Origin of the sequence: Streptomyces sp. NPDC088762 (assembly GCF_044750905.1) — a bacterium.
GTDB lineage: Bacteria > Actinomycetota > Actinomycetes > Streptomycetales > Streptomycetaceae > Streptomyces.
Map to the genome: position 1 here is coordinate 324,714 of NZ_JBIVKT010000003.1, position 55,310 is coordinate 380,023.

General features: G+C 72.7%; 56 protein-coding genes (2 of these 56 cut by a window edge). 27 read left to right on the forward strand and 29 right to left on the reverse strand.

Annotation, left to right across the window (positions count from 1 at the left end; all coding sequences use genetic code 11):
* Both ACIP5M_RS09900 and ACIP5M_RS09905 read left to right on the forward strand, forming a co-directional pair.
* Positions 1-102, forward strand: the 3' end of a protein-coding gene (locus tag ACIP5M_RS09900; protein ID WP_401194287.1) for an EF-hand domain-containing protein. The gene continues 396 nt to the left of window position 1, outside the view; only the last 102 of its 498 coding nucleotides appear in the window; its start codon lies beyond the left edge, outside the window; the stop codon is at positions 100-102.
* A 254-nt stretch (positions 103-356) separates the two neighbouring features.
* A complete protein-coding gene (locus tag ACIP5M_RS09905; protein ID WP_401194290.1) occupies positions 357-1,157 on the forward strand; it encodes a restriction endonuclease in 801 nt (266 codons plus the stop codon).
* A gap of 63 nt (positions 1,158-1,220) precedes the next feature.
* Here the strand turns inward: ACIP5M_RS09905 and ACIP5M_RS09910 are convergent, their stop codons facing one another.
* Complete coding sequence (locus ACIP5M_RS09910) at positions 1,221-2,879, reverse strand: amidohydrolase (protein WP_401194292.1); 1,659 nt, start codon at positions 2,877-2,879, stop codon at positions 1,221-1,223.
* Positions 2,880-2,995: 116 nt separating this feature from the next.
* A complete protein-coding gene (locus ACIP5M_RS09915; protein WP_401194294.1) occupies positions 2,996-4,480 on the reverse strand; it encodes an APC family permease in 1,485 nt (494 codons plus the stop codon).
* Between the two features lie 134 nt (positions 4,481-4,614).
* On the opposite strand from ACIP5M_RS09915, the gene ACIP5M_RS09920 reads away from it, so the two are divergent.
* A complete protein-coding gene (locus tag ACIP5M_RS09920; RefSeq protein WP_401194296.1) occupies positions 4,615-5,328 on the forward strand; it encodes a TetR/AcrR family transcriptional regulator in 714 nt (237 codons plus the stop codon).
* Positions 5,329-5,344: 16 nt separating this feature from the next.
* On the opposite strand, the gene ACIP5M_RS09925 is transcribed toward ACIP5M_RS09920, so the two are convergent.
* Positions 5,345-5,644, reverse strand: coding sequence for a hypothetical protein (locus ACIP5M_RS09925; protein WP_401194299.1), 300 nt, complete (start codon positions 5,642-5,644; stop codon positions 5,345-5,347).
* Positions 5,645-5,925: 281 nt separating this feature from the next.
* On the opposite strand from ACIP5M_RS09925, the gene ACIP5M_RS09930 reads away from it, so the two are divergent.
* Positions 5,926-6,168, forward strand: coding sequence for a protealysin inhibitor emfourin (locus ACIP5M_RS09930; protein ID WP_401194302.1), 243 nt, complete (start codon positions 5,926-5,928; stop codon positions 6,166-6,168).
* 32 nt (positions 6,169-6,200) lie between these two features.
* Here ACIP5M_RS09930 and ACIP5M_RS09935 read toward each other — a convergent pair whose 3' ends face one another.
* Genes ACIP5M_RS09935 through ACIP5M_RS09950 form a run of 4 tightly spaced genes read right to left on the reverse strand, consistent with a single transcriptional unit; the run spans position 6,201 to position 8,804 of the window.
* A complete protein-coding gene (locus ACIP5M_RS09935; RefSeq protein ID WP_401194304.1) occupies positions 6,201-6,641 on the reverse strand; it encodes a response regulator transcription factor in 441 nt (146 codons plus the stop codon).
* Entirely contained in the window at positions 6,638-7,780 is a 1,143-nt protein-coding gene (locus tag ACIP5M_RS09940; RefSeq protein WP_401194307.1) for a PAS domain S-box protein, read from the reverse strand. The genes ACIP5M_RS09935 and ACIP5M_RS09940 overlap by 4 nt, the downstream gene beginning before the upstream one ends.
* Positions 7,777-8,460: a response regulator gene (locus ACIP5M_RS09945; protein ID WP_401194310.1), complete on the reverse strand. Its 684-nt coding sequence runs from the start codon at positions 8,458-8,460 to the stop codon at positions 7,777-7,779. The genes ACIP5M_RS09940 and ACIP5M_RS09945 overlap by 4 nt, the downstream gene beginning before the upstream one ends.
* Entirely contained in the window at positions 8,460-8,804 is a 345-nt protein-coding gene (locus ACIP5M_RS09950; RefSeq protein ID WP_401194312.1) for an STAS domain-containing protein, read from the reverse strand. Before ACIP5M_RS09950 ends, ACIP5M_RS09945 begins: the two co-directional genes overlap by 1 nt.
* Positions 8,805-9,139: 335 nt before the next feature.
* On the opposite strand from ACIP5M_RS09950, the gene ACIP5M_RS09955 reads away from it, so the two are divergent.
* The 6 genes from ACIP5M_RS09955 to ACIP5M_RS09980 all read left to right on the forward strand — a co-directional run bounded on the left by ACIP5M_RS09955 (position 9,140) and on the right by ACIP5M_RS09980 (position 16,972).
* Entirely contained in the window at positions 9,140-9,511 is a 372-nt protein-coding gene (locus ACIP5M_RS09955; RefSeq protein WP_401194314.1) for an ATP-binding protein, read from the forward strand.
* An 87-nt stretch (positions 9,512-9,598) separates the two neighbouring features.
* Positions 9,599-10,276, forward strand: a complete 678-nt coding sequence (locus tag ACIP5M_RS09960; RefSeq protein ID WP_401194316.1) for a DUF4360 domain-containing protein — start codon at positions 9,599-9,601, stop codon at positions 10,274-10,276.
* 135 nt (positions 10,277-10,411) lie between these two features.
* A complete protein-coding gene (gene lanKC / locus ACIP5M_RS09965) occupies positions 10,412-13,054 on the forward strand; it encodes a class III lanthionine synthetase LanKC (protein WP_401194318.1) in 2,643 nt (880 codons plus the stop codon).
* 16 nt (positions 13,055-13,070) lie between these two features.
* Entirely contained in the window at positions 13,071-13,208 is a 138-nt protein-coding gene (locus tag ACIP5M_RS09970) for a SapB/AmfS family lanthipeptide (RefSeq protein WP_215019680.1), read from the forward strand.
* Positions 13,209-13,274: 66 nt separating this feature from the next.
* Positions 13,275-15,197, forward strand: coding sequence for an ABC transporter ATP-binding protein (locus tag ACIP5M_RS09975; protein WP_401194322.1), 1,923 nt, complete (start codon positions 13,275-13,277; stop codon positions 15,195-15,197).
* Positions 15,194-16,972 carry an ATP-binding cassette domain-containing protein gene (locus ACIP5M_RS09980; RefSeq protein WP_401194324.1) on the forward strand — a complete coding sequence of 593 codons (1,779 nt, stop codon included), beginning with the start codon at positions 15,194-15,196 and terminating at the stop codon, positions 16,970-16,972. The genes ACIP5M_RS09975 and ACIP5M_RS09980 overlap by 4 nt, the downstream gene beginning before the upstream one ends.
* Positions 16,973-16,991: 19 nt before the next feature.
* On the opposite strand, the gene ACIP5M_RS09985 is transcribed toward ACIP5M_RS09980, so the two are convergent.
* Together ACIP5M_RS09985 and ACIP5M_RS09990 are read right to left on the reverse strand one after the other, a co-directional pair.
* Entirely contained in the window at positions 16,992-17,597 is a 606-nt protein-coding gene (locus tag ACIP5M_RS09985; protein ID WP_401194327.1) for a DNA-binding response regulator, read from the reverse strand.
* A 356-nt stretch (positions 17,598-17,953) separates the two neighbouring features.
* Positions 17,954-18,130: a hypothetical protein gene (locus ACIP5M_RS09990; RefSeq protein ID WP_401194330.1), complete on the reverse strand. Its 177-nt coding sequence runs from the start codon at positions 18,128-18,130 to the stop codon at positions 17,954-17,956.
* Between the two features lie 152 nt (positions 18,131-18,282).
* On the opposite strand from ACIP5M_RS09990, the gene ACIP5M_RS09995 reads away from it, so the two are divergent.
* The 5 genes from ACIP5M_RS09995 to ACIP5M_RS10015 all read left to right on the forward strand — a co-directional run bounded on the left by ACIP5M_RS09995 (position 18,283) and on the right by ACIP5M_RS10015 (position 22,877).
* Positions 18,283-18,456, forward strand: coding sequence for a CsbD family protein (locus tag ACIP5M_RS09995; RefSeq protein WP_401194332.1), 174 nt, complete (start codon positions 18,283-18,285; stop codon positions 18,454-18,456).
* Between the two features lie 224 nt (positions 18,457-18,680).
* The gene (locus tag ACIP5M_RS10000) at positions 18,681-19,019 is read left to right on the forward strand and encodes an STAS domain-containing protein (protein WP_401194334.1); all 339 of its coding nucleotides are present in this window, start codon (positions 18,681-18,683) and stop codon (positions 19,017-19,019) included.
* Positions 19,020-19,138: 119 nt separating this feature from the next.
* A complete protein-coding gene (locus ACIP5M_RS10005) occupies positions 19,139-19,534 on the forward strand; it encodes a hypothetical protein (RefSeq protein ID WP_401194337.1) in 396 nt (131 codons plus the stop codon).
* A gap of 476 nt (positions 19,535-20,010) precedes the next feature.
* Positions 20,011-21,315 (forward strand): PHB depolymerase family esterase, encoded by a 1,305-nt coding sequence (locus tag ACIP5M_RS10010; protein ID WP_401195070.1) that lies wholly within the window; start codon positions 20,011-20,013, stop codon positions 21,313-21,315.
* Positions 21,316-21,455: 140 nt separating this feature from the next.
* Positions 21,456-22,877 (forward strand): tannase/feruloyl esterase family alpha/beta hydrolase, encoded by a 1,422-nt coding sequence (locus tag ACIP5M_RS10015; RefSeq protein ID WP_401194340.1) that lies wholly within the window; start codon positions 21,456-21,458, stop codon positions 22,875-22,877.
* A gap of 54 nt (positions 22,878-22,931) precedes the next feature.
* On the opposite strand, the gene bla is transcribed toward ACIP5M_RS10015, so the two are convergent.
* Entirely contained in the window at positions 22,932-23,840 is a 909-nt protein-coding gene (gene bla, locus ACIP5M_RS10020) for a class A beta-lactamase (RefSeq protein ID WP_401194343.1), read from the reverse strand.
* Between the two features lie 246 nt (positions 23,841-24,086).
* Between bla and ACIP5M_RS10025 the strand changes: the two genes are divergently transcribed.
* Together ACIP5M_RS10025 and ACIP5M_RS10030 are read left to right on the forward strand one after the other, a co-directional pair.
* On the forward strand, positions 24,087-24,815 hold the full coding sequence (locus ACIP5M_RS10025; RefSeq protein WP_401194346.1) for an esterase/lipase family protein: 729 nt from the start codon (positions 24,087-24,089) through the stop codon (positions 24,813-24,815).
* A gap of 60 nt (positions 24,816-24,875) precedes the next feature.
* Positions 24,876-25,793: an NAD-dependent protein deacetylase gene (locus ACIP5M_RS10030; RefSeq protein ID WP_401194349.1), complete on the forward strand. Its 918-nt coding sequence runs from the start codon at positions 24,876-24,878 to the stop codon at positions 25,791-25,793.
* Here ACIP5M_RS10030 and ACIP5M_RS10035 read toward each other — a convergent pair.
* From ACIP5M_RS10035 to ACIP5M_RS10045, 3 genes are all read right to left on the reverse strand, one after another.
* The gene (locus tag ACIP5M_RS10035; protein ID WP_401194352.1) at positions 25,765-26,145 is read right to left on the reverse strand and encodes a hypothetical protein; all 381 of its coding nucleotides are present in this window, start codon (positions 26,143-26,145) and stop codon (positions 25,765-25,767) included. The two genes, ACIP5M_RS10030 and ACIP5M_RS10035, sit on opposite strands and share 29 nt — an antisense overlap.
* Positions 26,146-26,253: 108 nt before the next feature.
* Positions 26,254-26,637 (reverse strand): hypothetical protein, encoded by a 384-nt coding sequence (locus tag ACIP5M_RS10040; RefSeq protein WP_401194355.1) that lies wholly within the window; start codon positions 26,635-26,637, stop codon positions 26,254-26,256.
* A 43-nt stretch (positions 26,638-26,680) separates the two neighbouring features.
* The gene (locus tag ACIP5M_RS10045; protein ID WP_401194358.1) at positions 26,681-27,283 is read right to left on the reverse strand and encodes a hypothetical protein; all 603 of its coding nucleotides are present in this window, start codon (positions 27,281-27,283) and stop codon (positions 26,681-26,683) included.
* A gap of 261 nt (positions 27,284-27,544) precedes the next feature.
* Here ACIP5M_RS10045 and ACIP5M_RS10050 point away from each other — a divergent pair, with 261 nt between their 5' ends.
* Positions 27,545-28,726, forward strand: a complete 1,182-nt coding sequence (locus tag ACIP5M_RS10050) for a sensor histidine kinase (protein WP_401194361.1) — start codon at positions 27,545-27,547, stop codon at positions 28,724-28,726.
* Positions 28,727-28,782: 56 nt separating this feature from the next.
* Here ACIP5M_RS10050 and ACIP5M_RS10055 read toward each other — a convergent pair whose 3' ends face one another.
* The 5 genes from ACIP5M_RS10055 to ACIP5M_RS10075 form a co-directional block, all read right to left on the reverse strand.
* Entirely contained in the window at positions 28,783-29,463 is a 681-nt protein-coding gene (locus tag ACIP5M_RS10055) for a response regulator (RefSeq protein WP_401194364.1), read from the reverse strand.
* A 266-nt stretch (positions 29,464-29,729) separates the two neighbouring features.
* A complete protein-coding gene (locus tag ACIP5M_RS10060) occupies positions 29,730-31,997 on the reverse strand; it encodes a catalase (protein ID WP_401194367.1) in 2,268 nt (755 codons plus the stop codon).
* A gap of 229 nt (positions 31,998-32,226) precedes the next feature.
* Positions 32,227-34,638: a SpoIIE family protein phosphatase gene (locus ACIP5M_RS10065; RefSeq protein WP_401194369.1), complete on the reverse strand. Its 2,412-nt coding sequence runs from the start codon at positions 34,636-34,638 to the stop codon at positions 32,227-32,229.
* A complete protein-coding gene (locus tag ACIP5M_RS10070) occupies positions 34,635-38,435 on the reverse strand; it encodes a HAMP domain-containing protein (RefSeq protein WP_401194372.1) in 3,801 nt (1,266 codons plus the stop codon). The genes ACIP5M_RS10065 and ACIP5M_RS10070 overlap by 4 nt, the downstream gene beginning before the upstream one ends.
* Positions 38,436-38,501: 66 nt before the next feature.
* Positions 38,502-38,846, reverse strand: a complete 345-nt coding sequence (locus ACIP5M_RS10075) for an STAS domain-containing protein (protein WP_401194375.1) — start codon at positions 38,844-38,846, stop codon at positions 38,502-38,504.
* Positions 38,847-39,036: 190 nt separating this feature from the next.
* Between ACIP5M_RS10075 and ACIP5M_RS10080 the strand changes: the two genes are divergently transcribed.
* The 4 genes from ACIP5M_RS10080 (at position 39,037) to ACIP5M_RS10095 (ending at position 41,875) form a co-directional block, all read left to right on the forward strand.
* Positions 39,037-39,963 carry a SigB/SigF/SigG family RNA polymerase sigma factor gene (locus tag ACIP5M_RS10080; protein WP_401194378.1) on the forward strand — a complete coding sequence of 309 codons (927 nt, stop codon included), beginning with the start codon at positions 39,037-39,039 and terminating at the stop codon, positions 39,961-39,963.
* Positions 39,964-39,971: 8 nt separating this feature from the next.
* Positions 39,972-40,280, forward strand: a complete 309-nt coding sequence (locus ACIP5M_RS10085) for an STAS domain-containing protein (protein WP_401194380.1) — start codon at positions 39,972-39,974, stop codon at positions 40,278-40,280.
* On the forward strand, positions 40,277-41,227 hold the full coding sequence (locus ACIP5M_RS10090; RefSeq protein WP_401194383.1) for an anti-sigma factor RsbA family regulatory protein: 951 nt from the start codon (positions 40,277-40,279) through the stop codon (positions 41,225-41,227). Before ACIP5M_RS10085 ends, ACIP5M_RS10090 begins: the two co-directional genes overlap by 4 nt.
* Before the next feature lie 282 nt (positions 41,228-41,509).
* Entirely contained in the window at positions 41,510-41,875 is a 366-nt protein-coding gene (locus ACIP5M_RS10095) for an ATP-binding protein (RefSeq protein WP_401194385.1), read from the forward strand.
* Positions 41,876-41,889: 14 nt separating this feature from the next.
* Here the strand turns inward: ACIP5M_RS10095 and ACIP5M_RS10100 are convergent, their stop codons facing one another.
* Together ACIP5M_RS10100 and ACIP5M_RS10105 are read right to left on the reverse strand one after the other, a co-directional pair.
* Complete coding sequence (locus tag ACIP5M_RS10100) at positions 41,890-42,690, reverse strand: alpha/beta fold hydrolase (RefSeq protein ID WP_401194388.1); 801 nt, start codon at positions 42,688-42,690, stop codon at positions 41,890-41,892.
* Between the two features lie 13 nt (positions 42,691-42,703).
* The gene (locus ACIP5M_RS10105) at positions 42,704-43,324 is read right to left on the reverse strand and encodes a hypothetical protein (RefSeq protein ID WP_401194391.1); all 621 of its coding nucleotides are present in this window, start codon (positions 43,322-43,324) and stop codon (positions 42,704-42,706) included.
* Positions 43,325-43,455: 131 nt separating this feature from the next.
* Here ACIP5M_RS10105 and ACIP5M_RS10110 point away from each other — a divergent pair, with 131 nt between their 5' ends.
* Entirely contained in the window at positions 43,456-43,779 is a 324-nt protein-coding gene (locus ACIP5M_RS10110) for a putative quinol monooxygenase (RefSeq protein WP_401194394.1), read from the forward strand.
* 16 nt (positions 43,780-43,795) lie between these two features.
* On the opposite strand, the gene ACIP5M_RS10115 is transcribed toward ACIP5M_RS10110, so the two are convergent.
* Positions 43,796-44,305: a hypothetical protein gene (locus tag ACIP5M_RS10115; protein ID WP_401194396.1), complete on the reverse strand. Its 510-nt coding sequence runs from the start codon at positions 44,303-44,305 to the stop codon at positions 43,796-43,798.
* 105 nt (positions 44,306-44,410) lie between these two features.
* Complete coding sequence (locus ACIP5M_RS10120; protein ID WP_401194399.1) at positions 44,411-45,100, reverse strand: DUF6882 domain-containing protein; 690 nt, start codon at positions 45,098-45,100, stop codon at positions 44,411-44,413.
* 112 nt (positions 45,101-45,212) lie between these two features.
* On the opposite strand from ACIP5M_RS10120, the gene ACIP5M_RS10125 reads away from it, so the two are divergent.
* On the forward strand, positions 45,213-45,875 hold the full coding sequence (locus ACIP5M_RS10125) for a class I SAM-dependent methyltransferase (RefSeq protein ID WP_401194402.1): 663 nt from the start codon (positions 45,213-45,215) through the stop codon (positions 45,873-45,875).
* A gap of 25 nt (positions 45,876-45,900) precedes the next feature.
* On the opposite strand, the gene ACIP5M_RS10130 is transcribed toward ACIP5M_RS10125, so the two are convergent.
* Positions 45,901-46,809, reverse strand: a complete 909-nt coding sequence (locus tag ACIP5M_RS10130) for a YihY/virulence factor BrkB family protein (protein WP_401194404.1) — start codon at positions 46,807-46,809, stop codon at positions 45,901-45,903.
* A gap of 63 nt (positions 46,810-46,872) precedes the next feature.
* The gene (locus ACIP5M_RS10135; protein WP_401194407.1) at positions 46,873-48,237 is read right to left on the reverse strand and encodes an NAD(P)/FAD-dependent oxidoreductase; all 1,365 of its coding nucleotides are present in this window, start codon (positions 48,235-48,237) and stop codon (positions 46,873-46,875) included.
* 355 nt (positions 48,238-48,592) lie between these two features.
* Here ACIP5M_RS10135 and ACIP5M_RS10140 point away from each other — a divergent pair, with 355 nt between their 5' ends.
* Complete coding sequence (locus ACIP5M_RS10140) at positions 48,593-49,042, forward strand: ATP-binding protein (protein ID WP_401194409.1); 450 nt, start codon at positions 48,593-48,595, stop codon at positions 49,040-49,042.
* Positions 49,043-49,075: 33 nt separating this feature from the next.
* Here the strand turns inward: ACIP5M_RS10140 and ACIP5M_RS10145 are convergent, their stop codons facing one another.
* Positions 49,076-49,525: a PRC-barrel domain-containing protein gene (locus ACIP5M_RS10145; protein WP_401194412.1), complete on the reverse strand. Its 450-nt coding sequence runs from the start codon at positions 49,523-49,525 to the stop codon at positions 49,076-49,078.
* A 182-nt stretch (positions 49,526-49,707) separates the two neighbouring features.
* Here ACIP5M_RS10145 and ACIP5M_RS10150 point away from each other — a divergent pair, with 182 nt between their 5' ends.
* Both ACIP5M_RS10150 and ACIP5M_RS10155 read left to right on the forward strand, forming a co-directional pair.
* Positions 49,708-50,049, forward strand: coding sequence for a PRC-barrel domain-containing protein (locus ACIP5M_RS10150; RefSeq protein WP_401194414.1), 342 nt, complete (start codon positions 49,708-49,710; stop codon positions 50,047-50,049).
* 318 nt (positions 50,050-50,367) lie between these two features.
* Positions 50,368-51,387 (forward strand): glycoside hydrolase family 26 protein, encoded by a 1,020-nt coding sequence (locus tag ACIP5M_RS10155; RefSeq protein ID WP_401194416.1) that lies wholly within the window; start codon positions 50,368-50,370, stop codon positions 51,385-51,387.
* A gap of 22 nt (positions 51,388-51,409) precedes the next feature.
* Here the strand turns inward: ACIP5M_RS10155 and ACIP5M_RS10160 are convergent, their stop codons facing one another.
* The 4 genes from ACIP5M_RS10160 to ACIP5M_RS10175 form a co-directional block, all read right to left on the reverse strand.
* On the reverse strand, positions 51,410-51,856 hold the full coding sequence (locus ACIP5M_RS10160) for a hypothetical protein (protein WP_401194418.1): 447 nt from the start codon (positions 51,854-51,856) through the stop codon (positions 51,410-51,412).
* Positions 51,857-51,945: 89 nt separating this feature from the next.
* A complete protein-coding gene (locus tag ACIP5M_RS10165; protein ID WP_401194421.1) occupies positions 51,946-52,767 on the reverse strand; it encodes a phosphatase PAP2 family protein in 822 nt (273 codons plus the stop codon).
* An 80-nt stretch (positions 52,768-52,847) separates the two neighbouring features.
* Entirely contained in the window at positions 52,848-53,828 is a 981-nt protein-coding gene (locus tag ACIP5M_RS10170) for a YihY/virulence factor BrkB family protein (protein ID WP_401194423.1), read from the reverse strand.
* A 4-nt stretch (positions 53,829-53,832) separates the two neighbouring features.
* Positions 53,833-55,310: the 3' portion of a diacylglycerol kinase family protein gene (locus tag ACIP5M_RS10175; protein WP_401194425.1), read on the reverse strand. It continues 358 nt past the right edge of the window; only the last 1,478 of its 1,836 coding nucleotides appear in the window; its start codon lies off the right edge, out of view; the stop codon is at positions 53,833-53,835.

The window sequence follows — 55,310 nt, forward strand, 5'->3', positions numbered from 1 at the left end:
GGCGACGGGCGCGTCGACCGTGACGAGTACCTCACCGCGATCCGCGCCTACGTCAGCGACGGCACGTCCCCGATGTACGACGCGCTGGTCTCCGTCCGCTGACCTCCGGCGACGGAGCACGGAACGGTGAAGGCCCCGGGCTGCGGCTCGGGGCCTTTGTGCCGGTCACACGACGCGTGCTCCACCGCCTCCACCGGACGGGGCGCGTCACCGACCCCGTTTGGACGCGGCGATCCGGACCAGACGAGGAGAGACGTTCCGGGTCCGCCACCGCCCGGGCGGTGTCCGATCGTGTCGGGTGGCGGGGCGCCGCGCCGAGGAGGCGAGGCGCGTGAGTGGGGAGGAGGGGGGCCTGCATGGCGGTGCCGCGAGGGCGACGGCGCGACGGAGGTGACGGCCCGGCGTCAGTAGGGCGTGACCTCGTACTGGCGGTGGGGTTGGTCGGGATCTGCCTGGGCGGGTCGGCCGTGTTCGTCAGGACGGCCGCGGTCGCGGGCGGGGGCATACCGGTGATGCCGATCGTCACGACGGTGGTCCTCGCCGCCGGGGTGGCGCTGGCGAGGTGGAGCGTCGCTCCGGGGCCACGCCGCTCCCCCGCCCGTGCACCGGGCCCTCGAGGACCGGTGGGGTGGGGCGCGCCGTCCGGCTGCTCCGGGCCGGCGGCCGCGGCGCAGACCGTGCCGGAGGTGGCCGTCCTGCCCGAGGTGAGTTCCGACGCCCTGGACCACACGGGGGTGGACGCCGACGGCTTCGAGCACACGGTCGCCGCGTTGTGCGCCCGCGACGGCTGCCCCCAGGTGGAAGTGGTGGGCGGAGCGGGAGATTTGGGGGCCGACGTGATCGCCACGACGGCGGAGGGCCTGCGCGTGGTCATCCAGTGCAAGCACTACGGCGAGGGCAACCGGGTCGGTTCGCAGGACCTCCAGCGCTTCGGCGGCACTTGTTTCGCCGTCCACGAGGCCGATGTGGCGGTCGTCGTGACCACCAGCGCCTTCACCGCTCCGGCCGTGGAGTACGCCGCCGCCTGCGGCATCACCTGCATCGACGGCGACGCCCTGGAGGCGTGGACGGAATCGCGGACGCCGCCTCCGTGGGAGGCCGCCGCAGCGGCCCGCACGGAGGCGGGGGCGGAAGGGGTGGCGGGCGCCGGCGCGTAGAAGCACCCCCAGGCGGTGTCTTACGGATCAGGCCGAGCCCGGCCTGATCCGTAAGACACCCCCCTAGCCGGCGCTGTAGACCCGTTGACCGCCCACGTACGTCTCCGTGGTGCGAAGGGAGTGCAGGTCGGCGGCGGCCACGGCGAAGGGGTCACGGTCCAGGACCGCGAGGTCGGCGAGCCGGCCGGTGGCGATCACGCCGGCGTCGTCCTGGTGGTTCACCCACGCCGAGCCGGCCGTGTACGCGGCGAGGGCGTCGGTGAGGGCGAGCCGCTGCTCGGGCAGGAACGGGGGGCGCAGATCCGGTTCGCCCAGTTCCTCGGCCCACACCTGGCGGTTGACGGCGACGTGGATGCCGTGCCAGGGGTCCGGGCTCGAAACGAACCAGTCGCTGCCCGCCGCCAGCACCGCGCCGGCCGCGTGCAGGGCGCCGAACGGGTACTGGCGCCGCCCGCGTTCTTCGCCGAGGAAGGGCAACGTCAGTTCGTCCATGGCGGGTTCGTGCGCGGCCCACAGCGGCTGCATGTTCGCGGCGGCACGCAGGGTGCGGAAGCGCGGGATGTCCTCGGGGTGCACCACCTGGAGGTGGGCCAGGTGGTGCCGCAGCCCGGTGTGGCCGTGGACGGCCACGGCAGCCTCGAGCGAGTTCAGTGCCTCGCGGACCGCCCGGTCGCCCAGAGCGTGGAAGTGGATCTGGAAGCCGTGCCCGTCGAGGGCGATCACGGCCTCGCGGAGCAGGGCCGGGTCGACCATGGAGATTCCGGCGTTGTCGCCCGGGCAACCGCACGAATCCAGGTAGGGCTCGAGCATGGCGGCGGAGAAGTTCTCCACCACGCCGTCCTGCATGATCTTGACGCTGCCGGCGGTGAAGCGGCGGCCCCGGGCGGCCTTCTCGCGGCGGGCGAGCAGGGAGTCGAGCTGGCCGAGGTCCTGGTCCCGTTCCCACCAGAGCGCTCCGCGCACGCGGGCGGTCAGTGAGCCGTCGGCGTCGCAGGCGAGGTAGGTGTCGAGGGGGTCGGGGAAACCGGCGTAGGCGCCGACGAGCGCGTCCTGCCAGCCGGTGATCCCGAGCGAGTGCAGCAGTTCCTGGGCGGCGAGGAGTCCGGCGCGGGCCTCGGCCGCCGAGGGAGCGGGCGCGAGCGACCCGACCAGCGTCATGGCGCCCTCGTGCAGTACGCCGGTGGGTTCGCCCTCGGCGTCGCGTTCGATGCGGCCGTCCGCGGGATCGGGGGTGTGCCGGTCGAGCCCGGCCAGGGCGAGGGCGCGCGAGTTCACCCACGCCGAATGCCCGTCGCGGACCGGGAAGTAGGCGGGCCGGTCGGGAAGGATGTCGTCGAGCTGGTCCCGGTGCGGCAGACCGCCGGGGAAGGCGTCGAAGGACCAGCCGCTGCCCTGGATCCAGGGGGCCCCGGGATGGGCGGTGGCGTAGGCGGCGATCGTGTCGCGGTACTGGCGGGCCGTACGACCCGGGCTCAGGTCGCAGCCGAGCATTCCGATCCCGGCGATCACCGGATGGACGTGGGCGTCGGTGAAACCGGGCTGTACGAAGCGGCCGCCGAGGTCGGTCACCTCGGTCCGCGGACCGATGAGCTCGCGCATCTCCCGGTCGGTGCCGAGGGCGGTGATCCGCCCGCCGGTGACGGCCAGCGCCGAGATCCGGTGGCGTACCGGGGAGGCGGTCCAGATGGTGCCGTTGAGGAGGACGAGGTCTGCGTGGCGCATGTGCGGGCTCCGGTGGGTGGCGGTTCGGTGAGGGAGGGTGACGGCCGGCAGGGGGCGACGCGTCGAGGGGAGGCGTGGGGGCGGGCGTCAGCGCGTCCGCCCCCGGGGCGAGGCGGTCAGCGGGCGGCCACCGGTGCCGAGGCGGGCGCGAGTGGTGCCGGTGGCTGTGTGAAGTAGGCGGCCCTGCGCCGGTAGCGGGTCCACAGGGCGGCGGGAACGCCGAGGGCGATGACGCTCAGGGGCAGGACGGTGAGGAAGCGCCCGTTCTCGGCGTCGAAGGCCAAGTGGTCCACGGAGGTCCACTGTTGGTGGGCGACCAGACCGCCGAGCAGCAGCAGGGCGACGCCGCCCAGCAGCGGCAGCAGGCCCACCACGAGCGCGTCGCGGATCCGGCCGCGCAGTTCGTGGCGGAAGGTGACGACGCAGGCTATGCCGCCGACCCCGTACATCAGCGACACCAGGATGCCGACCGAGTTGACCACGGCGACGACCACTTCGGACAGCGAGCCGACCGCGAGCCCGGCGAGCGTGATGCCGACGGCGAGCGCCGCGATCCGTACGGTGGAGGTGACGGGCGTGCCCCATGCGGGGTGCAGCCGGGTCCAGCTGGTGCCCAGGACCCCGTCGCGGCCCATGGCGAGTGTGAGGCGGGCGCCGGCGATGACGCTCGACTGCATGCAGGCCACGGTGGCGAAGAGCATCGCGGCGAGGGCGGCGGCCGCGCCGGCGGTCCCGTAGAAGGTGCGGGCCAGTTCGGTGACACCGGACAGCGGATCCGCGAGCTGCTCGGGCTTCAGCGCGTGCAGGAAGCCGGTGGCCGAGAAGAGGAAGAACCCGGTGGTGACCAGGATCGCGATGATTCCGGCACGGCCCGAGGAGCGGGCGGAGGTCGACTCCTCGACCACGGAGAAGGCGCTCTCCCAGCCCCAGAACATGTACGCCGCCATCACGGTCGCCCCGAGCAGCGTGAGGGTGTCGGGGAAGGCGAACGGCGAGAACCACGAGGCGGAGACGGGGGCAGCGTCGCCCCGCGCGAAGGCGGTGATCACGATGGCGGTGACCACGACAGCGGAGACGCCGAGCAGCAGGCTCTGGACGGCGGTGGCTCCCTTCACCCCCCGCAGCGCGCTCAGCACGATCAGGCCGCTCCACACCACACCGGTGAGGGTGACCGCGAGGGGGTCGTCCGGGGAGACGGCCCCGACGCCCGCCTCGGCGAGCAGGCCGAGGGTGAACTGCCCGGTGAGCTGGCCCGCGTACGACAGGAACAGGATGTTGGTGGCGACCGCCGTCCACCCGGTGAGGTAGCCGGTCCAGGGACCGAGCGCCCGGCGTACCCAGACGTACGCCGTACCGCAGTTGGGGTCGCGGGCGGCGAGCCGGGCGTAGCCCCCGGAAACGGCCAGGATCGGCAGGGCCGCGAGCAGGAAGGCGGCGGGCATGGCGGTGCCGGCGAGGGCGGCGAGGAAGGCGAGGCCGATGCCGACGCTCACGGTGGGGCTGATGTTGGCCAGCGCGATGATCACGCCGTGCCGGGTGCTGAGGGTCTTGCGGAACGCGGCGGCGGGCGCCTCGCCGGTGGCGGGTCTTCCCTGGTCCATGAGCAGCACTCCTCGGTTCGGGGTGCCCCGCAGACAACCGTTCGCCGCACTATTTTGTCAACAGTGTGGGTAAAAGATTTCCCGCCGTTCGACAGGGCTTGCGCAAGCGCTGTCCGGCCTGGTCTGATCGCCCCATGGCAGCACGAGGCAGGGGCCGTCCCCCCAAGGTGGAACTGGACCTGCGGATCATCGTGGAGGCCGCGCTCGCGCTCGCCGACGAGGAGGGCGCGGCAGCGCTCAGCGTGCGGCGGCTCGCTGCCCGGCTGGGGGTCGACCCCTCGGCCCTGTACCGGTACGTCAGGGACAAGGACGAGCTCCACCTGGCCTTGGCCGACCGCCTCTTCGAGGAGACCCTGACGGGGTTCGAACCGTCGGAGGGCTGGCGCGAGACGCTGCGCGACCTTGCGGTGCGCACGCGGGAGACCGCCCTTCGCCATCCCGGCGCGGCGGTCCTGGCCACCTACCGCACGACCCGGCGCCCCGGCGAGATGCGGATCGTCGAGCACATCCTGGCGGCTTTCGGCCGGGCCGGGTGCTCCCCCGCGCTGGCTGCCGTCCTGCACCGGGTCTACGGAGACTTCACCCTGGCCTGGGCCGGCATGGACGCGGCGTTCGAGACCCTGGACGGCGCCGCCCGGACGGGAGACGAGCAGGCCTGGACCCGCGAGTACCCCGCGGCGGACCCGGCCGCCTTCCCGGCCATCGCACGCAGTGTGGCCCACATGGCGCGGCTGGACGGGACGACCGTGTTCCTGGCCGCGCTGGAGACCTTGCTGGACGGACTCTCGGCGCGGATCGCGGCGGAGGCCACGGGCGGGCACCTCGACTCGCCGCAGCCGCCGCGGTGACCGGGGATACCGGGCGTCAACGCACCTGGATGCCCGCGCCGTAGGGTTTCCCGCCGCTGTGGCAGATGGCGGTGCTGGTGGTACCGACCCGGCGCCACGTGGGGTCGTAGACGGTGTAGTCCTGCGCCAGGAACCTGTCACACCTGGTGTAGACGCGGAACTCACCGGTGCCGTTGGTGCACGTACCGGCCGCGGTGGTACTGGACTGGTACCACGTACGGCAGTCGTACGGGTCCGCGGCCGCAGGGCCCGCCCCGGCCATCGCCAGGCCGGCGCCCAGAGCCAGAGAGGTCATCAGGTATCCGACGCGCTTCATACACGGCCCCCGGTCGAGAGGTTCGTCTGGGGCGTCGCGTGCTGCCACGTCGAAGACCCCCGAACGGTTCCACTATCCGCGCGCAGGCCCCCCACCACAACCCCGCCTGGGGGCGTTGCAGTCGCGCCCGGTGACGACCGGTCAGCCACTCGGCGACGCTTTCCGGACGTTCGTACCACAGGGGCCTCGCGCCGTGATAACAGGCCGGTGTTCAGGGAACGCGCGGCAGTGGCCGCCACGTTCGGAACGTGCGACCCCACCAGGAACCGGGAGGAACAGCCATGCTGATCACGATCACCCGCTCCGGAGGCTTCGCCGGCCTCGAGAAGACCCGCGCACTCGACACCTCGGACCGCGCGGACGCGGCGGAGCTGGAGGAACTCGCACAACGGGCCGTCGCCCCGGTGGCCGACGGCTATCACTACCGGATCACCGTCGACGACGAGGTACTCGACCTTCAGGACCCGTGCCTCACCGACGACCAGCGGACACTGATCCGTACCGTCCTCGACGAAGGCGCCTGACGTACGGTCAGAAACGCGCCCGCGCACCTCCGTCAGCGCCCGGGGCGGGCTCCGCCATCGGCGGTGAAGGGCATGGCCGTGCGGGCTTCGGCTCCCAGGGCGCGGATCTCGGCCAGCAGCCGGGCGTTGGTGATGCCCTTGACGAGGTATCCCGCGACGCCGACCGCGGCCATCTCGGTGCGCGGGCCCTGGTCGCCGTAGGCGGAGAACGCGAGGACCCGGACCCCGGGGACGGCGCGGATGATCTGCTGGGCCGTGTACGGGCCGCCGCCTGGGAAGCGCACGTCGAGCACCACGACGTGCGGCCGTCGGAGGGTGGCGAGCCGGATCGCCTCGTCGGCGTCGGCGGCGCTGCCGGCCAGGGTGAGGTCGGGCTGGGCCCCGACCACCTCCTCCAGCGCCGCGCGCAGCATGGTGTTGTCGTCGCAGACCAGCACGCGCAGGGGACCACCGGGCGTGGGGAGCGAGGTCACAACGGCTCCTCGAGGACGGTGCGGGAGTCGAAGCTCCTGACGGGCGGCCCGGGCAGCGGTTCGTCCAGTACTCCGGTCGGCAGGTCGGGCACCCAGAACTCCACGGTGGTGCCGGTCCCGGGCTCGCTGCGCAGGGTCCACCAGCCGCCGGCCGTCTCGGCCCGCTCCCGCATCTCCATCAGTCCGAAGTGCTCGTGCAGGCCGCGTGCGACCGCCGGGTTCCCGGTGCCGTCGTCGGCCACTTGGACCAGCAGACCCCCGTTGTCGTTGTGGACGCTGACCCGGACCTTCTGCGCCCGGGCGTGCTTGCGTACGTTCAGCAGCGCCTCTTGCACGATGCGGAAGATGGTGACCGCGGTCTCGGGGGCCGGTTCCCTGGCCAGCTCGTGTTCCAGGGACGGCTCGAGGCCCCAGCTTGCGGCCACCACGTCGTTCAGGTGCTGGGACAGCGACTCGATCAGCCCGTGCCGGTCGATGCCGGGCGGCTGGAGGCGGAACGTGAGGTTGCGCAGGCGACCCACCGCCTCGCGCACCGACTCGTCGAGCCGGGAGAGTTCGCGGGCGTACGGCTCGCCGACCCGGTCGGCGAGGAGCTGGAGCCGCATGCCGACGGCGACCATGGCCTGAATGGAGTCGTCGTGCACGTCCCAGGCGATGCGGCGGCGTTCCAACTCCTGGGCCTGCACGAGATGGGTGAACAGGCGGCGGCGTTGGGTGAGCGCCTGCTCGGCGGCGCGGCGCTCGGTCATGTCCCGGGTGACCTTGCCGAAGCCGCGCAGTTCACCGTTCTCGCCGAAGAGGGGGGTGATCACCACGTTGGCCCAGAAGCGGGAGCCGTCCTTGCGGATGCGCCAGCCCTCGTCCTCCAGCCGGCCGTCGGCGATGGCCGCTTCGAGCTCCAGGTGGGGTTTGCGGGCGGCGATGTCCTCGGGCGGGTAGAAGACCGAGAAGTGTTTGCCGATGATGTCCGTGGCACTGTAGCCCTTGATCCGCTCGGCGCCGGCGTTCCAGCTGGACACGTGGCCCCGGGGGTCGAGCATGAAGATGCCGTAGTCGACGACGCTCGTGACCAGCAAGGTGAACGCCGTCTCGGTCGGAGCGAGGACGCCGCTTTGTTCGGCGGGGCTGTTCCCGGTCATCGCAGCAGACCCTCCCGGCGGGCCACGGCGACCGCCTCGAGCTGGGAGCGGGCGCCGAGCTTCTCCAGGACCCGCTGGACGTGGTTCCTGGCGGTGTTGAGGGCGACGCCGAGCCGCACGCTGATCTCGGCGGCGCCCAGGCCGTCGCCGAGCAGGCCGAGGGTCTCGCGCTCGCGCGGGGTCAGGGTGGTGCCCAGGCTCGTGGTGCGTCCGGTCAGCCGGTCCACCGCTCCGCTGAGCAGCCCCTTGCTGAAGGCCATTTCACCCGCCGCCACCAGGCGTACGCCGTCCTGGAGTTCGCCGAGGTTGCCGACCTTGAGGATGAGTCCGGACCCACCGGCCTCGGCGACGTGGGCGGCCACCGCCGGTGTCCCCTCGCCGGTCAGCACCAGGACGCGGGTGCCCGGGGCGGCGGCCTTGAGCGCGGTGATGGCGGCGATGCCGTCACCGTCGGGCAGTCGCCGGTCCAGTACGACCACGGCGGGGCGCAGCCGGGCGGCGTCGGCCAAGGCCTCCTTCACGGACAGGCTGCGGCCGACCACCTCCAGGTCGTCGGTGCGGTCCAGGGCGAGCCGGATGGCCTCGGCCACCATGTCGTGGTCCTCGACGAGCAGAATGGTGATGCGGCCACCGGCGGTGCGCGGCACGGTATCCGGTGTGGTCTGCGGTGTCGAAGGCATCAGACGGTCCTCGGTGGTAGACGCGGCACGCCGTCGGAGAACAGTTCGTCGACGCCCGTGAGGGCGAACAGTCGGGCCACCTGGCCGCAGGCGCCCTCCATGCGCACCTCGGTGCCGATCCTATCCGCTACGGATCTGGCCTCCAGCAGCACGTTCAGTCCACCGCAGTCACAGAAGCGCAGGTCCCACAGGTCGAGCAGGACACGGGGGGGTCGGCGCGCGAAGCACTCGGCGATGGCGGCACGCAACCGCACGGCGGTGTCCAGGTCCAGCTCGCCGGCGAGCCGGAGAGCGGCCACGTCGGCGTCGAGCGCGGTGGTGACCTGGAACAGCGGGCCGGTCACGTCACGTCTTCTCTCATGCGGCAACTCCCATCCTGGGTAATGGGCACCAGCCCAGAGTAGTGAATCTGCACTAGAAGTGAACCTGTTCTCCCGAGGGATCACTCCCGCACGTGCGGATCGGCGCAAAAGCACAGGAGGGCGGGGGACATGAACAGGGGCATGAACCGATGGACGTTTCGAACGGGCTGGGTACCCTGCTGTGGGTAAAGCCGAAGGGCAGGGCCCCGGCGGGGCTACCGGATCACGGGCAGCGGTGGGGCACCCGAGGGGTGAGGCACTGAGTGGAAAGGGAGTGGGGGATGGAGCTCCCGTCGGCCATTCCGCACGACGCGCCCATGGCAGAGTTGCGCGTGGACTTCGACGGCGGGCCCGGCTGCATCGCCGAAGCGCGGAAAGCCGCCGTCGCGTTCCTGCGCCACCACGCCCTGCCCGCCCGCCACACCTTTCACGACGACGTCCTGCTGGTCGTCTCCGAACTGGTGACCAATGCCGTCCGCCACGCCCCCGGGCCCCTCGTCCTGGGGCTCGGTCTGGTCCCCGACGGCATCGGGATCACCGTACGGGACACCAACTCCAGCCCCCCACGCGCGCGGACTCCCGACCAGACCGGCGGCCGCGGCTGGCCCATCGTCCAGAGCCTCGCACGGCGGGTGCGCGTGGTCCCCCACAGCGACGGCAAGACCGTCCACGCGGAGCTGGCCCGGTAGTCCCGCCCCACAGCCCCCGCCCGTGCGGGCGCAGCGGTGCCACCGGCCCAGCGTTGCCGCACGCCGGCACGGGTCGTTGGTCCGGGCATGATCCGTACCCCGCGCACTCTCCCCGTGCTCACGGCCGCCGTCGGTGTCGCGGCCGCGGCGCTCGCCACCACCGCTTTCACCTCGTCCGCCGGCGCCGCCGCGCCCCGGCCGCCCAAGCCGGCCGACAGGGTCACCATCGGCGTGGCCACGGTCAACGGCTCGGGGTGCCGGCCCGGAAGCGCGTCGGTCGCCGTCGCCCCGGACAACAGCGCCTTCACCGTGACCTACAGCGAGTACCTCGCGCAGACCGGTGGCGCCGCCCGCCCGACGGACACCCGGAAGGACTGCCGGCTCAGCCTGCACATGAACATCCCCAAGGGCTACACCTACGCCGTCGGCCAGGCCGACTACCGCGGCTACGCGCACCTGGCGCAGGGAGCAACGGCCGTCCAGAAGGCCGGCTATTCCTTCCAGGGCATGTCCGGGGCCTCGAGCAGGAGCCACGCTTTCCGCGGAAGTCTCGACGACAACTGGCAGGTGACCGACAGCACGGATGCCACCGCCGTCATGTGGGCCCCCTGCGGCCAGAAGCGGAACTTCACCATCGACACCGAGCTGAGCGTGGACCCCGGAACGTCCGACCCGGCGACCACCAGTTACATCGCCATGGACGCGACCGACGGCAGCGTCAACACCCTGTACCACCTCTCCTGGAAGGAGTGCCCGACCCCCTGAGACCGGTCCGGCCGGCGGCGGTGCGCCGCGCAGGTGACTCGTGCGTTCTGCACGCCCCACTGGTGACAGGCGTGACTGTCGCGGCCCACGCCCCCCGTGACACCGTCGTTCCCGTCACCGACCGAGGGAGCAGAAGTGAACAAGGGGTACGCCGCGTTCTGCGACGCGGACCGCTGGTTCTACGAGGCGCCGTACCGGCGGACCGAGGAGAGCTACCGGGCAGCCCTCGCCCCCGTCCCCGGGGGCTGGCAGTCGCACCGCAGCGGGGACTGGCTCGCACTGCGCCCCCTGGACGCCGAACTCCCCTCGCAGGGCTGGAAGATCCACGTCTCGGCCGGCCTCGACAACGCCGAATCGGTCCTCGACCGGGTCCACGCCTACTGCACCGAGCGGCGGATCGCCTTCAAGTTCGTGCCGGGCCGCCACCTGCTGCACCTGCGCAACGCGAAGTACGCCGACCGGGCGGCCAGCGGGAAGTTCATCACCGTCTACCCCGCCGGCGAAGAGCAGTGCCGGCGCACGGCCGAGGACCTGGACCGGCTGCTGGCGGGCGAGCCCGGCCCCTCGATCCTCAGCGACCTCCGCTGGAACGACGGTCCCGTCCACCTGCGGTACGGCAGCTTCACCCTGCGGCACTGCTACGACGAGCACGGCGATCTGGTCCCGGCCCTGGAGGCACCCGACGGCACCCTGGTGCCGGACGTGCGCGCGCCGGTCTTCCGGCCGCCGGCCTGGCTGGACCTGCCGGACTTCCTCCGCCCCCATCTGGAACGGCGTGCCGCGCTCACCCTCGACGGGATGCCCTGCACGGTGGAGCGGGCCCTGCACTTCTCCAACGGGGGCGGCGTGTACGCCGGACGCGACAACCGCACCGGCGAGCCGGTGGTGCTCAAGGAAGCGCGGCCCTTCGCCGGGCTCGCCGCCGACGGGGCGGACGCGGTGACCCGGCTGCGGCGCGAGCGCAGAGCCCTCGACGCACTGGCCGGCCTGGACTGCGTACCGTCCGTCCACGGCACCTTCACCGTCGGGGACCACCACTTCCTGGTCCTGGAGTACCTGCGCGGCCGCCCCCTCAACAGCTTCTTCGCCCGCCGCCATCCGCTGATCGAGGCCGATCCCGATCCCGCCGAGCTCGTCGCGTACACCGCGTGGGCGATGAAGGTCCACGGGCGCGTGACGCAAGCCGTCGAGGCGGTGCACGCCCGGGGCATCGTCTTCAACGACCTGCACCTGTTCAACATCATGGTCGACGAGGATCCCGACACGGGCGAGCCGACCGTGGCGCTGCTGGACTTCGAGGCCGCCGCGCACGTGGAGGAGGGTCTGCGGCAGACGGTCGCCAACCCGATGTTCGTGGCCCCGCCCGACCGGCGCGGCTTCGCCGTGGACCGGTACGCGCTGGCCTGCCTGCGGCTCGCGCTGTTCCTGCCGCTGACGAGCCTGTTCGCCCTGGACCGCGGTAAGGCCGCACACCTCGCCGACATCGCCGCCGCGCAGTTCCCGGTCCCGCGCGCCTTCCTCGACGAGGCGGTCGCGGAGATAGTCGCCGGGCCGGGGGAGCACGTCCCCCGGCCGCGGCGGACGCCGGCCCCGGCAGCCCGGCCCTACCTGCCGGTGGAACCCGGCGACTGGCCGGCCGCCCGCGCCTCCATGACCGCGGCCCTGCGCGCCAGCGCCGACTTCGGGCGCACGGACCGGCTCTTCCCCGGCGACATCACTCAGTTCACCACCGCAGGCGGCGGGAGCACCTTCGCCGCCGGGGCGGCCGGCGTGCTGTACGCGCTCTCCGAGACGGGCGAGCCCCCATGGCCGCAAGCCGAGGAGTGGCTGCTCGCCCGGGCCGGTGACCTCGCGTCCGGCACCCCGCTCGGCTTCTACGACGGCCTGGCCGGGCTCGCCTGGACCCTGGAACACCTCGGGTACCGCGACCGGGCGCTGGCCCTCACCGACCGGCTGCTGGACCAGCCCTGGCAGTCCGCCGGAGCCGATCTGCACGGCGGCCTGGCCGGGATCGGGCTGGCGCTGGACTCCCTGGGCACCTCCACCGGCGAGGGGCGGCTGCACGCGGCGGCCCTGCGGTGCGCCGAACTCGCGGCTGGCAAACCGCCCGCACCGAAGCGGGCCGGGCTGCTGCACGGCCGCAGCGGATCCGCCCTGCTGTGCCTGCGCCTGTACGAACGCACCGGCGACCGGGCGCTCCTGGCGCAGGCGGCGACCGACCTGCACCACGATCTGGACCGGTGCGTGACCAGCGCGTCCGGCACCCTCCAGGTGGACGAGGGGTGGCGCACCATGCCCTACCTCGGCGCGGGCAGCGTGGGCATCGGCATGGTGCTGGACGACTGGCTGGAGCACGGCGCCGACGAGCGGTTCGAGGAGGCCAGAACCGCGATCGTACGCGCGGCCCAGGCCACCTTCTACGCCCAGCCGGGCCTGTTCCGCGGAGCCGCCGGCATGGTCCTGCACCTGGCACGGACCACCACTCCCCCGGAGGCCACGGACCGCCCGGGCGCCCGCGCCGCGGACGTCGCCCGCCAGACCGAGGCGCTGGCCCGTCACGCGATCGACTACCAAGGCCATCTGGCCTTCCCCGGCGAGCAGTTGATGCGCCTGTCCATGGACCTGTCCACGGGCACGGCCGGCGCGCTCCTCGCCCTCGGCAGCGCCGCGCCCGGCGGGCGCGCGCACCTGCCGTTCCTTCCGCCGCTGCGGACCACCGCGGCGGCCCCAGAGCCGGCACCCGAACCGGGCGCCGTGACCCATCGGTACACCCACTGAGGAAGAGGAATCAGACATGACGCTTCTCGATCTGCAGTCGATGGAAACCCCCAAGGCCGAGGTCACCGAGGCCGGAGAGCTCACGGGTGGCGGAAGCCGCGCCAGCCTGCTCCTCTGCGGCGACAGCAGCCTGAGCGTCACGACCTGTAACTGATCAGGTCTCTTCGGGCCCGGGCGGTTCTCCGCCCGGGCCCGCACCACACCCCGGGAGCCGCTGCCCATGACACCGCCCGCATCCGCCGACGAGGCGTCGATCGCCGTCGTAGCCGACCGGGCGCTCCTGGATGCCGCCCGGCACAGCCGCGGCCGAACGGCCGCCGCCGCCGGCTGCTCCGTGGCCGCTGCCGGCGCGGCCCTCGCCGAACCGGCCGTCCTCGGCCACACCCTCGACCTGCTGCTGCGCGGGGACCCCGCCGGCGGCCGCTGGACCATGTGGTGCGCGCTGCTGATCAGCGCCGAAGTACTCCTGGACGCCGCGGTCGTACGGCTGACGGGCGCCGTCGACGCGCGCTCCACGGCCTGGCTGCGCCGCCGGGGGCTGGCGCGGCTCCTGCGCGCCGCCCCGCACCACGCGGCGCGCCACGCCCCGGGCGAGGTCTCCGCCCGGCTGACCGCCCACGCCACCGAGGCCGGGACGGTGCCCGCGGCCGTCGCGACGGGCGCCGCGACCCTGCTGCCCCCGCTGGGCGGGCTCGTCGCCCTGTTCGTGATCGACGTCTGGACCGCGCTGGCGTTCCTCGCCGGGCTGCCGCTGCTGGCCGTGCTGCTGCGGGTGTTCGCCCGCGACTCCGGTGCCAGCGTCACCCGCTACCAGCAGCTGCAGCTGTCCCTGGCCGGCCGGCTGGTCGAAGCCCTGTCGGGCGCCCGGACGATCGCCGCCGCCGGCACGGCAGACCGCGAACGGCTGCGCATCCTCGCCCCCCTGGCCGAACTGGGCCGGGAGGGACGGGAGATGTGGCGGATCTACGGAGCCACCACGGCCCGTACGGCAGCGCTCGTACCGCTGCTCCTGTACGCGGTCGTCGGGGTGGGCGGTCTGCGGCTCGCGGCGGGGGCACTGAGCGTCGGTGGCCTGCTCGCCGTCCTGCGCTACGCGGGCCTCGCCGCCGGGATCGGCGCGGTGACCGGCCGGCTGGCGGCGGTCGTGCGCGGCCGGACCGCCGCCCGGCGCACGGCGGCCCTCTTCGGCCTGCCCGAACTGACGCAGGGAACGGCCCAACTGCCGCCGGGCGGGCCGGGCACGCTGGAGCTGCGAGGGGTCCGGCTGGTGCGCGAGGGGGCCGTCGTCCTGCACGACGTCGACCTGCGGGTGCCCGGCGGGTCCACCGTCGCCGTCGTGGGCCGTTCCGGTTCCGGGAAGTCACTGCTCGCCGCGGCCGCCGGGCGGCTCACCCCCTGCAACGGCGGCCGGGTGCTGCTGGACGGAGTACCCCTGGAGGAACTTTCGCAGGAGTCGCTGCGCCGCGAGGTCGGATACGCCTTCGGCCGTCCCGCGCTGTTCGGGGAGAGCATCGAGCAGGCCATCGCCTTCGGTCCGGACCCTCGGCCGGCTCCCGCGGCCGTGCGCGAGGCGGCCCGGCAGGCGGCGGCCGATCCGTTCGTACGGCGCCTTCCCGAGGGCTACGGGACGGCGGTGGCGCGCGCCCCCATGTCCGGGGGCGAACGTCAACGCCTGGGCCTGGCCCGGGCGTTCCTGCGGCCGGGACGGCTGCTGGTGCTGGACGACGCCACCTCCGGGCTGGACACCGTCACGGCGGCCGAGGTGGAGCGGGCGCTCGCGCGGGAGGTGCGCCCCGGCACCCGGCTCGTGGTCGCGCACCGGGTGTCGGCCGCCGCCCGCGCCGACCTCGTCGTCTGGCTGGACGCGGGCCGGGTCCGGGCCACGGGCACGCACGCGCAGCTGTGGGCCGACCCCGCGTACCGGGCGGTGTTCGCGGCCGGGGAGGCGGCGGGACGCGGGCCGGAGCGGGATGCCGGGCGGGTGCCGGACGCAGGGTGGATGCCTGGCGGCGGGCAGGTGCCTGGCGGCGGCCGGGCCTTGGACGCCGGCCGGGCCATGGACGCCGGCCGGGAGGTCGAGGACGGGCCGCGGCCGGGCGCCACGCCGGCCCCGGGCGCCGTCGGGCGGGAGGCCGTACGGTGAGCGAGGCGGGAACCTGGCGCCGGGTAGGGGCCGAGGGCCGCCGCTTCCTGCGCGGGCACCTGGCGGCCCTGGGCCGGCTCGCCGTGTGGTCGCTGCTGGAGTCCGCGCACACCTTCCTCGGCGGGTACGCGGTCGCCCGCGCCCTCGACGACGGCTTCCTCGCCGGCCACACCGCCACCGGCCTCGGCTGGCTCGGCGTGGCCGGCGCGGGCGCGCTCGTCGGAGCCCTCGCGCTCCGCGGGGTCTTCGCCGGACTGGCCGGGCTGGTGGAGCCGCTGCGCGACGGGCTGGTCCGGCGGGCGGTGCGCCAGGCGCTGGAGCGGGCGGTGGCCGACCCGGCTTGGGCGGGTGGGTCCGGGGCGGTCTCGCGGCTCACCCAGCAGACCGAGATGGCCCGCGACTCCTTCGCCGGACTCGTCCTGACCGCGCGCTCGTTCGCGTTCACCGCCGTGGGCGCGCTGGCCGGGCTGGCCGTGCTCTCACCTGCGCTGTTGCTGTTCGTGCTGCCCCCTCTGCTGCTGGGGGCCGCCTGCTTCGCGGCCACGCTGCACCCGATGGCTCGGCTCCAGCGCGCCGCCCTCGACACCGACGAGGCGCTGGCCGCGCGCACGGGTGAGCTCGCCGCGGGGCTGCGCGACGTGGTCGCCTGCGGTGGCGCCGGGGCGGCCGGGGGCCGGATCGAGGCGCTCGTGGCCGCGCAGGAACGGCTGACCGGACGGCTGGCCGGCTGGACGGCCCGGCGCACGCTGGCGCTGGGGGCGGCGGGCCGGCTGCCGGTGGTGGCCCTGCTCGCGGGTACGCCGTGGCTGTTGGCGAACGGGGTCAGTACGGGAGCGCTCGCCGGGGCGCTGACGTACCTCGTGCAGTCCCTGCTGCCCGCGCTCGACTCCCTGATGACGGCGGTGGGTTCGGCGGGCACCCGCCTGGTGGTGGTCCTGGACCGCTTCTGCGCACCGGCCCCGAAGCCGGACACGCCGGCTCCGAAGCCGGGCACGCCGGCCGCCGCCGGCCTCGATGCGGCCCCGGACCGGCGCCGGGAACCGGACCCTGTCCCGGGGGCGGCGGTCGAGGTGCGCGGGCTGCGCTTCGCGTACGGGCCCGGGGCCCGGCCCGTGCTCGACGGCCTCGACCTCCTGGTCCGTCCGGGCGAACACCTCGCCGTGGTGGGGCCGAGCGGGATCGGCAAGTCGACGCTCACCAGTCTGCTCGCGGGACTGCTCCCGCCGGACGCCGGCTCGGTGCTGGTGGCCGGGGCTCCCGCCCGGCGAGCGCCGGGGGGACGCCCCGACCCGCGCCGGACCCTGCTGCCCCAGGAGGCGTACGTCTTCACCGGCACGGTCCGGGAGAACCTGGTCCACCTGAGCCCCGACTCGGTCCCCGGCCCCCGCATCGCGCACGCCGTGGCGGCGCTGGGCACCGCACCGCTCGTGGAACGGCTGGGCGGGCTGGACGCCCCGGTCGACCCCGGTCGGCTCTCCCAGGGTGAACGGCAGCAACTCGCGCTCACAGCGGCCTACTTGTCGCCCGCGCCGCTCCTCCTGCTGGACGAGGCGACCTGCCATCTCGACGCCGCGGCCGAGGAGCGCGCCGAACGCGCCCTGGCCGCACGGCCCGGGACCCTGGTGGTGGTCGCGCACCGCATGTCCTCCGCTGCCCGGGCCGACCGGGTCCTCGTCCTCGACGGCACCCACGCGGTGTGCGGCACTCCTGCGGAACTCCCCGCCAGGTCGCCGCTGTACCGGGACCTGGTGGGAGGGTGGCACGCGGAGGGCTGAACGCGGGCGGCCGGACGGCTCAGACCCAGCCCGCCCGCCGAGATATCCGGATCGCGTCGATCCGGTTGCGGGCGCCGGTCTTGCGGGTGACGGCGGCCATGTAGTTCCGGACGGTTCCGCTGGCCAGGTGGAGGGCCCGGGCTATCTCCGCCACCGAGTCGCCCTCGGCGGCCCGGGCCAGCACGCTCAGCTCGCGCGGGCTCAGCGGCACCGGCTCGGACTGGAGGAAGGCCGACGCCAGTGACGCGTCGATGAAGCGCTCCCCCGCCGCGACCTTGCGGACCGCCTGGGTGAGACGCCCGGGCGAGCCGTCCTTGTCGACGAACCCGAGGGCGTGGGTCTGGAACGCGCGGCGCACCGTGCCGGGCGTACCGGACGCGGCGAGCACCAGCAGCGGGGTGGCGGGGTCGAGGACGGCACGGGTGGTCCGGTCATCCGAGAGGGCGGCCGAGGCCCCGGGACAGTCGAGGTCCACCACGGTGACGTCCGGCCGTAAGCTCTCCGCCCGGCGGGCCGCGGTCCGCCAGCCCGCAGATGTGACCTCGAAACTCTCCTCTGACGTCAGCAGGGCGGCCAGTGCGGCGCGCACGAGCCTGACGCTGTGCAGGATCAGGACCTTCGTCATCTCGGCAGTGTCTCCTCGGGTGTTGATCAATCAGCACCAAGCGAGTGCCCCGGCCTCCCCCACGGGGAACGTCCCCGCCCGGGGCGTGCGGGGGCGCATGGCCGAACACCGTGCGCCGTCGACACACGCCCAGAGCGCCGTCCCCGGCGTCAGCCTGCACGGACACCTCGCTCGGCCGGACAAACGCCGTGCCGCGAACCCGCCGGGAGAGGCTGATTCCGTTCGGAACGCACGCGACGTCCGGTCCCCCGCTGCGTCCGAAAAGAAGAGCCTTCCTCTCCGCCGGCGGAGAGGAAGGCTCGTCCCGACGCTCCGAAGGTGCCCGGGCTCCTGCGCCGGGGCGACCTCGGGGCCCGTCAGCGCCTGCGTCGGCGGGTGGCCCAACCGCTGCCGATGCCGGCCACGTGCAGGGCCAGCAGCATCAGGCCCAGGATCATGAAGTTCCCTGATGAGAACACATGGTTCGTCGAAATCTCCGCCGCATTGATCAAGAACGCGATGAAGAACAACACGGCCGCCGCAATACCCAGCATCGCTGCTCCTTCCAGAGGGTGAGAGCCGTATGCCCCCGCATCCCGGTCCGACACCAGCCCCGTCCGGCATGGGCGCACCTGCTGTTTAGGAAGGGCGAATGCGAGCAAGAGCGTCCTCGAGACCAATCCGGTACATCGACGAGGAGGTCCCCATGTCGGGCGAGCAGAAGAGCAAGGCACACGTCGAGCAGGCCAAGGGCAAGGCCAAGGAGGCCATCGGCCGCGTCGTGGGCAACGAGCGCATGACCGCGGAGGGCCGCGCCGAGCAGGCCAAGGGCGACGCCCGCCAGGCCAAGGAGAAGACCAAGGACGCCTTCCGCCACTAGTCGGCACAGGCCTCCATGAACGGCCGGACCCCCGACCCGCTCCCCCGGGCCGGGGGACCGGCCGCGTTCGGCCACCGCGACCGGGACGGGGCGGACACCGCCGGCTCATCACCCGTACGGCGGCGGCCACGAGCGCACCGGTCACCGGGTCGCCACACTGAGGTCAGCCGACAGGAGTACCACCGTCCGCGAACGTCCGCCGTACGTGATGCAGGAGGTCGTCCATGGCACTCGATCGCCACCCCGCCACCCTCTCCCAGCCACCCATGAGCATCACGGAGTGTGACGGCGGCGCCGTCCTGCGTTTCACCGGCCGACTGAGCGCGCACCACGTCTTCACGCTGGAACAGCAGCTCCTCGACCCGCGCCTGACCCGGGCCGGCGCGTGCGTGCTGGACCTGAGCGCCCTCACGCACATCGACCTGATCTGCGCCTACGCACTGCGACGGGCCGCCACACGCCTCTCGGCGACCGCGCCGGTCCGCGTCCGCGGCGCCCGGCGCACCGTACAGCGGAAGCTGCGCTACGCCGGTGTGGCAGCGGTGGCCTCGATCGAGGAATAGCCGGCGCCTTCCTGCAAAGCACACACATGTGGCACAAAGGGGCGCCGCGGTTCCTGAGTGGCGGCGCCCAGATCGGGCAGCATGTAGGTGCTCGGGGAAGGCCGAACGAAGGACACGTCATGTCCAGGAAACCGTCGAAATCCCACCCCTCGCAGGGTGAGGGCGGAGCGAGCAGGCATCCCGGCACCGAGGAGCACGGTTGGTCACCGGACGTCGACAGTACGCATACGCAGGACAACCCCAGCGCGCACCGCTCCTTCCACCCCGACACGTACGCCCCGGCACCCGGCCGCGGCAGGAGCGTGTCCAAGGAGGAGACCAAGGGTGCGGGCGCCGGCACGGGTGAGAGCACCAGCCGGAGCGGTGAGGACCACGCCAAGCAGAGCTCGCCCGAGGGGATGCACGACCTCGGCCCCAAGGGCCGCTCCGGTCGGCCCAGCGGCACCAGGGACGCCTCCGCCGTCACGGGCGTCGACCCCCAGGACCCACCCGCTGCGAAGCACCGGAAGAAGTAGTGGCCGCGGGCCCCGCGCGATCGTGGCGGCCCAGGCACGGCGCGCGCGGCCGCGGGCTCTTGGACGCAGGGGTCATTTCCTAGCGGGTGCCGGCCCCTGCCGCAACCCTCTGCGATACGCCAGCGCGTAGCCGGAATATGGCGTTCCTCGCCATGCCCCACCTGCGGGGCGCGTGGCTAGGGTGACGGCACGCCGAGCCTCCGGGAGAACGGCTCGACGGCTCGTGTCCGCCACCGCAGGGAGCAGCCGACATGCCGTTGATCAGGAGATCGTCTTCACTTTTACTCTCACCCTTCGCCGGGGAGCCGGCCTTGCCGGGCAGGGGCCGCCGGACCTTGCGGGCGGTTCTCGCCCGTCTGTTCGCCGTGGCGGTGCTGGGCGTCGGCGGCGCCGTGGCCGGGCCCGCCTCCCCGGCCCGGGCTGCCGTCACCCTGGAGCGGGTCTCCGGTTTCGGTGCCAACCCGGGCCAGTTGAACATGTACGTGTACCGGCCGGCGTCACTCCCGGCCGATCCGCCGCTGGTGGTGGCGCTGCACGGGTGCACGCAGAACGCCCAGGTCTACGCGGACAACTCCGGCCTGCCCGAACTCGCGGACCGGCGCGGCTTCTTGCTGGTGTTCGCCGAGACGACCTCCGGGAACAACATCAGCCAGTGCTTCAACTGGTTCCAGGCGACGGACAACGTGCGCGGCCAGGGCGAGGCCGCCTCGATCCGTCAGATGGTCACCCACGCCGTCTCGGCGTACGGCACCGACCCCGCCCGCACCTACGTGACCGGGCTCTCGGCCGGCGGCGCGATGACCTCGGTGGTGCTCGCGACCTACCCGGACGTGTTCGCGGCCGGGGCTGTGGTCGCCGGGCTGCCCTACGACTGCACCAAGGACACGGCCGCGCTCGGCTGTATGAACCCGGGCGTGGACCGGAGCCCCGCGGTGTGGGCGCAGCGGGTGCGTGACGCGTACCCCTCGTGGGCCGGCCCGTGGCCGCGGCTGGCCGTGTGGCACGGAGACCAGGACACGAAGGTGGTCCCGCGCAACGCCGACGAGCTGCGCGACCAGTGGACCGCGCTGCACGGACTGAGCCAGACGCCGGACCGCACGACGTCCATCGGCCCCAACGCCACCCGGCACGAGGAGTTCCTCGCCCCGGACGGCACGGTGGCCGTCGAGGTCAACCGCGTTCCCGGCATCGGCCACGGCACCCCCGTCGACCCCGGCACCGGTCCCGGGCAGTGCGGCCGGACCGGTACCGCCCACTTCATCGCCTCGATCTGCTCCAGTGACTGGATCACGCGGTTCTTCGGCCTCGACGCAACCGGACCGGGTCCCGGCCCGGGAAGGCTGCCTGCGCCGACCGGCCTCGCCCCGACCGGCGTCGGGGACACCAGCGTCACCTTGAGCTGGAACCCGGTGGCGGGCGCCGCCGACTACGTGCTGTACCGGGACGGAACCCAGGTGGCCACCCCGGCCGCGCCCCCGTACACGGACACCGGCCTCGCCGCCGGGACGAGCCACACCTACACCGTCGGCGCCCGTGACACCGCCGGTGTGCAGGGAGCCCGTTCTGATGCTGTGACCGTCAGGACCACCGGCGCCGCCGCGGCGTGCTGGACGGCCGACAACTACCAGCACGTGCAGGCCGGAAGGGCCACCGCGAGCGGCGGCTACGCGTACGCCAAGGGATCGAACCAGAACATGGGGCTCTACAACGTCTTCACGACCCACACCCTGAAGGAGTCGCCCGCCGGCTACTTCGTGATCGCCGACGCCGGCTGTTCCTGAGTGCCGAACAGGCAGCACACGCCCGCCATGGCGGCCGCCACCACCCGGGCGGCCGCGAACATGGCGGGCCCAGCCGTGTCAGGGCGCCTCCTGCGCCGCATAGCCTCCGGCCAGTCACCTTCCAGCCATGGAGGCTCCCAATGGCACTGGCCATCCGCTCCGCCTCACCTCCGACCCGGCTCGCCGCCACGGCCCTCCTCACCGCGGTCCTGATCGCGACGGCCGCGTCCCCGGCCGGTGCCCGTCCCGCGTCCGGGAGCAGCGCCCACTGTGCGCGGCAGACACACCTCCGGGTGCCGGGAGCCGAGCTCCAAAGGGCCGACTGCCTGGCCGAGTTGACCACAGCCGGGACGGTGGCCTCCGGGCACACCGACCCGGCCGACTGGGCCGGCCTCACCCCCAAGGACCTGCCCGTCCCCTCCGGAGTGCCCGGCGTCCAGATCGACGGCTACTTCCCCGACTCCTCGACGACCAACACCAACCACGGCTGGAACCACGACGCCCAGTTCGTCATCCGGCTGCCGGACCACTGGAACGGCGGACTCGTCGTCGCCGGCTCGCCGGGCGTGCGCGAGCAGTACGCCAACGACCGCGCGATCGGCGACTGGGTCCTCTCCCGCGGCTATGCCTTCGCCGCCACCGACAAGGGCAACACCGGCGTCGCCTTCCACCGCGACGGGCAGGCGCCCGGCGACGCCATCGCCGAATGGAACACCCGCGTCACCCAACTCACCCGGGCGGCCCGCGCGGTCGTGGCACAGCGCTACCGGCGGCCCCCGGCCCGCACCCTGGCCACCGGCATGTCCAACGGCGGCTATCTGGTGCGCTGGCAACTGGAGAACCACCCGGAGCTGTACGACGGCGGAGTCGACTGGGAGGGCACGCTGTGGCGGGCCGACGGCCCGAACCTCCTCACGTTCCTGCCGCCGGCCCTGGCCGCCTACCCCGACTACGCCGCCGGCGGCCCCCGGGGCGAGCAGGCGCACGGCGCGCTGCTGGCCGCCGGGTTCCCGGCCGGCTCGGAGTTCCTCTGGCCCTACCACCACCGCTCCTACTGGGACCTCACCCAGCGGATCTACCGCGAGGAACTCGATCCCGAGTACGACGGACCGGTCGAGGCCGGCACTCCGTTCTGCGCTTCCGGCTCGCCGGCCTGCGACGCGGACTACGCCTACGCCGACCGCCCCGCGGAGGTCCACCGGGCCGTCGCGAAGATCGGGCTCACCGGCCGCATCGGCAGACCGCTGATCACCCTGCACGGCACGCTGGACGTGCTGCTGCCCATCTCCCAGGACTCCGACGTCTATGCCGAGATGGTCCGCCGCGCCGGACGCGGCGCACTGCTGCGCTACTACCGCATCGAGGGCGGCACCCACGTGGACTCGCTCGTCGACGCCTTCCCCGACCGGCTGCGCCCCCTCACGCCCTGCCACCGCGCCGCTTTCACCGCACTGGAGGACTGGATCGGCCGCGGCGTGCGGCCGCCGCTCGGCCGCACCGTCCCCAAGGACCCCGCGGCCGACCCGGCGACCCTTCTGGCCGGCTGCCCGCTCGACGCCTGAGGTGTGCCCCCCGCACGGGCGAGGGCACAGCCCGCCTCCCATGAGGAGGTCACGTCACGTCAACGCTGCGGCCAGCAGTGCGGCCGCCTCGGCGATCAGCGGCTCATCGGCCGGCGCGGCGGAATCGTGCCGGGTGGAGAGGACCGCCATCGTGATCGGTCCCCGGCCGGGCGGCCAGGTGACGCCCACGTCGTTGGTGGTGCCGTAGCCGCCGGTGCCGGTCTTCTCGGCGACGCTCCAGTCCTTCGGCAGCCCGGCGCGCAGGCGGTTGCCGCCGGTCGTGTTGCCCAGCAGCCAGCCGGTCAGCCGCTCCCGGTCGGGGGCAGCGAGAGCATCCCCGACGGTGAGCCGGGCATGGGTGCGGCCGATGGCACGCGGGCTCGTGGTGTCGGTGACCCTGCCCGGTTCGGCGGAGTTCAGTTCGGGCTCCCACCGGTCGAGCCGGGTCACGCGGTCACCGATGGACCGGCAGAAACGGGTGACCGCGTCCGGGCCGCCGAGCTCCCGCAGCAGCAGATTGGCAGCGGCGTTGTCGCTGTGCTCGATGGCCGCCGCGCACAGCTCCGCGACGGTCATGCCGCCTTCGAGGTTCTCGGGCAACCCGGTGATCGGCGCGTAGCCCGACCCGGTGACGTCCTTCTCCGCGTAGCGGATGCGCTCGGCGGGAAACGTGCCGTCACCGCCGAGGTCCCGCAGCACCGCCGCCACGGCGATCGTCTTGAACGTCGAGCACAGGGGGAACAGCTCGTCCGCGCGGTACAGCACCGTCCTGCCGGTGACCGCGTCACGGGCGAAGACTCCCAGGCGCGCCGAATGAGCCCGCTCGAGCGCGCGCAGCCGGACGGTGACCCCGTCCGCCCCCGTGCCCTCGGCGAAGGCCCGTTCCCCGGTGGGGAGAACGGCAGCCAGAGCAGCCGCGGCCACGCCGCCGAGAACCCCACGCCGGCTCGGCCGCACGTCCATGAACACGTCCCCTCGTTCGTACGGCTGCCCAGCGGACCAGCCGGCCTTTTCGCAATGATCCACCGCATTCCCCCTGTCAGGACGCCCTCCCACGGAATCGTTTCGACCGGGGTGCCAACGGCCCTTCCCCGCCGGCCGTGGGGTCCCGTCAACGGAAACGTTCCTGGAGTGAAGCCGAGCCGCCGGATGGATGAACCCGCCCGGCCCGGCGGGTGGATCAGGTCAGCGGCCCGCTAGAACGCTGCCGTGAAACCGATCCTGCCGCGTGCCGTGCCCGCGCTCGCCGTCGTACTCCTCGCCCTCCTGCCCCAGGCCACGACTGCGCCGACGGCGTCCGCCGACGCGAGACCACAGCAGGACCCGGTCGTCTTCGTCCACGGCTGGAACACCGACGGATCGACCTGGAACACCATGGCCGACCGCTTCCGCTCCGACGGCTGGCCGACCGACCACCTCCACCAGTGGACCTATCCCACCACCCAGTCCAACGCCACGACCGCGTCGCAACTCGCGGCCGAAGTCGACCGGGTGCTGGCCGCCACCGGCGCCGCCAAGGTGGACCTCGTCACCCACTCCATGGGCAGCCTCTCCTCCCGCTACTACCTCAAGAACCTCGGCGGCGACACGAAGGTCGACGCCTGGGTGTCCCTGGCGGGCCCCAACCACGGCACGGACACCGCGTACTGGTGCGGAGGGGAAGGGTGCGCTGAAATGCGGCCGGGCTCCGCCTTCCTCAAGGCACTCAACACCGGCGACGAGACACCCGGTTCTCCCCGCTACGCCACCTGGCGCTCGCCCTGCGACAGCATCATCAACCCCGACAGCACCGTGACCCTCACCGGCGCCGAGAACGCCGAGACCGCCTGCCTCCAGCACACCGCCTTCCCGCTCGACGCCGCGGTCTACGAGGCGGTCAAGGCCCACGTCACAGCAGGCGCCGGCAAGACCGGCAACAGCAGCGGACCAGCCCGCTAGCCCCGCAGCCGGCCGGCGCAGCGGCCCCCGCCCGGCACGGTGTTTCCGTACCCTGGCGTCATGCGCATGCGTCCCACTCTCAGCTGGACCCCCGCCGAGGACCTGCCTCCGGGCACCACCGACGTGGGGCCGGTCGCCGACGCGCTGCGCGCCGGCGGTGTGCTGGTGGTGAGCGGGGCCGGCCTGTCCACCGAGTCGGGCATCCCCGATTACCGGGGCGAGGGAGGGAGCCTGAGCCGGCACACCCCCATGACCTACCAGGACTTCATCGGCGGCGCCCAGGCCCGGCGCAGGTACTGGGCGCGCAGCCACCTCGGCTGGCGCACCTTCGGCCGCGCCCGGCCGAATGCCGGACACCGGGCGGTGGCGGCGTTCGGGCGGCGCGGGCTGCTCGCGGGTGTGATCACCCAGAACGTCGACGGGCTGCACCAGGGGGCCGGCAGCCAGGACGTCGTGGAACTCCACGGAAGTCTGGACCGGGTCGTGTGCCTCTCGTGCGGAGCGTTCAGCCCCCGCCGCGAACTCGCCAGGCGGCTGGAGGAGGCCAATCCGGGCTTCGAACCGGTGGCGGCCGCCATCAACCCGGACGGCGACGCCGACCTCACCGACGACCAGGTCCGGGGCTTCCGCGTGGTGCCCTGCGCGGGGTGCGGCGGCATCCTCAAACCGGACGTGGTGTTCTTCGGCGAGGCCGTTCCACCGGGGCGGGTCCAACACTGCCGCGCGCTGGTCGACGGGGCGGCTTCGCTGCTGGTCCTGGGATCGTCACTGACCGTGATGTCCGGGCTGCGGTTCGTCCGTCAGGCGGCCGAGTCGGGGAAACCGGTGCTGATCGTCAACCGGGACGCGACCCGGGGCGACCAGCACGCCGTCACCCGGGTCGCGCTCCCCCTGGGCGCTGCCCTCACCTCCATCGCCGGCCGGCTGGGCATTCCCCTCGACTCCGCGCCTACTTGTGCGGCTTACAGACCTCGCTGACGCGCTTCCCGCCGTGCTGGTCGTAATCGTTGTAGGTGACGCTCTTGCCGTCCCGGTTGAAGGTGAGCGTGCCGCCCATCCCGTCGTCGACGGACTGTCCCCGGTGCAGGACCTCGTTGATGAAGTTCCCGCTGCCCTCGACGAGGACGGCCTGATCGTGGTCGAGGAGCACGAAGCCGTATCCGAGCGAGCAGACCGGCATTCCGTCGATGTTCACCGCCAGCGCGGTTCCCACCTCGTACCGGTGGCCCGGATCCGGCGAGGGGGCCGCGGTCGCGGAGACGGCGGAGGAGGCGGCCAGGACGGTGGCGAGCAGGGTGGCGGCCGCGAGGCGCCGGGACGTCGTACGCATGTCGGGGTTCTCCTTCAGGTGAGGGACGCCGGACGCGCGGGCCGGCGCGAGGAGAGGCGTGTGCGCATGTCGTCACGCCGGCCCACGAGGGGTGCGGTATTCCGCTGATCAGGACGTCAGCTGTACTTCTTCGCTCCGGTTGTTCTGGTTGACGCAGGCGATGTACGGGTTGGGATCGCCCTCACGGGTCTCGCATTTCCAGGGGACCCCGTCGACCCGCACGGTGACCGGTTTCCCACCCTCGGGATTCGCCCGCGTCGCCTCGGCGTACGCCTTTTCCACCTTCAGCGCGGTGGAGCATTCGGACGCCTCCTTGGCCATGACGGCCAGGCCGGTCCCCCACCCCGCACCGCAGTACACCGTCGGGCCGGCCGCGGATCCGTGGTCGTGCCCTGAGGGGGCCGCCGCGTGGGCGGTCGCACCGGTGGCGGTGAGGGCAGCCAGTGCGGCGCCGCCCACTATGGCAACAGCGGATCTTTTGATGAATCCCATGGGGTCTCCTCGGTCGTGGGATCTCCTGGCGTGCGAGGACCGGTCAGCTGTCCGCGGCCTGCGGGGCGGCGGTGTCCGTGGCCGTGTCCGTGGCCGGCTGAGCGTCTGCTTCGTCCGGCGCGGGGTTCGGGACCGGCGTCACCACGTCGTCGTCCGGCGTGGGGTTGGGGACCGGCGTCACCACGTCGTCGTCCGGTGTCGGGTTCGGGACCGGCGTCACCACGTCGTCGTCCGGCGTGGGGTTCGGAACCGGCTTCACCGGGCCGGGGACCGGGCGGGGGTACTTACCGTTCCGGTTCTTTTCTGCCCATATGCTGCCCTTGTAAGGGTGGAAGCTGTAATTGACACCGTGGTGCCGGAACACGGTCTTCTTCGAGCTCAGGGTGGCGATCTTCTTGCCGCGGAAGAAGATGGCGGCCTCGTAGCGGTCCCCGACCTTGTAGATCTTGGCGACCGACCCGTCCGACAGGCGCTGGATGCCGACGAGCTTGCGCTGCGGCGGGACGGCGGCGACCGAGGCCGTCACGGCATTCTCTGGAGCGGGGGAATGGGCGGACGCGGCCGCGCCGGCGCCTCCAAGGGCGACCAGCGCCCCGAGGGCTACGACGGCGGTGCGAAGCGAACGACGGATGGCTGCAGTGCGCATTTCTATTCCCATCATCCCGGGGAAAGAGCTTGTTTTCTTCCCTTCAACACCCCCAACGCTACGGATTCGAAGGCATGGCCCGTATCGGCCTAAGGGTCGGAAAGGCATGTAGCCGAAAGTCCACATGCCCCCGCTTCGACTGCTCGCCCATTCGGGTCGGCGCAAGCTCCTTCACCGCGCCCCTCGGCCTGGCGGAAAGGTCCGGCTGCGATATTGCGTCGTGAACGCTTGGGCGAGGAATCGGCGGGGGTGGAGGGAGCGGTGAAGGTGCTGACGGGCTGGGTGCAGGGGCACCGGCCCTGGTCCACCACGGCGAAGGTCACGGTGGCGGCGGTGCTGTTGGGGCTGACCGCCCTGGACGCGGTCCTGCTGGAGCACCTTCCGTCGGCGCGGGCCGGGCTCGTGGTCGGTTGCGCGGTGATCGTCTGCGTGTGCGCCGTGCCGGTGGAGCGCGTGTCCCTGACGGTGCGCGCCACGGTGGCGGCCGCCGTCTCCTGGACGGTCACGCTGATTCTGATCACCGATGACGACCCCGTCCCTGTCGTGGGGGTCGGCGAGATCGCCGGACTGCTCCTCCTGCTGGCGAGCGTCCTGTGGCGGGGGTCGACCAGAGCGGCTCTCGTTCTGGGACCGGCGCTCGCCGTGGCGTGTGTGGCGGTCCCCGCGCGGGATGCGGACCCGCACGAGTGGACGCTTGCGTTCAGCCTCGTCACGGGGGTGGTCGCGGCCTTCTCGCTCCTCTTGCGCGCGCAGTCCGAGCAGCGGGTCCGCGATCTCGACGCGCTGCGCTCGGCCGAGCGGCGGGCCCTGGCCCGGGAGCTGCACGACGTGGTCGCCCATCACGTCACGGGCATCGTGGTGCAGACGAAGGGTGCCCGGTTCGCCCGCCTGGACGCCCGGGCCGCGGACGCGGTGCTGGAGAGCATCGGGCGGGAGGCGGAGGAGGCCCTCAGCGCCATGCGCCGGCTGGTGACGGTGATGCGCCGCGCCGAGCCCGCCAGCGGGGCCTCCCGCGCGCCGGCATCCGGGATCCGGGAGGTGCGGGAGATGGCCGCCGCGTTCGCGAGCGACGACCGGGCCGTCGAGGTGGCCATCGAGCCGGGCCTGGAGGCCCGGCTCCCGGCCGATGTGGCAGCGGGCATCCACCGCCTGACCCGAGAGGCCCTGACGAACATCCGCAAGCACGCCGCCGACGCCACCCGGGTGTGCATCGCGCTCTCCTCGGCCCCGGGCGCCCTGGAGCTCAGCGTGACCGACAACGGGCGCAACGGCGCGGCGCTTCCCGAACGTGCCCGTGGCGGCGGCTTCGGCATCGAGGGGATGAAGGAACGCGCCGCCGCCATGGGGGGCCGGCTGGAGGCGGGCCCGCTGCCCTCCGGCGGCTGGCAGGTCCGGGCTCACCTGCCGCTCACCGACGACGTCGGGGCCGCCAGGACCTCCTAGGGGGGTCTTACGGAGACAGACCGGTCTCGCGGCCTGATCCGTAGGGCACCCCCTGCTCAGGTCAGCCCGTTCTCCCAGGCCCACAGCGCCACTTCGACGCGGTTGCGGGCATCCAGCTTGGTCTGCACGCGGGCCAGATGCGCCTTGATGGAGGACACCGAGAGGTGGAGGTCCTCCGCGATCTCCGCGTTGGTGCGGCCCCGGGCCGTGAGCGCGACGACCTCCTTCTCCCGATCCGTGAGCGGCTCCCGGGGCGGTCGTGCGCCTCGGGTGAGGTTCTTGCCCTCGGTCATGTCCGTCAGCAGCCGTACGGTGACGGCGGGCGAGATGAGCGAGTCCCCGGCGGCGGCCGCGCGGACCGCCTCGACCAGGAGCGCGGGGCTGGCGTCCTTGAGCAGGAAGCCGCTCGCCCCGTTGCGCAGGGCGGTCCGCACGTAGTCGTCGTCGTCGAAGGTGGTGATGATCACGACCTGCGGGCGCCCGCCGTCCTGCCAGCCCCCTTCCCGGCTCCCTTCGTCCGCGTCGCGCAGGAGCCGGGTGAGCTCGAGGCCGTCCAGCCCCGGCATCCGGATGTCGGCCAGCAGCACATCGGGGTGAAGCCGCCGCACGGCCTCCAGGGCCGCGTCGCCGTCACCGACATCGGCCAGGACCTCGATCCCGGGCGTGTTCTCGAGGATCATCTTGAATCCCGTGCGCACCAGTTCCTGGTCATCGGCGATCACCACGCTGACGGACACGCGCACACCTCTCGCTGCTGGTCGCCCGACGGATGCGGCCTGCGGCGGCCGCCCGGCCCCGGACCGGGGCCCCTCCGTTGTAAGCCCTTCGTGGCCTCGGCGCCCGCCGACTCGGATTCCGCTCGCCCGTCCACCGGCGACGGCCTGCCCTTGGTCGTACGGTGGAGGGGAGGCGGCCTGCTGAGCGGCCCGGCCGCCGGTCGGCCCGCAGGGGCATTCCCTCCCCCTCGGCGCCTGCGGGCCGCGCTCGGCGAGCCGTCCGGGGGTCAGACCCCGGTGGGGAACCGTTCCCAGACGCGGTGGGAGCCCATCAGCCGGACGACCTGTTCGAGAACGGCGCTGCCCGCCTCCCCCCGGACCACGCCCGGCGCCTCGGAGGAGATGCCGGCCGCGGGCAGGACGGCGTCCGCGCCGGCCCAGGCACCGATGGCCTTTCCGTGGCGGAAGGCCTCGTTCAGGAGCAGCAGCAGCCTGGGGTCCGTGGCGGAGGCGGCCGCGTCCGTGGCTTTCGCGTCCCGTGCGCCGTAGGCGTCCGCCCCTGCGGCGGGTACGCCCGCCAGGAGGATCGCGTCGAATTCGATGGAACGGGCGGTGGCGAAGGTCCGCTGGATGGTGATCGGGTCGCCGTCGGCCTCGATCCTGCCGCCGGCAGAGGAGATCACGAGGGGGACCATGCCCGCGTCCAGGACCGCCTGCCGCACGGACCTGACGCCGTCGAGGTCCGCGGCCGCGTCGGCCACGATGCCGACGACCCGGCCGTCCAGCGGCCAGGTCCGTCCGAGTTGGGAGAGGGCCGGGCTGGGCTCGGGATCGGCGAGCCGGCCGGCGGCGGGTGCGGGCAGTCCGAGCCCGGCGGCGACCCCTTCGCAGAGCTGCGGGTCGATCTGGGCGAGCACCTGGAGCGCGCGTTCCCTGATCGCCTGCTCGTAGCACTTCCCCAGTTCGAAGGTGTACGCGGCGATGATGTGCTCCTGCTCGGGCGGGCTCATGCTGAGCCAGAACAGGCGCGGCTGGCTGAAGTGGTCGTCGAAGGAGGCCGGTGCTTCGCGGGCCTTCCTGCTCTGCGCCACCTCGGCGGGTACGTCGATGAAGGCTCCGGTGTCGGCGCCGGCGAGGAACGGGCATCCCGCGTCGAGGCTGTTGGGCCGGTACGGCGCCACGCCGCGGTGCACGGCGGTCTGGTGCATGCCGTCGCGCAGCATGTCGTTGACCGGGGCGTGGGTCCGGTTGATCGGAAGCTGCCCGAAGTTGGGTCCGCCCAGGCGGGTGAGCTGGGTGTCGAGGTACGAGAACAGGCGGCCCTGGAGCAGCGGGTCGTCGGTGACGTCGATGCCGGGGACGAGATGGCCGACGTGGAAGGCGACCTGCTCGGTCTCGGCGAAGTAGTTCGAGGGGTTGGCGTTCAGGGTCATCAGGCCGATCGGCTGGACGGGTGCCAGCTCCTCGGGAACGATCTTCGTCGGGTCGAGGAGGTCGATGCCCTCGAAGGTCTGCTCGGGGGTGTCGGGGAAGGTCTGGATGCCCAGTTCCCACTGGGGGAAGGCGCCGGCCTCAATGGCGTCGGCCAGGTCGCGGCGGTGGAAGTCGGGGTCGACGCCCGCGGCGATCTGCGCCTCTTCCCAGACCAGGGAGTGCACTCCGAGCTTGGGCTTCCAGTGGAACTTCACCAGCGTGGTGACGCCCTCGGCGTTGACGAGGCGGAAGGTGTGGACGCCGAAGCCTTCCATCGTCCGGTAGGAGCGGGGGATGCCGCGGTCGGACATGTTCCACAGGGTGTGGTGGGTGGCCTCGGTGTGGAGGGTGACGAAGTCCCAGAAGGTGTCGTGGGCGCTCTGGGCCTGCGGGATCTCACGGTCCGGGTGCGGCTTGCCGGCGTGGATGATGTCGGGGAACTTGATGGCGTCCTGGATGAAGAAGACCGGGATGTTGTTGCCCACCAGGTCGAAGACGCCCTCTTCGGTGTAGAACTTCGTCGCGAAACCACGGGTGTCGCGCACGGTGTCGCCGGACCCGCGGGAGCCGAGGACCGTGGAGAAGCGCACAAAGACCGGCGTCTCGGCTTCCTCGGCCAGGAAAGCGGCCTTGGTGACGCCGGCGGCGGTGCCGTACGCCTGGAACACGCCGTGGGCGGCCGCTCCTCGGGCGTGGACCACGCGCTCCGGGATCCGCTCGTGGTCGAAGTGCATGATCTTCTCGCGCAGATGGTGGTCCTGCAGCAGCACCGGGCCGCGCGGGCCCGCCTTGAGCGAGTGGTCGGTGTCGTACAGCCGGACGCCCTGGGCGGTGGTGAGATGGGCACCGCTCTGTGCCGTCCTGGCCTGCTCCGCGCCCGTGGGCTGGCCGGTGGGGCTGACGGTTTCCGGTCCGTGCTGGTCGTTCTTGGGCGGCAGCGGTTCCGTAGGGGTGACCGGTTCCGCCACCTGCGGGGAGATGGGGGCCGGCTTGCCCGGGACTCCGTCCTGCGGGCCTTCGTGACCCTGCGGGGTGTCTGCGGTCTGCTGGGTTGCGGCCCTGCCGGGGTTCTGCTCGTTCACCTGTTGCTCCTCGTGCGTCGCGTGTCAGGGTGACCCGAAGAAAAGCCCCTAAAGGTAGACATATGGGGCAGTCAGTGGCTCGAGAACGCGCCGCTCCCCCGTCGTATGCATCCCGCGGCGCACCCCGTAGCCAGGTGATCCGTCTTCCCGCGTACACGGCTCTCACTCGTGGCACGCGTGGATCACCCCGTGGCGACCCGGCGCTCGGGGTGTTTTCGAAGCCCGTGCCTCAGTCGACCTGCACACCGATGACGCAGGTGTCGTCGTCCGTGTCGGACCAGCTCTCGGTGAGCAGTCCGTCGAGTCGACCGTCCAGGTCCCCGGCGTCCGCTGCCGCCGTGTCGAGCAGATGGACCAGCGAGTCCTGCCACGAGGCGTCGCGGCGCTCCACCAGGCCGTCGGTGAACATCAGCAGCGTGTCCTTCGACTCGAGCCGCACTTCCTGCTCGGCGTACGTGACGTCGGGCAGCGCGCCGAGGAGCAGGCCGTCGATGGGCGGGAGGGCCTCGGCCCTCCCCCGGCGCACGAGTACGGGCGGCAGGTGTCCGGCGCGCGCCCAGCGCATCACCCGCGTCCGCGGGTCGTAGAGCCCGCACACGGCGGTCGCGGTCACCTGCTGGGTGAGGTGGTGGGTGACCGTGTTGAGCCAGGACAGCAGCTGGGCCGGTCCGGCGCCCGTGACGGCGAGGCCGCGCAGTGCGTTGCGCAGCACCACCATGCCGGTGGCCGCCTCGATGCCGTGGCCCGCCACGTCACCCACGGACAGCATGATCAGTCCCGACGGCAGGACCAGGGTGTCGTACCAGTCGCCGCCGACCAGCGACTCCGTCTCCGCCGGCCGGTAGCGGACGGCGACGCGCAGCCCCGGCGCCTCGATGTGGTGGTGCGGGGGCATGATGGCGTGCTGGAGCTGTAGCGCGAGCCGGTTGCGTTCGGCGGATTCGGCCGCGGTGAGGGCGAGTTGGTCCTGGGTGGCGGCCAGGGCCACTTCGGTCCAGTGCTGGGCGGAGATGTCCTGGTAGGCGCCCCGTACGGCGTGCAGCCGCTGGGCCGCGTCGAGGACGGGCTCGGCCACCACCCTGATGTGGCGGGTGATGCCGTCGGCGCGCTGGAGCCGGAAGTCGACGGAGGCGGAACGCCGGTAGCGCAGGACCGCTCGCAGAAAGCGGCCCAGCGCGGCGGAGTCGTCCGGATGGGCGTAGTCGGGCAGTGCGCGCAGCGGTACGGGGGACGCACCGGCCGGCAGCCCGTGGAGGGCGTAGAGCTGGGTGTTCCACGTGATCTCGCCGTTGGCGAGGTTCTCTTCGAAGCCGCCGATCCTGCCCAGGCGCTGCGCGTGCTGGAGGAGGTTGGCCAGGCGGGCCGTCTCGTCCTCGATCCGCCAGATCAGCAGGACGGCCGCGCCGTGCCGGCTGACGCTGATGTCGGCGACCGAGGTGAGCGGGATCTGGTCGACCAGCGCGGTCAGGCTGACGCGCTCGGCCCGGAAGGCCTCCCCCGTCGCGTGCACCCGCTCGACCGTGTCGAAGAGGCCGCTCTCGCCCGCGGCCATCGGGTAGGCCTCCAGGAGCAGTGCTCCGTCGACGTCGGCGCGCGGCCGGCCCAGGGGGTCGACGAAGCGGCTGTTCGCGTGGCGGATGCGGAAGTCGGTCAGCCTGCCGTCCGGATCGAGTACGGGGACGAGGACCATCGTGGGGTCGTGCAGTCCCTCGGCGAGGTCGATCAGTTCCGCCACGTCGGGAAGCAGCGCCTCCGGCGCCGTGGCGTCGTACGGGGGCGCCATGTCCATGGTGCGGGCGCACAGCTCGGCCAAGGCCTCGACCTGGCGCTGGATCTGCGGTGGCTGCGGCGGCAGCGGCTGCGGCCAGCAGACCTCCAGAACGCCGTGGATGCGTCCGCCCGTCCCGGTCGGCACGGCCATCCGGCCACCGTCGGGCCAGTGGAGGTGGCCGATCGAGGGAATGCCCTCGCGCCGGAGGTCGGCGAACGTCACCGGCCCGCGTTCGCCGAGGGCCAGCCGCGGGACGGTCGAGACGCCCGGAGGTACGTGGCGCCACCTCGAGGCCTCCTCGGCCGGGAAACCCGCGTGGCCCGCGAGGGCGAGGGAGCCGTCGGGCACCGCGGCCCACACGGCGACGGCGACGGCACCGAGCGGGGCGAGGGCGTTGGCCAGCAGCGACTCCGCCACCGCCTGGGTGTCGGCGGCGGCGGCCAACACCCCGCTCTCGGCGGTCCGCAGGCGTACGGCCACGTCGGAGGGCGCCCGGGAAGGCTGTTGAGCGGCCCGTTCCACGAACTCGGCCGCGACCTCGCTGACATGGTCGCGGGCCGCCTGGTTCACGATGTCGGCGGCGAGCTCGAGGGGCGACATCCCCGCGTCGCGGCAGAGCTCGTCGAGCTGGTGGGCCGCCGCGGCCGGGGTGCAGTTCAGCCGGCCGATCAGGATGCCCTTCGCGAGCTCGACCAGGGCTCGGCCGTCGGCGGCGGCGTGTGCCTCCCGTACCTCCCTGCGCAGGCGTTCGACGGTGGCTGCGAGGCGTCCCAGCGGGGTCGGCGCCTGCTGCGGGAGCGCGGGCTGCTGCCCGGTCGGCGCCCCGCCGGCCGGCCGCTCGGGGCGCCGCGATGTGTCGGGGGCGGTCACGGTGCGGTGGATTCCTTGTCGGGACGGTCGCAGACCGTCAGCCAGTGCCGGACGCGGCCGATGAGGTCGTCGGCGTCCACCGGCTTGGTGACGTAGTCGCTGGCGCCTGCGGAGAGGCTCTTCTCCCGGTCGCCGGGCATGGCCTTGGCCGTGACCGCGATGATGGGCAGGTCGGCGTAGGCGGGCATGCGGCGGATCTCCGCCGTCGCGGCGTAGCCGTCCAGTTCCGGCATCATCACGTCCATGAGGATGAGGTCGACCGCGGGGTGCTTGGCCAGCGTGTCGATGCCCTTGCGGCCGTCCTCGGCGTGGAGCACGTGCATGCCGTGCAGTTCGAGGATGCCGCTGAGGGCGAAGAGGTTGCGCGCGTCGTCGTCGACGACGAGGACGGTCCGTCCGGCGAGGTCGCCGTCGGGCAGGTGCGGCGGTTCCGGCGCCGGGTCCGCGGATACGGAGGACAGCGCCGCCGCCGACGGCTGATCGGCGGACAGGTGGAAGACGATGCGCTCCCGGAGCTCGTCGAGACTGCTCAGCAGCTCCAGCGGCCGGGACGCGGCCCGCTCGCGCAGCGCCTGTTCCTGGCTGGTGTTCAGGCGGGGGTTGTTGTGGGCCAGTACCGGCAGGGCGGACAGTGCCGGGTCCCCGTCGACCGCGTCGAGGAAGCGGTGGGCTTCGCCGTCCGGCATGTCGAGTTCGAGGACGACGCAGTGGAACGGCTCGGAGGCCAGCACGGCGGCCGCCTCGCGCGAACTCGTGGTGCCGACCACCTGGATGGCCGGCTGGTCCCCGCCGCCCTCGTGGCGGGGCACGAGCTCGCGGTCGGCGCTCTCCGCGACCAGGGAGAGCAGACCGTTCGGGCGTTCCTCGATGACGAGGAGACGGCGGGGCTGCCGCTGCTGCGGCGTCGCCGCCGCCCCGCTCACGGCGCGGCGGGGTGCGGGGAGCTCGTACGAGGTGCCCCGGGCGGGCGCGGCGGTGAGGGATTCGGGGGTGACCGTGCCGAGGGCGGGCTCCTTGGCCGGTTCGGGGCGGTCGGCCGGCAGGTACAGGGTGAAGGTGCTGCCCTGGCCCGGCGTGCTCTCGGCGGTCACGGCGCCGCCCAGGAGCTGGGCGATCTCGCGGCTGATGGAGAGTCCGAGGCCGGTACCTCCGTACTTGCGGCTCGTGGTGCCGTCGGCCTGCTGGAAGGCGGCGAACACCGATTCCAGCTGCTGTTCGGGGATGCCGATGCCCGTGTCCCGTACCCGGAAGGCGATCACGGGCCTCAGCCGGGTCAGTCCGGCCGGGATCTCCGATTCCGCCGCCCGCTCGATGCGCAGCTCGACCCCGCCGCGCTCGGTGAACTTGACCGCGTTGGACAGCAGGTTGCGCAGGATCTGGCGCAGCCGGGAGTCGTCGGTGAGCAGGTCGCCGGGGGTGTCGGGGGCGGTGGTGACGGTGAAGTCGAGGCTCTTCTGCGTGGTCATCGGCCGGAAGGTGGCTTCGACGTAGTCCAGCAGCTGCGGCAGTTGCACCCGCTCGGGGTTGATGTCCATCTTGCCGGCCTCGACCTTGGACAGGTCGAGGATGTCGTTGATCAGCTGGAGGAGGTCCGAGCCGGCCGAGTGGATGATGCCCGCGTACTCGACCTGCTTCGGGGTGAGGTTGCGGGTCGGGTTCTGGGCCAGGAGCTGCGCGAGGATGAGCAGGCTGTTGAGCGGGGTGCGCAGCTCGTGGCTCATGTTCGCCAGGAATTCCGACTTGTACTTCGAGGCCAGAGACAACTGCCGGGCACGCTCCTCCAGTTCCTGGCGCGCCTGTTCGATCTGGAGGTTCTTGGCCTCGATGTCGCGGTTCTGGCTGGCCAGCAGGGCCGCCTTCTCCTCCAGTTCGGCGTTCGAGCGCTGCAACTCCTCCTGCTGCACCTGCAGTTCGGCGGAACGGGCCTGGAGTTCGGCGGTCAGTCGCTGGGATTCACCGAGGAGCTCGTCGGTGCGGGCGTTGGCGACGATGGTGTTGACGTTGACCCCGATGGTCTCCATCAGCTGGCCGAGGAAGTCGCGGTGGACGGGGGTGAAGGCGGAGAAGGAGGCCAGCTCGATCACGCCGAGCACCTGGTCGTCCACGACGATCGGCAGGATCATCAGACTGCCCGGTGTGGTGTGGCCCAGTCCGGAGGAGATGACGTACGTCCCCGGCACCTGGTCGGTGGTGATGACCCTGCGGCTGCGGGCCGCCTGTCCGACGAGGGATTCGCCGAGGGCGAAGCGGGTGGCCACCCCGGCGTCGGCGGGGCGGCCGTAGGAGCCGACGAGACTGAGCACGGTGCCGCGCGGGGTCTCCTCGGCGAGGTAGAAGGCGCCGTACTGGGCGGCGACCAGGGGGGTCAGTTCGTCCATGACGAGTTCGGCGACGACCGAGAGGTCGCGGTGGCCCTGCATGAGGCCGGAGATCCGCGCCAGGTTGGACTTGAGCCAGTCCTGCTCCTGGTTGGCGCGGGTGGTCTCCCGCAGGGAGCCCACCATGGAGTTGATGTTGTCCTTGAGTTCGGCCACCTCGCCGGAGGCGTCAACGGTGATCGAACGGGTCAGGTCCCCCTCGGCGACCGCGCTCGCGACCTCCGCGATGGCCCGCACCTGGCGGGTGAGGTTGCCGGCGAGCTCGTTGACGTTCTCGGTCAGCCGCTTCCACGTGCCGGAGACGCCCTCGACCTCGGCCTGGCCGCCGAGCCGGCCCTCGCTGCCGACCTCGCGGGCCACGCGCGTGACCTCGGCGGCGAACGAGGACAGCTGGTCGACCATCGTGTTGATCGTGGTCTTGAGTTCCAGGATCTCGCCGCGCGCGTCGACGTCGATCTTCTTCGACAGGTCGCCGTTGGCCACGGCCGTCGTGACGAGGGCGATGTTGCGGACCTGACCGGTGAGGTTGTTCGCCATGGAGTTGACGTTGTCGGTCAAGTCCTTCCAGGTGCCCGCCACGTTGGGCACGCGGGCCTGACCGCCGAGGCGGCCCTCGGTGCCCACCTCGCGGGCGACGCGCGTGACCTCGTCGGCGAACGCGGACAGCGTGTCGACCATGGTGTTGATGACCTCGGCCAGGGCGGCGACTTCGCCCTTCGCCTCCACCGTGATCTTCTGCGAGAGGTCGCCGCGGGCCACGGCGGTGGCCACCTGGGCGATGGACCGCACCTGGCCGGTGAGGTTGGAGGCCATGACGTTGACGTTGTCGGTGAGGTCCTTCCACGTGCCGGAGACCCCCCGGACCGTGGCCTGTCCGCCCAAGTTGCCCTCGGTGCCCACCTCTCGGGCGACACGGGTGACCTCGTCGGCGAACGCGGACAGCTGATCGACCATCGTGTTGATGGTCGTCTTCAGCTCCAGGATCTCACCGCGCGCGGTGACGGTGATCTTCTGGGAGAGGTCGCCCTTGGCCACGGCCGTGGCCACCTGGGCGATGTTGCGGACCTGGTCGGTGAGGTTTCCGGCCATGAAATTGACCGAATCCGTGAGGTCCCGCCACGCGCCGCCCACCCCCGGGACGTCCGCCTGGCCGCCGAGGGTTCCCTCGGTGCCGACCTCGCGCGCCACCCGCGTCACCTCGGAGGTGAACAGCGACAGTTGGTTGACCATCCCGTTGAAGACCGTCGCGATCTCCCCGAGCAGCCCCTCCGCCGCGTCGGGCAAGCGGGTGCGGAAGTCACCGTCCCGTACGGCCGTCAGCCCCGCCAGCAGCTGGCGCAGCTCCGACTCGGTGATCACGCCCTCGCCCGGCAGTACTGGTGCCCCACTCTGTGGCACCACGCCGGTCCGCTCAGTCATTCGTCAGCCTCACTCTCGGTGTACCGGCGGATGAAGCCACCCCCGCCGGAAGGACGACAAGGGGGGTCACGCCCCGAGGGCGTCCTGCACGCTCGCGTGCAGCGAGAGGACCGTGTCGGCCCCGGTCAACGCGAACAGGCGGCGCAACTGCTCACCGGGGGCCGCGATGCGCAGCGTGGTGTGGCGGTGCAGCCGCAGCAGCAGGTTGAGGAAGGAGGAGTCGCCGAATGTGATGGATGTCGCGTCGAGCACCACCAGCTCGTGCCGGTCCGCCGCGGCGGTCAGGGCCTCCTCGAGGGACACCAAGGTGTCCTGGTCGAGCTCTCCGCGCGCCACCACCACCCGGCCCGGCCCGGCCAGGTAGCTGTCCTTGACCACGCCGTCGCCGGGCGCGCCGTCCGTTCCGGTCATGTCCGCCTCCCCGGATCTCGCCTCTACGGTTTCCGGAATGGAGTATGCACGGTCGATCACCCGACGACGACGCCCTGCCCCGCCGCGCACCTCCCGGGTGACATGGCTCACACGGTGGGGGGTGTAAGACGCGAAGACCAGGGCAGAAGCGCAACCGGTAGCCATCGGACAAAGGGAGGGAACGGCCACCATGCCTCATTCGGCCGCAGTCGGAAGCCCCGATCGAACGACCGATGTCCGGGCTCCGGCCCGTGCTGTGCCCGCGGGCCGGGAGCCCGCGGCGGACACCGGCCTGCCCCATGTGGAGCAGGCCCGGGAAATGGCGCCCGCCGACGCCAGGGAGCTGTCGAGGCTGTTCTTCGACCGGCTGCGCACCCTGGAGGAGGGGACGCGGGAGTACCAGTACGCCCGCAACACCCTGATCGAGATGAACCTCTCGCTCGTGCAGTTCGCCGCGCGCCGGTTCAGGGCCCGGGCCGCCACCGGCGGCGGGCTCGACATGGACGACATCATCCAGGTCGGCACCATCGGCCTGATCAAGGCCATCGACCGCTACGACCCCGACCGCGAGGTGGAGTTCTCCACGCTCGCGCTCCCGTACATCACCGGGGAGATCAAGCGGTACTTCCGCGACACCACCTGGGCCGTCCACGTCCCGCGCCGCCTGCAGGAACTGCGCTCCCAGCTCGCCAGGGCCCAGGAGACCCTGACGGACACGCTGGGCCGGGCCCCGACGGTCAAGGAGGTCGCCCAGCACCTCGAACTCTCCGAGGAAGAGGTCATCGACGGGCTGGTCGCCGCGAACGGATACACCAGCGGTTCCCTCGGCGGCGCCACCGGTGCCGACGAATCCTCCGGTACCGACCGGCCCGCGCTCCCCCTGGCCGAAAGACTCGGCGAGGAGGATCCGGCGATGGAACTCTTCGAGGACTTCCACACCCTCGCGCCGCTCCTGCGCGAACTGGAGCCCCGCGACCGGCTCATCCTGAGCATGCGGTTCGGCCAGGAGAAGACCCAGGCCGAAATCGGCGCCGAACTGGGTATTTCCCAGATGCAGGTCTCCCGCCTCTTGTCCCGGACCCTGAAACGTCTGCGCGCCGGAATGCTCACCCCCTAGGAGTCACGGTGGAACTGACAGTCGCACCGCTGGGGGACCGCGCCGGCGCACGCCTCTGCGGCTGCGGCGACGGCGACACCCGGCAGGCGCTCGATGCGGCGCTGGCCGACCTGATCCGGATCCCGGGTCCGGTCGTCCACGTCGATCTCGGGGCGGTGACCTTTCTCGACACCGCCGCCGTCGCCGCGCTGGTGCGGCTGTCGGCCACCTTCCGCGGGCAGGGCAGGCGCCTGATGCTCCACGACCCGCCATACTCGCTCCGAAAGGTAGTGGAGTTGTTCCCGGACGAATGTGCCGCGCTGGAGGTCGCAGCATGATCACTGTTCCTGCGCCCACCGGCCCCGGAGCCTTCGTCCATCCCGCGCTCTTCTATCAGGGACGCGACGAGTACCTGGCCGGGGTGCGCGGGTTCGTGCGCGGCGCGCTCGCCGCCGAGGAGCCCGTCCTCGTCGCCGTACCCGGACGGCAGCTGGACGCCCTGCGTGAGAGCCTCGGCCCGGAACCGGCGGAGATCGAGTACGTGGACATGACGGGACTCGGCCGCAACCCCGGCCGTATCCTCGCCGCGCTGCAGGGCTTCGCCGACCGCCACGAGGGACGTGCGGCGCGCATCGTCGGCGAGCCGATCTGGCCCGGCCGGACGACGGCCGAGGTCCTGGAGGCCACGCGCCACGAGGCGCTCATCAACACCGCCTTCGCCGGCCGGCCGGCCACCATCCTGTGCCCGTACGACGTACAGGGCCTGTCCCCGCGCGTCGTGGCCGACGCCCGGCGCACCCATCCCACGGTCATCGAGCAGGGCCGGGAGCTGACGAGCCCGGCCTACACCGACGCCCCGGCGGTCTGCACCGACTGCGACCTCCCGCTGCCGGAGCCCGGCCCGGAGGCGGTCGGCCTCGCGTACGAGGGCGGCGATCTGGCCCGGGTACGCGAGTTCGCCGAGGCCTGGACGCGCGGGACGTCCCTGGATCAGGCGCGGCGGGGCGATCTCATCCTCGCCATCAGCGAGGCCGCGGCCAACTCCCTCGCCCACGGCGGCGGATCCGGCATGCTCCGGCTGTGGAGCACCGCCGAGGGCAGCGCGGTCGCCGAGGTGCGCGACAGCGGGCACCTGGCCGATCCCCTGGCAGGCCGCCGGCGCCCGGCCCTCGCCTCCGCCAACGGCGGGCGGGGCCTGTGGATGATCCATCAGCTCTGCGACCTGGTCGAGATCCGGGCCACGCCGTCGGGCCTCACCCTGAGACTCCACGTGACAGCCGTCTGAGGGGCGGGATCCCGGGATCCCCCCTACACTGTCCCAGCACTCGACGGGTGAACGGGTCCCGGGAAAGCGGGTAGCACGGCCCTGACGGGGCATGTGTACCGTCTGGAACCCGACGGAAACGGGCCGAGGCCCGAGTGATCACCAGGAGAAGAGACCCGTGTCAACGGTGGGGGTGAGACCACAGTGAGGACCAGCGGATCGCAGACCGGGCATCCACTCCGCCCGCGGCCTCCGGCTGCGGGGCAGCGCCGCCGCCTGGCGCTGGCAGGTGCCCGCGGGCAAGTGGCCAAGGGCCGCGACTTCGCCCGGCAGGCGCTGCGGGACTGGGGCTGGGACGCCACGGAGACCGCCGAGGACACCCTGCTCGTCGTGTCCGAGCTGCTGACCAACGCGGGTGTCCACGCGGACGGCTGCCTGCAGCTGGTACTGAGCGCGGGCGATGTCCTGCGCATCGAGGTGTTCGACGGGTCCACGACCCTGCCCCGCCGCGCGGCCGCGCCCCGGCGCGGGCTCCCGGGCGGCCACGGGCTCTACATCATCGAGCGGCTGTGCGACCGCTGGGGAGCCGAGGCCCATGCGCACGGCAAGGTCGTCTGGGCGGAGATCGACGCCGCCCGCCTGACCACCGGCAGGCCCGTACTGCGCTGAGCCGGCCCGCCGCGTCAGGTTCCTGCCAGGAATTCCGCCATGCGCTCCCCCCACGTCCCGACGTCGGCGCGCGTCCTCGCCACGTGCAGCCGCGCGTCGGGCAGGCGGTCGGCGAGCGTTTCCGCCGTCGCCAGCGGATGGCCCGGGTCATCCGCCCAGGCCAGGATCAACGCCGGTTGGCGCAGCACGGCGATCGCTGCCGGCGCGGGCAGATCGGCCAGCGCGAGGCCGCGCAGTACGGAGGGCAGGACCCGCACGTCGGGCGTCGGCGGGAGTTCGGGTACGTCCGCCACGACCGCGGGGCGGGGCCCGCTGTGCTTGGCGGCCCACCAGGCATCCACCCCCTGCCTTTCGACGGTGTCGGCGGCCGACCGGTTTGCGCGCGCGTAGGCCGTACGGGTCGCCCACGCCGTGGGCGGGATGAGCAGGACCAGGCGGGAGAACCGCTCGGGTGCGCGGACGGCGGCGTGCAGGACGGTGCCACAGCCCATGGAGGCTCCGATTCCGTCGACGGGTTCCGTGGCCCCCAGGTGGCCGAGCAGGGCCAGCAGGTCTTCGGCGAGAGAGGCGTAGGTGTAGTCGGTGACGACGGGCTCGCCGGTGGAACGGCCGTGGGCGCGGGCGTCGTAGCGGACCAGGCGCCGACCGGCGTCCAGGACGGGCGCCCAGTCGAAGAGGCCCATCCGTTCCTCGTTGGCCTGGCTCCCGAATCCGCCGTGGGCGTAGACGGCGAGCGGTCCCTGGCCGGCGTCGTCGTACACGAGCTCGGCTCCACGGTGGCGGAAGCGGCCTTCCGCGACAGGATGCGCTCCCATGGTGCCCATGACCTCACGTCGCGCCCGGGTCCGCGCGTTCGACGGTGGAGAGGACCCGTACCAGCGCCGGCGTCGCGGGAGCCGATCCGAAGCCGAAGCGCACGGGCGGGACGACGGGGGCCAGCGGGCCGAGGTCACGCCCGTCGAAGGACGCGTCGGCGGTGATGATCGGCCACAGGTCGCAGGCCGCGTACCACTGGCGGCATCCGGGGCGCGAACTCCCCCGGGTCCGTACGCCGGCCATCAGGCGGGCTGGGGCATCGGCCACGGCCGCCCACAGAGGGCTTCGGGCGAGCTGCCGCGGGACGGTCCGCAGCGCGAGGCCGAGGGCTCCGCGGCGGCCGACGGTGAAGCAGAGGGCGAGGGGCCCAGCCGCGACGTCCCAGACCGCATCGCGCCTGCGGACGCTCACCGGGCCGGTGCGGACCTCGTCGAAGTGGTAGATGCCCGCGATGTACTCCGCGGTCCGGGAGGTGGGTGCCAGCAGCAGCCGCCAACCGTCGGCGCGCTCCAGCATCACGTCACTGAACGGCCCGAAGGGCGAGCGGGGCCAGTGTCCGACGACCACGCGCGTGCCGGACGCCGTTCCGGCGGCCGCGATCCAGCCGTCGAAGCTCAGCCGTTCCCGTCCCACTCCACGGGGGTACCCATGGCCGTCGGCGCGTATGCGGGGGCAGCGGTCACTCTTGACGACGGAGAGTGAGCGCGTCGGCCCCGCAGGTCGGGGGGCTCCGGGCCCGGGCACTGTGCCCCTAGAATGCGCGAATGATCTTTATTGTGGTGAAATTCGCCGTAAAGGCGGAGTACGTCGACCAGTGGCCGGAGAAGGTGGCGGAGTTCACCCGGGCCACCCGCGCCGAGCCCGGCAACCTGTGGTTCGAGTGGTCCCGCAGCCTGGAGGAGCCCGACACGTACGTCCTGGTCGAGGCGTTCCAGGACGGTGCGGCGGAGGCGCACGTGACCTCGGACCACTTCCGCACCGCGCTGGAAACCATGCGCCCCCTCGTCGCCCGTACGCCCGACATCGTCAGCACCACCATCGAGGGCGCGACGGGGTGGAGCCGGATGGGCGAGCTGCAAGTCGACTGACGGGCGGTCGGATCGGTCAGCAGCCGCCGCAGTTGTAGTAGAGGACGTCCCAGTGGTTGCCCTCGTCGGCGTAAATGTTCCCCGAGCCGGACTTCCACTGGGGCGCGCCATCGCCGCGCAGGCCGATGTAGGTGAAGGTGCCCTTGATGTAGTTGGTGACGCACGTGCCCTTCGCGTAGTCGAGCTTGTAGCCGTTCCAGTGCGAATAGGTACCGGAAGCGTGGCCCGTCTCGGTGCCGCCGGTGATGTTCAGGGCGCAGCCGGTGGCGCGCTTGAGCGTCTGGGCGCCCTGGGCCGTGGCGAGGTTGAGCTGCTCGAACGACGTACAGGTGGGGTTGTTCCGGTCGGAGCAGTTCCCCGACGACGACCAGGTGATGCCGACCTGGCGGAACATCGAGGTCGCCGTGGCGTGGCTGATCTTGGTGACGGCGTGGGCCTCGGTCGTGGTGACCAGGACGCCGAAGCCGGGCGCGAAGAGCGCGCCGAGGACGAGGAAGAGAGCGGTGAGGACGGAGCGGGTCTTCACGGAAGTGCCTCCTGCCGATGAGCGCTGGCCGGGGTGCCGGTGCGTGCTGTGCAGGTGGAGCACAGCGATGGTGCCCGATGTCGCCGCGCGTGCGCCAGACGGCCATCAGGAGAGGACCTTGACCTCCACGCCGGCGATCCGGCCGAGGGCGTCGAAGCGGACCTCGACCGCGTTGCCGGCCGGCAGGTCGGCGACTATCCGGTCACCCTCCGTGCGGTGGGGCACGCCGTGGTGGTCGAAGTAACCGCCGACCACGTGCGGGGCCGAGCGGCCGATCAGGCCGGCGCCGGTGAGCAGCGTCCGCGGCAGGGTGACCGGCTGCAGGGCCGCCCGCGGGACCTGCGGGTCGTCGGGCAGGAAGTAGACCTGGGTACCCGGTCCCGCCTCAAGCCCCATGTAGCCGGGCGCCTCGGCCACCCCCATCCCGGTGAAGGCGAGCATCTCGGCCGCACGCCGGGGGTCCTCGAAGCCGGACAGGTCGACGACCTCCGCCGTCAGTTCCGGGATGCCGCACGCCCGACCGTAACGCTCGATCGCCGCCGTGAGGGCGACCACCTCGGTTCCCCGCATGCCCGGGTTGGCCCAGCCCCACATCCAGGACTGCTCTTCCATGTCGTACGTACCGAGCAGGGCGACCCGAAGCTCGAGTCCGCCCTGCCGGTACAGGCAGGACGGCAGGTCGGCCGTCCACGGTCCGTCGGGCAGGAAAGCGGTCAGGGCTTCGAGCTGCGCCGCGCCCCAGGCGGCGTGCCGTTCGGCCTCCAGGAGGAAGGGTTCACTGAACTCGTTCGTCATGCCCCGACCCTACGAGGCCGCCCCGGACCACCCGTCCAGCGGGTCCACGTCCCTCCGAGGAGAAGCAGCCACGACCGCGATCCGTGTCCACGGCGCCGCTACTGTCGCGAGCATGGTCGAACACGATGCCCTCGGTGCCACCCGCGAGGCGTACGACGGCGCCGCCCTCCTGTACGCGCAGCTGTTCCGCGACGAGCTGCGCGAACGGCCTCTGGACCGTGCGATGTTGAGCGCCTTCGCCGAGGTCGTACGGGCGGGCGGGGACGGTCGGGTCGCGGATCTGGGGTGTGGGCCCGGCCATGTCACCGCTCATCTGGACCGCTTGGGTCTGACGGCGTTCGGGGTCGACGCCTCCCCTGCGATGGTCGAGTTGGCTCGGCGGGCCTATCCGGGCCTGCGGTTCGACGTGGGCTCGATGGCCGCGTTGGACATCGCCGACGGAGCGCTGGGAGGCGTACTCGCGCGGTGGTCCGTCATCCACACTCCCCCGCGAGAACTCCCCCTCATCTTGGCCGAGTTCCACCGCGTGCTGGCACCCGGCGGCCACCTTCTGATCGGCTTTTCGGCGAGCGACGGTCCGTCCCACCCGACGCAGGTCTTCGATCACGCCGTCGCCCCGGCCTACCGGTGGGCGCCTGATCACCTCGCCTCGCTGTTGGGCGCGGCCGGGTTGGCCGAGGCGGCGCGGATGGTTCGCGAGCCCCGGCCCACCGACCGGCGGCAGTTCCAGGAGGTTCACCTGCTCGCCCGCAAAGCCCCTGCAGGCACCCCGTGAGACTCGGCCGGAGACACCCGCGGGGCTACGGGGCTTCCGGGGAGGCGACGGCCGGCTCCGTTCCCGGACCGCTCGCGAGCACCGCGTTGAACTGGGCTCCCGTGAGCAGGGCGAGGTTGGTGAACCACAGCCACACGAGGAACACGACGATTCCGGCCAGTGAACCGTAGAGCCGGCTGTAGGCGCCGGACTCGCTGTAGAGCGTGAAGAGTCCCGAGGCCGCCAGCCACAGCAGTGCCGCCAGCGCACCCCCGGGGAGTCCCCGGCGCGTTCCGCGGGCCTCGCGGGGGCCGGTCCGGTAGAGGATGAGGATCAGGGACGTGACGACGAGCAGGAGCACCGGCCACCGCAGGAGGGCGGTCGTGTCGCTGCCCGCGTAGCCGGCGGCCGCCGCGAGCCGGCGGACCACCGGGCCGGTCGCGACGAGGCTCGCGGCGCCCGCCACCAGCAGGGCCAGCAGCGTACCGGCGGTGAGGAGCAGGACGTGGGCCGCGCGCAGGGGCGGGCGCCTGTCCGGCAGCCGGTACATCGTGTGCAGGGCGCGGCGGAAGACCGCCAGGTAGCTGGAGGCCGACCACAGTGCGCTCAGGGCCCCGCTGCAGAGCAGCAGCCACAGGGAGGAGGGCTTCGAGGTGAGGCCGTTCAGCGCCTCCCGGAGCACCTGGGCGGACTGGGGTGGGGCGTAGGAGGTGAGGTCGAGGATGAGGCGCTCCCGGGTGCCGGCGCCCGTGAGTCCCACCAGGGAAACGGAGACGAGGAGGGCCGGCACCAGGGCGAGGACCGCGTAGTAGGTGAGCGCCGCGGCGTAGTCGGCCACGTTGTCGTCCCAGAGCCGTACCGCGGTGCCGCGCAGGGCCGTCCGAGCCCTCGTCACGACGGCGGTGACGCGGTTGCCGGAGGTGCTCCGGTGCGTGCGGAGAGTGTTCGCTGCCACGGTGCGCTCCTGCCCTCCGTGGCCCCTCTCATCCTCCGGAACCCGGACGGGCCCCGCGCTTCCTCAGCCGGAGGCGCGCAGCGCCGCCGTGTGGGCCTTCACCTGATCGGGGGTCAGGTAGGCGTCGGTGTACTCGAACTCCCGCAGGGTCGGCGGCTTCGAGGACCGGATGCCCGTCCGGACGAAGTCGTCCCCCGCCACCGCGTTGAGCAGCCAGTTCGTCATGACGCGCGTCTTGGCGACGTTGGTGCGCAGCGCCGACCAGTGGTATCCGCGGGCCACGGCCTGGGCCGGGAGCCCGCGCAGGGGGATGCCCAGCGGCTTGGACACGGCGTCGGTGCCCCCGAGGTCGACGACGAGCCCCAGGTCCTTGTGCACGTACGGCCGCAGCGGCTGGTGGCGCAGCGTCGCGATCAGGTTGTCCGCGAGCGTGCGCCCCTGGCGCAAGGCGTGCTGCGCGGTGGGCGGGCAGATCGCGCCTTCCTCCTGCGCGGCGAGGTCGGGCACGGCCGCCGCGTCTCCCAGCGCGAACACCCCGGCCGCACCGGGCACGGTCATCTCCGGGGTCACCAGGAGCCGGCCGCGGACGGTCTCCGCGTCGAGCGTGCCGATCAACGGGCTCGCGGCCACTCCGGCCGTCCAGATGAGGGTCCTGCTGGGCAGCACCCGCCCGTCGGTCAGCGTCACCTCGGTGGGGCCGGCCTTGGCCACGCTGACGCCGAGGGAGACCTGGATGCCGCGGCGGCGCAGGACGTCCAGGGCCACCTGCCCGAGGGATTCGCCGAGTTCCGGCATGAGCTTGGGGGCGAGGTCGAGGAGGTGCCAGCTGATCTGGCGGGGGTCCAGCCGGGGGTAGCGCTTCACGGCGTGGTGGGTGAGCCGCTGGAGGCAGGCCGCCGTCTCCGTGCCGGCGTACCCGCCGCCGACCACGACGAAGCAGAGCCGGGCGGCCCGCTCGGCTTCGTCCTCGCTCGCGTCGGCCAGGTCGAGCTGCGCGATGACGTGGTCGCGCAGGTACGTGGCTTCGGCGAGGGTCTTCATGCCCCGGGCGTGCTCGGTGAGTCCGGGGATGTCGAAGGTGCGGGTGATGCTGCCGGGAGCCAACACCAGGTGGTCGTACGCGTGTTCTGTGAGCTCGCCGGTGATCTTGCGTACGATGCAGATCTTCGCCTTGGTGTCGACGCCGACGGCGCCGCCGGGGATGATCCGGGTCCGGTAGCGGCTGCTGCGACGCAGCGAGACGGCGATGGACTGCGGGGTCAGCACGCCGGAGGCGACTTGCGGCAGCAGTGGCAGATACAGCTGGTAGGAGTTCGGCGTGACCAGGGCGATGTCCGCCTCCGCGGGCGACAGCCTGCGCTCCAGCCGGCGGATGCACTCGACTCCGGCGAATCCGGCTCCCACCACGAGAATCCTCGGTCGTACCACGGTGTCCGTCCTTTCTCGGGCCTGCCAGGTCCATCCGCACCTGCCCCGCCCGGCGCCGGTCTGCACGTGCAGCCGCGCGGCGGGCGGGGCAGGGGGAACGTTTCTGCGGCTACGACGGGGCCTGGCAGCGGGTTTCGGGGTTTCGGCGGCGGCCCGGCGGACACACGCGTAGAGGTCGAAGAGGCCGAAGAAGTACCGATCGCGAGGAGCCGAACGGCCGTGCGGCCCTGCTTCTGCCGATCGCGTCGATGCTGCCGGCCCTGCCGCCGGTCATTGCGCCGGGACGGCCACCGTCCCCGCCTCCGGCCGGCCACACATGACGTACGACGCCGTCGACTGAGGGTGAGGTGGGACCGTGCCGGTTCGAGCGGTGGGGTGGGCCAGGTCGTTTCCTGTCCACCTCGGAGTACGGGAGGCCCGGCGGTGGTGCCTGGAGCATCTGAACACCCTGCCGTGGACGAAGAGTGCACCGGACACGGTCCACTCCATCCTGCTGACGGTGTCCGAACTGGTCACCAACGCACACGTGCACGCCCACAGCAGCGCCCAGCTCGTCCTGACCTGGGACGGGCGCTGTCTGCACGTCAGCGTCGCGGATGACGATCCGCAGCTCCCCGCCCCCAGGCAGGCCTCGGCCCGGGCGACCTCCGGCCGGGGTCTCGCCATCATCGACGCCCTCGCCGACGAGTGGGACGCCCACGCCTTCCACGGCGGCAAGGCGATCACGGCGTGCTTCCACCCGCCGCAGCGGCCTTCCCCGCACGCGGGAGCGGGCGGGGACGAAGCGGAGGCGCCGAGCGCTTGAGGAGGGGTGTCCGGTTCCGGCTCCGGCCGGCCCTCACCGCCCGGGCTGCGCCGGCCGGAGCCGGGACACTTGCGCCTCGTGGCCGCTCGCGCCCTCCCGGATGGTGGCGGCCCGGTCCATCTGCCCCCACCCCGCGCCGCTCTCGGCGTTCACCTCTTCCCGTACGTCCCTGATCCCGTAGTGCGCGAACAGCTGCTCCTCCTCCGCCACGGACAGCACGTTCCCGCAGTCCAGCGCCGCGCACGGGGCCCGCTCGATCAGGGAGACGGCGTACGGCAGCACCAGACGCCGGTCCTCCAGCACGGCATGGCGCAGCGGGACGAAGACGCCGCCCAGTCCGGAGGACCGGTCGGTGAGCCGGGCCCATTCGGGCCTGCCCGTGGTGTCGTCCACCAGGACGTAGTCCACGCCGCCCACACGCTGGCCCTGGTCCGTGTACGCCGTGCACCCGACCATGGCCGCCACCTGCTCCTGAGTGATCATCGCTGCTCCCGTCCTCCTGCCGCGCGCTGCCGTCACCATCCGGCTACCCGCCCGCGGCCCCGGGAAGCGGACGTGTGAGGTCCGGCTTCCGGGGCAGGCGCGCCTCCAGCAACACACCGCAACACACCGCGACACACAGCAAGACACCGAGACAGCGCAAGGTTCTGCGAGGGAGTTGAGACATGACCGACGACATGTGGGCCTACCGTTCCGGCATCATCCACCCGACGGGTGAAGACCTGACGGGCTACGCGGTGGAAGCCGTCGATGGCCACATCGGCAAGGTCGACAAGCACTCCAACGAGGTCTCCGACGCCTACCTGGTGGTCAACGCCGGTGTGTGGATCTTCGGCAAGGAGGTCCTGCTCCCGGCGGGGACGATCACCCGGGTCGACGCGGAGAACAAGACGGTCCACGTGGACCGCACCAAGGACCAGATCAAGGCGGCTCCGGAGTTCCACCGCGACAACCACCTGCGCGAACCCGACTACCGCCAGGAGATCAGCAAGTACTACGGCGGATGAGTCGCCCGGGGTCACACGGGGGACCGCGAAGCCGGCGAACCCGGCTGCCGTCCCCCACCTGAGCCCCGGGCCCAGGGCCCCGCAGTACGGGGCCTCCTCACACCGCGTGCCGCCACCCCCGAAGGCCGGGGGTGGCGGCCCTTTCACGTGACGCCACCGACACGCCGGTGAGGGCGCCGCGTTCACCCGATCGAGCCAAACACGGGCCGCCGATTGCCGCGAATGGCCCAGTATCGGGACATCGGGCAAGCCGTACATCAGAGGAGATGTCTAACGTCGCTGCCAGACACATCCGTTCACGAAGCGCGTGGAGGCGTCATGTCCCGTCGAGGCCGCTGGATAGCCGGCGCGTGCGCCACTACGGTCGCTGTCGGCCTGCTCCTCACCGGGGGCGCACTCGCCACACCGCCACACGACGATTCCGGCAGCGACGCCGGGTCCGACGTCGCCGTGGGCGCCTATCTCCACTACGACTCGGTCGGCGTCGAGAGGATGCAGGAACTCTCCCGCTGGCTCGGGGGCACCGAGCTCCGCGCCGGCCACACCTACCTGCCCGGCGACACCTGGGCGAACATCGAGGGGCCGGAGACCCTGCGCAGCTGGGCACAGTGGCGCAACGAGAAGGCCGATCGGCTGTTCGTCCTGAACGTGCCCATGCTGGCGGGCAACGAGAGCGGCGCCCCGGACGCCAAGGTCGCCGAGCTGCTCCGCTCCGGCGCCCAGGGTGCGTTCGACCAGCACTTCCGGCGGCTGGCCGAGCGTCTGGTCGCCCTCGATGTGCCGGACACGGTCATCGTGCTCGGCTGGGAGATGAACGGCTTCAACTACACCCACCGGTGCCGGCCCGACCCGGAGAACTGGAAGAAGTACTGGCGGCGCATCGTGGCCGCCATGCGCTCGGTGGAGGGGCAGCAGTTCGGTTTCGACTTCGCCCCCAACCGGGGCATCGACGCGATCGCCTGGACCCAGTGCTACCCCGGTGACGACGTGGTCGACATCATCGGCATGGACTCCTACGACCAGCCGCCGGGCACCACCTTCGAGGAGCAGGTCACCCAGCCGTACGGACTCCAGCAGCAGGTCGACTTCGCGAGGGCGCACGGGAAGCGGATCTCGTACCCGGAATGGGGACTGTTCCGCAACGGCGACAACCCCGACTACATGCGGCAGATGCTGGCCTGGATCGCCGAGCAGCAGCCGCTCTACCACAGCATCACCGACTACTGCCCGCACGGCGTGTGGCAGTGCGGCCAGAACCCGCGCTCCGCAGAGGTGTTCAGGGAGTTCCTGTCCAGCCACCAGGACCGCGCTCATCGGTCCGCCGGATTCCACGGTTAGGGGTGTCCTGCGGATCAGGCCCTCAGGTCTGGCATTGCTTCGTGGATGCGGCGGACCAGCCGCTCCAGGCTGCGCCGTCAGCGCGGGCGTGCACGCGGATCTCGACCTTCACGGGGCCGCACACGCGCGTCGTGGCCCCCACTTCGACGGGGCCGATGGCTTCGCCCGCCCGGACGTAGGTGCGGCCGGTGCCCAGTTTCACCCAGTGACCGCCCTGGACCACACGAAAGAATGCCTCGTATGAGACATTCAGACCCTTTGTTCCGGTGTTGCGTGCCGTGATGTGCGCCTTGATCTCCCGCGTGATGACTTCGCGCACGGATCCCCGCTCGGCACTGATGCAGCCGTGGACGGCCACGCGGCCGGTCGACGCACCTCCGCCGCAGGCAATCGCCGCAGCGTGGGCGTCGGCCGGCACGGTCAGCACGGCGAGCGCGGCTGCGCCCAGGATCGTTCCGGTGCGCCTCATGTGCAATGTCCCGTTCCTTCCGGTGAGCCGTCTCCTCTGCAAAGACCATGGCTCGACTCGGGGCAAAACGTGCGAGTCCCACCCCGCTTTCACCCTGATGGCTCTCGGGGTTGCTCGGCGACACCCACCGGCGGCTCGGGGTGCTCGGAGCGGATCTCCGGCTCCAGGCCCTGCCCGGGTGTGGTGCGGCGCCGCCCGACGTCCGTCCGCCAGGCTTCGAAGGCCAGGGTCGTCGCCGTGACCACGGCCAGGCCGAGCAGCCAGCCCCCCGCCACATCGCTCACCCAGTGCACGCCGAGCGCCACCCGGGTGTAGCCGACCCCCACCACCGAGACCGCCGCCGCCATCCAGAGCAGCGGGCGCAGGCGCCGGGGCACCAGCGGCAGCAGCGTCAGCAGCAGGACCGCGCAGGACGTGGTGGCCGTCATGGCGTGCCCGGAGGGGAAGGAGAACCCGGGCGCGTGGGCGACCGGCTCGGGCAGGTGAGGCCGGGCCCGGGCGACCACGTCCTTCACCAGCAGGCCGAGCAGGCCGCCGGCCGTCGCCGTGACGGCCGCCCACAGCGCCAGCCGCAGGGCACCCCTTACCAGGAGCCACGCCACCAGCGCCGCCACCAGCAGCCGCATCGTCACGGGATCCCACACCACATCGGTCAGGAAGTGGAGCACCCGTACCCACGCGGGATGCTCCAGCGCGGCCGCGTGCAGCCGCTCGGCCGCCCCCTGGTCCAGCCGGCGCAGCGGCGGCCACTGCGACTCGACCAGTACCAGCGCGAGCGCGAAGGGCACCGACACCGCGGCGGTCGCGGCCACCGTCGTCAGCAGCCGCGCGCCGAACCGGGCGTCGGGCCCCGAGCGGGCGGGGGCGAGCCGGGCGAGCAGACGCCGTGGGCGGGCGGGGAGTCGTGCCATGGTCGTGCGCTTCCTTTCAGGGGTTGCTCCGCCGGGCGTCACCGGCCGCCTTCCCGGGCGCGTCCGTGCGCGCCGCGCCGTCAGACGCCGGGATCCTCCGTGACCGGCTGCGTCACCCCGGCCCGTACGGCCTCCAGCTGGGCGGCGAAGGCCAGACCCAGGAACAGGGCCATCGAGGTCAGGTAGGACCACAGCAACAACGACACGAACGCGCTGAGGGGCCCGTACACGGTGGCGAAGGAGCCGTCGGAGCCGACGTACAGGCTCAGCCCCCACGTCGCCAGCAGCCACAGGGCCAGGTACACGGTCGCCCCGAAGGCCAGCCACGTGTAGCCGGGCTGGGTGCGGCGCGGCGAGAGGCGGAAGATGGCGCTGGTGGCGAGGATGGCCAGCAGCACACCCGCGGGCCAGCGCAGCAGGTCCCACGCGCGGATGACGCCCGGACCGAGGTGGTACACCTCCGCCACGGCGCGGCTCAGGTGGGAGCCGAGGACGGTGATCGCGAAGCTGAGCCCGAGGGGCAGACCGGCCAGCACCGACATGACCAGCCCGCGGGTGTACTTGTAGAGGAACGGCCGGTCCCGTTCCGTTCCGTAGATCCGGTTGGCGCCGCGCTCCACCTGGCACAGGGCGGTGGTCACGTTCACCACGGAGAACAGCAGGCCGAGCCAGAGGGCGACCTGGCTCCCGTCCCCGGGCCGGTGGCGGCTGCGCGACAGCGCGTCGTTCACCACGTCCTGGCTCGGCCCGCTCGCCAGCCGGCGGATCGTCAGTTCCGCTATCCGTCCGATGGCCTCGGTGTGCAGGGCGCTGGACAGTCCGATGACGGCAATGGCCAGCGGGACGATCGACAGCACCGTCTGCAGGGCCAGCGCCCGCGAGTGGCTGAAGCCGTCGGCGTAACGGAAGCGGATGAAGGAGTCCCGTACGAGGCTCCAGCCGCCGTAGCGCCGCAGTGCGGCCACGGCCTCCTCGGCGGACAGCTCCTCGCCCTCCACCTCCGGTGCCGCTGCCACGGCCGCCACTTCCTCGCGCTGCGGTACCCGCGTCGCCGTTCCCATACCGTCACCCCCTGTCGAAGTCGTGTGTCCGGGAGGCCGGTTCGGGCGCGGTGGCGTGCGCGGCCCGCTCGGCGCGCCCCGCGTCCAAGGCCACTGCGCCGGCCGCCCCGGCTCCCCCGGCGGCCGTAGGCGCCTGCTCGTCCGGCGCGCGCGGCGGCAGCCAGATCCGCAGCGCGCCCGGCTCCACCTCCGCGCTCAGCCGGGTGCCCGCGCCGATGACGTCGCCGTCGAGCTCGCGCGGCTGGGGCCGGGCGAAGCGGATGTCGACGCGTACGGCGCTGAAGTACTCCAGTGCCCCGCCGGCCACCCGGCCGCTCCCGGCGCCGGAGCCGGCCGCCGCCCGGCCGGGCAGCATGCGCGCCCCGAGGTGCCCCGCCGCCGCGAGCCACCCGCGGGCACCGCGCGGATCGAGCAGCACGACCTCCAGCCGGCCGCTGTCGGGCCGGGCACCGGGCAGCAGCGGCAGCCCGCCCTGCAGGCTGCCGACGTTGCCGATGACGACCATGCGGGCGCGGCGCTGCAGTACGGGCCCCCCGTCCACCCGGATCGACAGGCGCATCCGGGGATCCCCGAGGTGGCGGACGCCCGACAGCACGTACGCGGCCCAGCCGAGGCGTTCCTTCACCCGCTCGGAGGCGTCGCCGACCATGGCGGCGTCGAAGCCGGCTCCCGCCATGACGGTGAACCGGACGGTACCCGGCCCGTCACCCGCCACCCGGCCCACGTCGATCCGCCCGGTCTCCCCGGACAGGGCCGCCTCCAGCGCCGTGGCCGGATCGGCGGGCAGCTTCAGGTTGCGGGCCAGGAGGTTGCCGGTGCCGCAGGGAACCACCGCGAGCGGGATCCCGGTGCCGGCCAGCACGTCGACGCAGGCCCGTACGGTGCCGTCCCCGCCGCAGACCACGACGAGGTCGGTGTCCTCCTCCGCGATCCGCCCGGCGAGGTCGCCGGCGGCGTGCTCGGCCGACGTCGCCGTCCACACCTGGTCGGTGTATCCGTGGCGGCGCAGCACGCTCCGTACGCGCTCGGCCAGTTCCGCCCCGCAGCCGTGCGGGTGGCGCACCACCACGACCCGCCGATTCACGCCGTGGCGCTCGCGGGTGGTGCGGGCTGCGGGGAGCCGGTCCGCCGGAACGACGCCGGAGGCCGGACCCGGCAGTGGCCGGGGCTTCCCCGGCAGCAGCACCGCGTGCGCCACGACGAGGAGGGTGCAGGCCCCGTTGAGCAGGCCGCCCACGACGTCGGACGGGTGGTGCATCCCCCGGTAGACCCGGGAGAACGCCACCGCCACCGGAACCAGCAGCAGGACGGTGATCACGGCGTACCGCACCCACGGCCGCGCGCCGCGCGCGCGGAGCGCCACGAGGACGGCGAGGCCGCCGAACAGCGCGACCGACGCCCCGACGTGCCCGGAGGGGAAGCTGGAGGTCGGCGGCGCCGCGTCCAGCCGGGGCACGTCCGGACGCGAGCGTTCCACGACCA

Bases quoted from the DNA above. Each gene is read 5' to 3' on its own strand.
- ACIP5M_RS09905 (WP_401194290.1), top strand. From the start codon at position 357: ATGGCGGTGCCGCGAGGGCGACGGCGCGACGGAGGTGACGGCCCGGCG.
- ACIP5M_RS09910 (WP_401194292.1), bottom strand. From the start codon at position 2,879: ATGCGCCACGCAGACCTCGTCCTCCTCAACGGCACCATCTGGACCGCC.
- ACIP5M_RS09915 (WP_401194294.1), bottom strand. From the start codon at position 4,480: ATGGACCAGGGAAGACCCGCCACCGGCGAGGCGCCCGCCGCCGCGTTC.
- ACIP5M_RS09920 (WP_401194296.1), top strand. From the start codon at position 4,615: ATGGCAGCACGAGGCAGGGGCCGTCCCCCCAAGGTGGAACTGGACCTG.
- ACIP5M_RS09925 (WP_401194299.1), bottom strand. From the start codon at position 5,644: ATGAAGCGCGTCGGATACCTGATGACCTCTCTGGCTCTGGGCGCCGGC.
- ACIP5M_RS09930 (WP_401194302.1), top strand. From the start codon at position 5,926: ATGCTGATCACGATCACCCGCTCCGGAGGCTTCGCCGGCCTCGAGAAG.
- ACIP5M_RS09940 (WP_401194307.1), bottom strand. From the start codon at position 7,780: ATGACCGGGAACAGCCCCGCCGAACAAAGCGGCGTCCTCGCTCCGACC.
- ACIP5M_RS09945 (WP_401194310.1), bottom strand. From the start codon at position 8,460: ATGCCTTCGACACCGCAGACCACACCGGATACCGTGCCGCGCACCGCC.
- ACIP5M_RS09955 (WP_401194314.1), top strand. From the start codon at position 9,140: ATGGCAGAGTTGCGCGTGGACTTCGACGGCGGGCCCGGCTGCATCGCC.
- ACIP5M_RS09960 (WP_401194316.1), top strand. From the start codon at position 9,599: ATGATCCGTACCCCGCGCACTCTCCCCGTGCTCACGGCCGCCGTCGGT.
- ACIP5M_RS09970 (WP_215019680.1), top strand. From the start codon at position 13,071: ATGACGCTTCTCGATCTGCAGTCGATGGAAACCCCCAAGGCCGAGGTC.
- ACIP5M_RS09975 (WP_401194322.1), top strand. From the start codon at position 13,275: ATGACACCGCCCGCATCCGCCGACGAGGCGTCGATCGCCGTCGTAGCC.
- ACIP5M_RS09985 (WP_401194327.1), bottom strand. From the start codon at position 17,597: ATGACGAAGGTCCTGATCCTGCACAGCGTCAGGCTCGTGCGCGCCGCA.
- ACIP5M_RS09990 (WP_401194330.1), bottom strand. From the start codon at position 18,130: ATGCTGGGTATTGCGGCGGCCGTGTTGTTCTTCATCGCGTTCTTGATC.
- ACIP5M_RS09995 (WP_401194332.1), top strand. From the start codon at position 18,283: ATGTCGGGCGAGCAGAAGAGCAAGGCACACGTCGAGCAGGCCAAGGGC.
- ACIP5M_RS10000 (WP_401194334.1), top strand. From the start codon at position 18,681: ATGGCACTCGATCGCCACCCCGCCACCCTCTCCCAGCCACCCATGAGC.
- ACIP5M_RS10005 (WP_401194337.1), top strand. From the start codon at position 19,139: ATGTCCAGGAAACCGTCGAAATCCCACCCCTCGCAGGGTGAGGGCGGA.
- ACIP5M_RS10010 (WP_401195070.1), top strand. From the start codon at position 20,011: ATGTACGTGTACCGGCCGGCGTCACTCCCGGCCGATCCGCCGCTGGTG.
- ACIP5M_RS10015 (WP_401194340.1), top strand. From the start codon at position 21,456: ATGGCACTGGCCATCCGCTCCGCCTCACCTCCGACCCGGCTCGCCGCC.
- bla (WP_401194343.1), bottom strand. From the start codon at position 23,840: ATGGACGTGCGGCCGAGCCGGCGTGGGGTTCTCGGCGGCGTGGCCGCG.
- ACIP5M_RS10030 (WP_401194349.1), top strand. From the start codon at position 24,876: ATGCGCATGCGTCCCACTCTCAGCTGGACCCCCGCCGAGGACCTGCCT.
- ACIP5M_RS10035 (WP_401194352.1), bottom strand. From the start codon at position 26,145: ATGCGTACGACGTCCCGGCGCCTCGCGGCCGCCACCCTGCTCGCCACC.
- ACIP5M_RS10040 (WP_401194355.1), bottom strand. From the start codon at position 26,637: ATGGGATTCATCAAAAGATCCGCTGTTGCCATAGTGGGCGGCGCCGCA.
- ACIP5M_RS10045 (WP_401194358.1), bottom strand. From the start codon at position 27,283: ATGCGCACTGCAGCCATCCGTCGTTCGCTTCGCACCGCCGTCGTAGCC.
- ACIP5M_RS10070 (WP_401194372.1), bottom strand. From the start codon at position 38,435: ATGACTGAGCGGACCGGCGTGGTGCCACAGAGTGGGGCACCAGTACTG.
- ACIP5M_RS10075 (WP_401194375.1), bottom strand. From the start codon at position 38,846: ATGACCGGAACGGACGGCGCGCCCGGCGACGGCGTGGTCAAGGACAGC.
- ACIP5M_RS10080 (WP_401194378.1), top strand. From the start codon at position 39,037: ATGCCTCATTCGGCCGCAGTCGGAAGCCCCGATCGAACGACCGATGTC.
- ACIP5M_RS10090 (WP_401194383.1), top strand. From the start codon at position 40,277: ATGATCACTGTTCCTGCGCCCACCGGCCCCGGAGCCTTCGTCCATCCC.
- ACIP5M_RS10100 (WP_401194388.1), bottom strand. From the start codon at position 42,690: ATGGGAGCGCATCCTGTCGCGGAAGGCCGCTTCCGCCACCGTGGAGCC.
- ACIP5M_RS10110 (WP_401194394.1), top strand. From the start codon at position 43,456: ATGATCTTTATTGTGGTGAAATTCGCCGTAAAGGCGGAGTACGTCGAC.
- ACIP5M_RS10120 (WP_401194399.1), bottom strand. From the start codon at position 45,100: ATGACGAACGAGTTCAGTGAACCCTTCCTCCTGGAGGCCGAACGGCAC.
- ACIP5M_RS10125 (WP_401194402.1), top strand. From the start codon at position 45,213: ATGGTCGAACACGATGCCCTCGGTGCCACCCGCGAGGCGTACGACGGC.
- ACIP5M_RS10145 (WP_401194412.1), bottom strand. From the start codon at position 49,525: ATGATCACTCAGGAGCAGGTGGCGGCCATGGTCGGGTGCACGGCGTAC.
- ACIP5M_RS10150 (WP_401194414.1), top strand. From the start codon at position 49,708: ATGACCGACGACATGTGGGCCTACCGTTCCGGCATCATCCACCCGACG.
- ACIP5M_RS10155 (WP_401194416.1), top strand. From the start codon at position 50,368: ATGTCCCGTCGAGGCCGCTGGATAGCCGGCGCGTGCGCCACTACGGTC.
- ACIP5M_RS10160 (WP_401194418.1), bottom strand. From the start codon at position 51,856: ATGAGGCGCACCGGAACGATCCTGGGCGCAGCCGCGCTCGCCGTGCTG.
- ACIP5M_RS10165 (WP_401194421.1), bottom strand. From the start codon at position 52,767: ATGGCACGACTCCCCGCCCGCCCACGGCGTCTGCTCGCCCGGCTCGCC.
- ACIP5M_RS10170 (WP_401194423.1), bottom strand. From the start codon at position 53,828: ATGGGAACGGCGACGCGGGTACCGCAGCGCGAGGAAGTGGCGGCCGTG.